This is a genomic window from Polyangium sp. 15x6 (assembly GCF_029960785.1).
In the GTDB taxonomy this organism is placed as follows: Bacteria; Myxococcota_A; Polyangia; order Polyangiales; family Polyangiaceae; genus Polyangium.
Genome location: NZ_JASBQE010000007.1, coordinates 1 through 56,383 on the forward strand (window position 1 = coordinate 1; position 56,383 = coordinate 56,383).

General features: G+C 68.9%; 53 protein-coding genes and 1 pseudogene (1 of these 54 cut by a window edge). 23 read left to right on the forward strand and 31 right to left on the reverse strand.

All coding sequences use genetic code 11. From position 1 onward, the window contains the following. From QHF83_RS07490 to QHF83_RS07505, 4 genes and pseudogenes are all read right to left on the reverse strand, one after another. Window positions 1-1,837, reverse strand: a pseudogene (locus QHF83_RS07490) (hypothetical protein); the annotation flags it as partial. A gap of 129 nt (window positions 1,838-1,966) precedes the next feature. Beyond that, window positions 1,967-3,139 carry a YbjN domain-containing protein gene (locus tag QHF83_RS07495; protein ID WP_282417070.1) on the reverse strand — a complete coding sequence of 391 codons (1,173 nt, stop codon included), beginning with the start codon at window positions 3,137-3,139 and terminating at the stop codon, window positions 1,967-1,969. A gap of 145 nt (window positions 3,140-3,284) precedes the next feature. Beyond that, a complete protein-coding gene (locus tag QHF83_RS07500) occupies window positions 3,285-5,120 on the reverse strand; it encodes a VWA domain-containing protein (RefSeq protein ID WP_282417071.1) in 1,836 nt (611 codons plus the stop codon). Window positions 5,121-5,205: 85 nt separating this feature from the next. Then, entirely contained in the window at window positions 5,206-6,552 is a 1,347-nt protein-coding gene (locus tag QHF83_RS07505; RefSeq protein WP_282417072.1) for a hypothetical protein, read from the reverse strand. A 155-nt stretch (window positions 6,553-6,707) separates the two neighbouring features. Between QHF83_RS07505 and QHF83_RS07510 the strand changes: the two genes are divergently transcribed. Further along, window positions 6,708-6,998: a DUF485 domain-containing protein gene (locus QHF83_RS07510; RefSeq protein ID WP_272418172.1), complete on the forward strand. Its 291-nt coding sequence runs from the start codon at window positions 6,708-6,710 to the stop codon at window positions 6,996-6,998. Then, entirely contained in the window at window positions 6,995-8,560 is a 1,566-nt protein-coding gene (locus tag QHF83_RS07515; protein WP_282417073.1) for a sodium/solute symporter, read from the forward strand. Before QHF83_RS07510 ends, QHF83_RS07515 begins: the two co-directional genes overlap by 4 nt. Window positions 8,561-8,563: 3 nt before the next feature. Here QHF83_RS07515 and QHF83_RS07520 read toward each other — a convergent pair whose 3' ends face one another. Together QHF83_RS07520 and QHF83_RS07525 are read right to left on the reverse strand one after the other, a co-directional pair. Further along, window positions 8,564-9,160, reverse strand: a complete 597-nt coding sequence (locus tag QHF83_RS07520) for a Uma2 family endonuclease (protein WP_348980428.1) — start codon at window positions 9,158-9,160, stop codon at window positions 8,564-8,566. 68 nt (window positions 9,161-9,228) lie between these two features. After that, window positions 9,229-10,359, reverse strand: coding sequence for an aromatic ring-hydroxylating dioxygenase subunit alpha (locus tag QHF83_RS07525; protein WP_282417240.1), 1,131 nt, complete (start codon window positions 10,357-10,359; stop codon window positions 9,229-9,231). A 191-nt stretch (window positions 10,360-10,550) separates the two neighbouring features. Between QHF83_RS07525 and QHF83_RS07530 the strand changes: the two genes are divergently transcribed. From QHF83_RS07530 to QHF83_RS07540, 3 genes are all read left to right on the forward strand, one after another. Then, window positions 10,551-11,234: a hypothetical protein gene (locus tag QHF83_RS07530; RefSeq protein WP_282417074.1), complete on the forward strand. Its 684-nt coding sequence runs from the start codon at window positions 10,551-10,553 to the stop codon at window positions 11,232-11,234. A gap of 65 nt (window positions 11,235-11,299) precedes the next feature. After that, on the forward strand, window positions 11,300-12,355 hold the full coding sequence (locus QHF83_RS07535) for an OmpA family protein (protein WP_282417075.1): 1,056 nt from the start codon (window positions 11,300-11,302) through the stop codon (window positions 12,353-12,355). A 38-nt stretch (window positions 12,356-12,393) separates the two neighbouring features. Beyond that, the gene (locus QHF83_RS07540; RefSeq protein WP_282417076.1) at window positions 12,394-13,521 is read left to right on the forward strand and encodes a hypothetical protein; all 1,128 of its coding nucleotides are present in this window, start codon (window positions 12,394-12,396) and stop codon (window positions 13,519-13,521) included. A 4-nt stretch (window positions 13,522-13,525) separates the two neighbouring features. Here the strand turns inward: QHF83_RS07540 and QHF83_RS07545 are convergent, their stop codons facing one another. From QHF83_RS07545 to QHF83_RS07560, 4 genes are read right to left on the reverse strand one after another with little or no spacing between them, the layout of a single operon-like run. Continuing rightward, the gene (locus tag QHF83_RS07545; protein WP_282417077.1) at window positions 13,526-14,182 is read right to left on the reverse strand and encodes a hypothetical protein; all 657 of its coding nucleotides are present in this window, start codon (window positions 14,180-14,182) and stop codon (window positions 13,526-13,528) included. Between the two features lie 17 nt (window positions 14,183-14,199). Then, the gene (locus tag QHF83_RS07550; RefSeq protein ID WP_282417078.1) at window positions 14,200-15,834 is read right to left on the reverse strand and encodes a serine/threonine-protein kinase; all 1,635 of its coding nucleotides are present in this window, start codon (window positions 15,832-15,834) and stop codon (window positions 14,200-14,202) included. Further along, window positions 15,831-16,721: an SUMF1/EgtB/PvdO family nonheme iron enzyme gene (locus tag QHF83_RS07555; RefSeq protein ID WP_282417079.1), complete on the reverse strand. Its 891-nt coding sequence runs from the start codon at window positions 16,719-16,721 to the stop codon at window positions 15,831-15,833. The genes QHF83_RS07550 and QHF83_RS07555 overlap by 4 nt, the downstream gene beginning before the upstream one ends. 56 nt (window positions 16,722-16,777) lie before the next feature. Next, window positions 16,778-17,959, reverse strand: coding sequence for a cytochrome P450 (locus tag QHF83_RS07560; protein ID WP_282417080.1), 1,182 nt, complete (start codon window positions 17,957-17,959; stop codon window positions 16,778-16,780). 172 nt (window positions 17,960-18,131) lie between these two features. Here QHF83_RS07560 and QHF83_RS07565 point away from each other — a divergent pair, with 172 nt between their 5' ends. From QHF83_RS07565 to QHF83_RS07585, 5 genes are all read left to right on the forward strand, one after another. After that, window positions 18,132-18,596, forward strand: coding sequence for a Tudor-knot domain-containing protein (locus QHF83_RS07565; protein WP_282417081.1), 465 nt, complete (start codon window positions 18,132-18,134; stop codon window positions 18,594-18,596). A gap of 15 nt (window positions 18,597-18,611) precedes the next feature. After that, window positions 18,612-19,778, forward strand: coding sequence for an acyltransferase (locus tag QHF83_RS07570; protein ID WP_282417082.1), 1,167 nt, complete (start codon window positions 18,612-18,614; stop codon window positions 19,776-19,778). 124 nt (window positions 19,779-19,902) lie between these two features. After that, window positions 19,903-21,987, forward strand: a complete 2,085-nt coding sequence (gene fusA / locus QHF83_RS07575) for an elongation factor G (RefSeq protein ID WP_282417083.1) — start codon at window positions 19,903-19,905, stop codon at window positions 21,985-21,987. 8 nt (window positions 21,988-21,995) lie between these two features. Beyond that, window positions 21,996-23,312, forward strand: a complete 1,317-nt coding sequence (locus tag QHF83_RS07580; protein WP_282417084.1) for a hypothetical protein — start codon at window positions 21,996-21,998, stop codon at window positions 23,310-23,312. A 91-nt stretch (window positions 23,313-23,403) separates the two neighbouring features. Next, a complete protein-coding gene (locus tag QHF83_RS07585) occupies window positions 23,404-24,333 on the forward strand; it encodes a cation diffusion facilitator family transporter (protein WP_282417085.1) in 930 nt (309 codons plus the stop codon). 144 nt (window positions 24,334-24,477) lie between these two features. On the opposite strand, the gene QHF83_RS07590 is transcribed toward QHF83_RS07585, so the two are convergent. Continuing rightward, window positions 24,478-24,906 (reverse strand): hypothetical protein, encoded by a 429-nt coding sequence (locus QHF83_RS07590; protein ID WP_272418188.1) that lies wholly within the window; start codon window positions 24,904-24,906, stop codon window positions 24,478-24,480. 321 nt (window positions 24,907-25,227) lie between these two features. Here QHF83_RS07590 and QHF83_RS07595 point away from each other — a divergent pair, with 321 nt between their 5' ends. Further along, window positions 25,228-25,977 carry a hypothetical protein gene (locus tag QHF83_RS07595; protein WP_282417086.1) on the forward strand — a complete coding sequence of 250 codons (750 nt, stop codon included), beginning with the start codon at window positions 25,228-25,230 and terminating at the stop codon, window positions 25,975-25,977. Window positions 25,978-26,081: 104 nt separating this feature from the next. Beyond that, window positions 26,082-26,351, forward strand: coding sequence for a hypothetical protein (locus QHF83_RS07600; RefSeq protein WP_282417087.1), 270 nt, complete (start codon window positions 26,082-26,084; stop codon window positions 26,349-26,351). Between the two features lie 4 nt (window positions 26,352-26,355). Here the strand turns inward: QHF83_RS07600 and QHF83_RS07605 are convergent, their stop codons facing one another. The 8 genes from QHF83_RS07605 to QHF83_RS07640 form a co-directional block, all read right to left on the reverse strand. Next, on the reverse strand, window positions 26,356-26,970 hold the full coding sequence (locus QHF83_RS07605; protein WP_282417088.1) for a hypothetical protein: 615 nt from the start codon (window positions 26,968-26,970) through the stop codon (window positions 26,356-26,358). A gap of 1 nt (window position 26,971) precedes the next feature. Further along, the gene (locus QHF83_RS07610; protein ID WP_282417089.1) at window positions 26,972-27,994 is read right to left on the reverse strand and encodes a site-2 protease family protein; all 1,023 of its coding nucleotides are present in this window, start codon (window positions 27,992-27,994) and stop codon (window positions 26,972-26,974) included. 32 nt (window positions 27,995-28,026) lie between these two features. Continuing rightward, the gene (locus tag QHF83_RS07615) at window positions 28,027-28,686 is read right to left on the reverse strand and encodes a molybdenum cofactor guanylyltransferase (RefSeq protein WP_282417090.1); all 660 of its coding nucleotides are present in this window, start codon (window positions 28,684-28,686) and stop codon (window positions 28,027-28,029) included. After that, window positions 28,683-30,659, reverse strand: a complete 1,977-nt coding sequence (locus tag QHF83_RS07620; protein WP_348980429.1) for a molybdopterin biosynthesis protein — start codon at window positions 30,657-30,659, stop codon at window positions 28,683-28,685. The genes QHF83_RS07615 and QHF83_RS07620 overlap by 4 nt, the downstream gene beginning before the upstream one ends. Then, entirely contained in the window at window positions 30,619-31,872 is a 1,254-nt protein-coding gene (glp, locus tag QHF83_RS07625) for a gephyrin-like molybdotransferase Glp (RefSeq protein ID WP_282417092.1), read from the reverse strand. Before glp ends, QHF83_RS07620 begins: the two co-directional genes overlap by 41 nt. 7 nt (window positions 31,873-31,879) lie before the next feature. Then, window positions 31,880-33,508 carry an NADH-ubiquinone oxidoreductase-F iron-sulfur binding region domain-containing protein gene (locus QHF83_RS07630; protein WP_282417093.1) on the reverse strand — a complete coding sequence of 543 codons (1,629 nt, stop codon included), beginning with the start codon at window positions 33,506-33,508 and terminating at the stop codon, window positions 31,880-31,882. 21 nt (window positions 33,509-33,529) lie between these two features. Then, complete coding sequence (locus tag QHF83_RS07635; RefSeq protein ID WP_136928993.1) at window positions 33,530-33,754, reverse strand: hypothetical protein; 225 nt, start codon at window positions 33,752-33,754, stop codon at window positions 33,530-33,532. 320 nt (window positions 33,755-34,074) lie between these two features. Then, window positions 34,075-36,126, reverse strand: coding sequence for a DUF2330 domain-containing protein (locus tag QHF83_RS07640; protein ID WP_282417094.1), 2,052 nt, complete (start codon window positions 36,124-36,126; stop codon window positions 34,075-34,077). Between the two features lie 211 nt (window positions 36,127-36,337). Between QHF83_RS07640 and QHF83_RS07645 the strand changes: the two genes are divergently transcribed. From QHF83_RS07645 to QHF83_RS07665, 5 genes are all read left to right on the forward strand, one after another. Then, a complete protein-coding gene (locus QHF83_RS07645) occupies window positions 36,338-36,964 on the forward strand; it encodes a MerR family transcriptional regulator (protein ID WP_282417095.1) in 627 nt (208 codons plus the stop codon). Continuing rightward, a complete protein-coding gene (locus tag QHF83_RS07650) occupies window positions 36,961-37,389 on the forward strand; it encodes a DUF2203 domain-containing protein (protein ID WP_282417096.1) in 429 nt (142 codons plus the stop codon). The genes QHF83_RS07645 and QHF83_RS07650 overlap by 4 nt, the downstream gene beginning before the upstream one ends. A 5-nt stretch (window positions 37,390-37,394) precedes the next feature. Further along, window positions 37,395-37,958: a GTP cyclohydrolase I gene (locus QHF83_RS07655; RefSeq protein WP_282417097.1), complete on the forward strand. Its 564-nt coding sequence runs from the start codon at window positions 37,395-37,397 to the stop codon at window positions 37,956-37,958. A gap of 61 nt (window positions 37,959-38,019) precedes the next feature. Then, window positions 38,020-38,673, forward strand: coding sequence for an LON peptidase substrate-binding domain-containing protein (locus tag QHF83_RS07660; RefSeq protein WP_282417098.1), 654 nt, complete (start codon window positions 38,020-38,022; stop codon window positions 38,671-38,673). Window positions 38,674-38,722: 49 nt separating this feature from the next. Continuing rightward, window positions 38,723-39,703: a hypothetical protein gene (locus QHF83_RS07665; RefSeq protein ID WP_282417099.1), complete on the forward strand. Its 981-nt coding sequence runs from the start codon at window positions 38,723-38,725 to the stop codon at window positions 39,701-39,703. 55 nt (window positions 39,704-39,758) lie between these two features. Here QHF83_RS07665 and QHF83_RS07670 read toward each other — a convergent pair whose 3' ends face one another. Beyond that, window positions 39,759-40,283, reverse strand: coding sequence for a hypothetical protein (locus QHF83_RS07670; protein WP_282417100.1), 525 nt, complete (start codon window positions 40,281-40,283; stop codon window positions 39,759-39,761). Continuing rightward, window positions 40,280-40,855, reverse strand: coding sequence for a hypothetical protein (locus QHF83_RS07675; RefSeq protein WP_282417101.1), 576 nt, complete (start codon window positions 40,853-40,855; stop codon window positions 40,280-40,282). Before QHF83_RS07675 ends, QHF83_RS07670 begins: the two co-directional genes overlap by 4 nt. A 333-nt stretch (window positions 40,856-41,188) precedes the next feature. On the opposite strand from QHF83_RS07675, the gene QHF83_RS07680 reads away from it, so the two are divergent. Further along, window positions 41,189-42,322: a hypothetical protein gene (locus QHF83_RS07680; protein ID WP_282417102.1), complete on the forward strand. Its 1,134-nt coding sequence runs from the start codon at window positions 41,189-41,191 to the stop codon at window positions 42,320-42,322. Between the two features lie 14 nt (window positions 42,323-42,336). On the opposite strand, the gene QHF83_RS07685 is transcribed toward QHF83_RS07680, so the two are convergent. Next, window positions 42,337-42,972 carry a TetR/AcrR family transcriptional regulator gene (locus QHF83_RS07685; protein WP_282417103.1) on the reverse strand — a complete coding sequence of 212 codons (636 nt, stop codon included), beginning with the start codon at window positions 42,970-42,972 and terminating at the stop codon, window positions 42,337-42,339. 109 nt (window positions 42,973-43,081) lie between these two features. Here QHF83_RS07685 and QHF83_RS07690 point away from each other — a divergent pair, with 109 nt between their 5' ends. Further along, window positions 43,082-43,801: a Coq4 family protein gene (locus QHF83_RS07690; RefSeq protein ID WP_282417104.1), complete on the forward strand. Its 720-nt coding sequence runs from the start codon at window positions 43,082-43,084 to the stop codon at window positions 43,799-43,801. Between the two features lie 4 nt (window positions 43,802-43,805). Here the strand turns inward: QHF83_RS07690 and QHF83_RS07695 are convergent, their stop codons facing one another. Beyond that, on the reverse strand, window positions 43,806-44,453 hold the full coding sequence (locus tag QHF83_RS07695) for a hypothetical protein (protein WP_282417105.1): 648 nt from the start codon (window positions 44,451-44,453) through the stop codon (window positions 43,806-43,808). A 216-nt stretch (window positions 44,454-44,669) separates the two neighbouring features. Here QHF83_RS07695 and QHF83_RS07700 point away from each other — a divergent pair, with 216 nt between their 5' ends. After that, window positions 44,670-45,590 (forward strand): DUF3800 domain-containing protein, encoded by a 921-nt coding sequence (locus QHF83_RS07700; protein ID WP_348980430.1) that lies wholly within the window; start codon window positions 44,670-44,672, stop codon window positions 45,588-45,590. A 441-nt stretch (window positions 45,591-46,031) separates the two neighbouring features. Here the strand turns inward: QHF83_RS07700 and QHF83_RS07705 are convergent, their stop codons facing one another. The 3 genes from QHF83_RS07705 to QHF83_RS07715 all read right to left on the reverse strand — a co-directional run bounded on the left by QHF83_RS07705 (window position 46,032) and on the right by QHF83_RS07715 (window position 48,271). Continuing rightward, window positions 46,032-46,691 carry a hypothetical protein gene (locus QHF83_RS07705; RefSeq protein WP_282417107.1) on the reverse strand — a complete coding sequence of 220 codons (660 nt, stop codon included), beginning with the start codon at window positions 46,689-46,691 and terminating at the stop codon, window positions 46,032-46,034. 297 nt (window positions 46,692-46,988) lie between these two features. Continuing rightward, entirely contained in the window at window positions 46,989-47,498 is a 510-nt protein-coding gene (locus QHF83_RS07710) for a hypothetical protein (RefSeq protein ID WP_282417108.1), read from the reverse strand. A gap of 71 nt (window positions 47,499-47,569) precedes the next feature. After that, entirely contained in the window at window positions 47,570-48,271 is a 702-nt protein-coding gene (locus QHF83_RS07715; protein WP_282417109.1) for a hypothetical protein, read from the reverse strand. 156 nt (window positions 48,272-48,427) lie between these two features. Between QHF83_RS07715 and QHF83_RS07720 the strand changes: the two genes are divergently transcribed. Beyond that, complete coding sequence (locus QHF83_RS07720; protein ID WP_282417110.1) at window positions 48,428-51,175, forward strand: glycosyltransferase family 39 protein; 2,748 nt, start codon at window positions 48,428-48,430, stop codon at window positions 51,173-51,175. Here QHF83_RS07720 and QHF83_RS07725 read toward each other — a convergent pair whose 3' ends face one another. Continuing rightward, the gene (locus QHF83_RS07725; RefSeq protein WP_282417111.1) at window positions 51,176-51,781 is read right to left on the reverse strand and encodes a tetratricopeptide repeat protein; all 606 of its coding nucleotides are present in this window, start codon (window positions 51,779-51,781) and stop codon (window positions 51,176-51,178) included. Between the two features lie 100 nt (window positions 51,782-51,881). On the opposite strand from QHF83_RS07725, the gene QHF83_RS07730 reads away from it, so the two are divergent. After that, window positions 51,882-52,235 (forward strand): hypothetical protein, encoded by a 354-nt coding sequence (locus QHF83_RS07730; protein WP_282417112.1) that lies wholly within the window; start codon window positions 51,882-51,884, stop codon window positions 52,233-52,235. A 153-nt stretch (window positions 52,236-52,388) separates the two neighbouring features. Here the strand turns inward: QHF83_RS07730 and coaD are convergent, their stop codons facing one another. Genes coaD through QHF83_RS07750 form a run of 4 tightly spaced genes read right to left on the reverse strand, consistent with a single transcriptional unit; the run spans window position 52,389 to window position 56,067 of the window. Then, on the reverse strand, window positions 52,389-52,874 hold the full coding sequence (gene coaD, locus QHF83_RS07735) for a pantetheine-phosphate adenylyltransferase (protein WP_272418223.1): 486 nt from the start codon (window positions 52,872-52,874) through the stop codon (window positions 52,389-52,391). A 3-nt stretch (window positions 52,875-52,877) separates the two neighbouring features. Beyond that, on the reverse strand, window positions 52,878-54,338 hold the full coding sequence (locus QHF83_RS07740) for a hypothetical protein (RefSeq protein ID WP_282417113.1): 1,461 nt from the start codon (window positions 54,336-54,338) through the stop codon (window positions 52,878-52,880). Window positions 54,339-54,364: 26 nt separating this feature from the next. Then, window positions 54,365-55,207 carry a 3'-5' exonuclease gene (locus QHF83_RS07745; protein WP_282417114.1) on the reverse strand — a complete coding sequence of 281 codons (843 nt, stop codon included), beginning with the start codon at window positions 55,205-55,207 and terminating at the stop codon, window positions 54,365-54,367. Continuing rightward, window positions 55,207-56,067, reverse strand: a complete 861-nt coding sequence (locus tag QHF83_RS07750; RefSeq protein WP_282417115.1) for an SDR family oxidoreductase — start codon at window positions 56,065-56,067, stop codon at window positions 55,207-55,209. The genes QHF83_RS07745 and QHF83_RS07750 overlap by 1 nt, the downstream gene beginning before the upstream one ends. 112 nt (window positions 56,068-56,179) lie before the next feature. Here QHF83_RS07750 and QHF83_RS07755 point away from each other — a divergent pair, with 112 nt between their 5' ends. After that, window positions 56,180-56,383: the beginning of an HNH endonuclease gene (locus QHF83_RS07755; protein WP_282417116.1), read on the forward strand. 543 nt of this gene lie beyond the right edge of the window; only the first 204 of its 747 coding nucleotides appear in the window; the start codon lies at window positions 56,180-56,182; its stop codon lies off the right edge, out of view.

Below are 56,383 nucleotides of genomic sequence, written 5' to 3' on the forward strand. Positions count from 1 at the left end.
GCGTCGGCGAAGGCCCGAGCCGCTCGCGCAGCGCGCTCGCCCGCTCGGCCGCCTCGTCCGGCCGGCCCGAGCGCGCCAGGACGAACGCCGTCAGGCACGCCGCCGCCGCTTCCGTCTCCCGCTGCGCCGGGCTGCTCCCGCCCGGCGTGGACAGCGCCGCGTGGCTGAGCGCCGCGAGCGCGCGCGCGTCGTCGCCGCGCTCGATCGAGATCACGCCGAGCACGAGCGCCGCGTCCGCCGCGAGCGCGCGCAGATCCACCGAGGACGTTTGACCTGCAAACTTCCACTCTCCGGCGAGCTCCAGCGCGGCCGAGAGGCTGTCGGTCGCGAGGGCGAAGCGCTCGCGGGCCGCGTGGCGCTTGCCTCTGCGGTAGAGCGCGAGCAGCACGGCCTCGAAGATCTCGGGATCCTCGTGCCTGCGGTCGTGGAACCGCCGGACGACCTCGTCGTACTCGCCCGTCTCGGTCTGCGCCGAGAGGTCGCCGAGCGCGAGGAACGCCTTCGCCGTCTCCTTGCTCCCTCGCTCGTCACGCACCGCCTCGCGCACGATCGCCGCGCAGATCTTGGCGGCCTCGGCGTTCCTCCCCTGCGCCCGGAGCGCCATGGCCTCGGCCAGGCGCTCGGCGTGCTGGGCCGAGAGCTTGCGCGACGAGAGCGGATCGGGCCGCGACGGCCGATCCGTGGCGCTCGTCGGGCGGCTGCCGGACGTGGTCCCGGGCGGCGACGACAGCCCCGGCGAGCTCGGCCTCTCCGTGGGCACGACGCGGATGCCTTCCGCGGGCGTCGCCTGGGGCGCCGCGCGGCGCGCCTCGATCGCCGAGAGCAGCTCCGCCGACATGGGCCGCGCGCGCGCGCCGACCTTGATCGGGCTCGTCTTCGAGAGGCACTGCACGAAGCGGAAGTAGGCGTGCGAGAGCCCCTGCGGATCCGACGTCGGCTCGACCTCGGCGGCGAGGCGCGGGGCGGGCTTCGTGGTGCTGCGCTGCGGGATCTGCGCGAGCTCGAGGTAGAGCGAGAGATCACACGCGGGCAGCGCGAGCGTCTGCCGGAGGAGCGCTTCGAGCCGCGGCCGCGCCTCCTCCACGAACGCGCGACCCGCGGACCCGTCGGCCACGTGCACGAGCAGCGGGAACAGGTGGATCGGCCGATCCGTCGAGGCGATCGCGCGCCTGCCGTGCGCCCAGGCGCCGAGCTCGATGGCTTCTTCGAGCGACGCGTCGTCGAGCACCACCACGAGCTTGTCGGCGAAGTGCGAGGCGAGGAGCGCCGTCGTCTCGGTCTCGCCCGTCGGCGCGTCGAGGAGCACCGCGTCGTAGCGCCCGCGTAGCGCTGCGGCGATCTCTTCGAGCACGCCGGGGAATGCTTCGAGCCCGTCGAGCGGGCGGTTTCGCTCGCGCGGCGTGTCCTCGCCGCCGACGGGCAGGAAGTGAAGCTCCACCGTCCGGTCCTCGGGCAGACCGGGGTAGCGCAGGGGCACGCGCCGGATCGTGGCCTCGTTCGCCTCGATGATGCGCTCGACGAACTCGCGCGCCGCGCCGCCGCCGCCGGGCCCGCGCGTCGCCGGGAAGCGCCGGGCTTCTTCGCGTACGGACGCGAGCAGATCGACGACGCCGGGCGCGGGCCGCGGCCTCGGGGCGCTCGACGTGGCGGCGCGGCGCTTCGTGTCGTCCGGGAAGTACCGCGTGAGCGTGGGCGAGTCGACGGCGAGGTCGACGACGAGGACCTTGTCGCCGCGATGGGCGAGCAGGGCCGCGACGTTTGCCAGGGCCATCGCGCGTCCCGCGTCGCTGCGGGCCGACGCGAACACGGCGAGGTAGCCATCCCGAACGGTAGGCAATCGAAAACCCTCCAGCGGCCTACTTTCGCATGTTGCGGCCGCGGTACAAGAGGGTCTCTAGCGGCAGCCGTGCTCCCTGGGGGTTTGGGGGCGCAGCTCGGCTTGCCGAGCGTAGCCCCCAAGCGCAAATCAAAGTGCCCCGGATTCCATCGCCGCCTTCTCGGCTGCGCGCACGGCCGTCTTTGCTTTGGCCTTGCCGGCGATCACGCGCGCGAGTGCGTCCGCGTAGACCTCGGTCGTATCCATCGCGTCGAAGATCATGTTCCGCACGAGCAGCGCCGAGAGCGGCTCGTCGGTGTAATCGAGGGCGACCTTGAACCGGACGGAACCGTCGTCGAAGTCCATCTCGAAATTGCCATCGCCCATGCCGAAATTCGCGCGCGTGACGAACTCGGCGAGCTCTGTGCGGAGCTCCTTCTTCGCCTTCGGCTCGAACATCACGTACACGACGACCCGCTCGAGCTCCTCGGACAGACGGACCGCGAACGACTCCACGATCCCCTGGCCCACGGCGGCCAGGTAGTCGATGTACCCCGCCTCGTCCTCGGAAAGCGCGAACGAAAAACCGGAGGCCCCGAGCACCTCCTCGACGACCATCCGGGCCGTCGGCGGCGCTTCCTCGACCTTGGCGGCCTTGGCGGCCTTGGCGGCCTTGCGCCCCTTCGTTCCGTCCTTTTTGGCTTCCATCGTTCCGGTCCTCTGATTTTCCTCGGCCTTGCGAATCGTGTCGAGCAGGTGCTGCGTGTTCGGGCGATGGTGCCAGTCGGGCGGGGCCATCGCGAGGGCGCGCTCGCAATCCTCCACGGCGCCCGCGAAATCCGCGCGCAGGGCCCTGAGCGCGGCCCGCTCGCCATAGGCGCTCGGCTCGTCCGGCGCAAGGCGAATGGCCTCGTCGAGGTCGGCGATGGCCCCCGCGAGATCCCCGTGCCGCTGCTTCGTCAAACCACGGCGCTGCCAGGCGGGCGCGAATTCAGGCGCCATCTCGATCGCCTTCGTGTAATCGTGGAGCGCGCCGTGGACATCACCGGCGAGCGACCGGGCATTGCCGCGGTTGTACATCGGCGCGTGCTCCCCGGGCGCGAGCTTCATGGCTTCCGTGAAATCGGCGATCGCGCCGTCGAGATCGCCCTCCTCCTGCTTGCGATTGCCACGATTGTTGATCACGGCCCAGGGAGGCATCCCGCCCTCGGGCGCCTCCTTCGTGACGATGGGCCGCGTCGGAGCGCGCTTCGTGGTTCGTTTCGCCGGAGTTTTCCGGGTGGTGCTTTTCGTCGCGGGGGTTTTTTTCGTCGAACGCGGCATGGATCGGCGGAAGCGTACCCCCTGGGAGGGGCCGAGGAAACATTTTTCCCGAGCTTCCTCGCGCGCCGCCCGTTCTTCCGGTCCCGCCCGGATGGCGGGACAAACGGGGCGCGGCGCCCGAGCGAGCGCCGCGCCCGGCGTGGTTTTACTGAATGAGCCGCTTGATCTCGCCGCCCGCGATGTACGAGCCGCCGCCCGAGGCCTCGACGACCTCGTCGCAGACGTAGAGCACCCCGAGCTCGCGGATGCTGCGCGGGAAGCGGATGTTGTAGTCCGGGTTGTAGCCGTCGCTCACCACGCGCGCGCGGAGCTTCTTGCCCTCGGGCACGCATTGCACGAGCACGCCGTCGCCGATCTCCGTGCACGTCGGCAGATCCGCCGCCGTCGCCGGCGTCTTCGCCGCCTTCGAGGACGACGACGCCCTTCGGCTCGACCCGCCCGAGCTCACGCTCACGGTCTCGCCCGGCCGGAGCAGCCGCTTGATCCAGCCTGCCGCGCGGTAGAAGCTCCCGTCGTTGCTCCCCACCACGTTCTCGACGAGGTACGTCACGCCCTCCTGCCGGATCGCGCGCGGGAACTGGACGTTCTTCGACGAATCGAAGCCGTCCGAGATCACCTTGATCCGGAGCTTGCCGCCCTCCTTCTCGCAGCGCACCACCACGCCGCCGTCCGCGCTCGTGACCGTGGGCAAACCCGCCGCGCTGCCGCCGGCCGTGCCGCGCTGCGCGAGGTCGCTGCGGTTGCGCGTCCCGGCCTGGTACGACTGATCGCGCAGCTCCTTGCGGAGCACGCCGTCGTACGACCGCTTCTCCAGCCGGTCGGCGAAATGCTCGAGCTGCTCGATCTCCTCGGCGAACGCGAACTGGTTCGCGAGCGGGCTGTTCCGGAGATCCTCGGCCATCTTCCGCAGCTTCTGCGCCGCGTTCTTGAGGTCGCCCTTGTCCGCGAGATCGACCGCCTCGTCCTTGAGCTTCGCCGTCTCCAGGCGCCGCGCCTCGCCGATGACGTTGATGTCCTGCGCCGCCGCGGCCGCTTCCTCGGCCGTGCCCGCGTTCACGGTCACGACAAACTCGCCCGACCCGTCCTTGATCGAGCCGTCCACCACCGTCTGGTACTGGAACTGGACGGACGCGACCTTGATCGTCCCGGCCTTCGTCGGCTTCACCTCGAGCTCGAGCGCGAGGACCTTGTCCTCCACGGCGTACACGTCGCCGAGCGTCACTTCGAGCTCGCTGCCCTTCTCCTGGATGCGGTACTTGTTCAGCACCCAACCGTGCTCCACGACGTCGTCGGGCCGCACGCTCACCACGAGGTTCTGCCCGATCACGGAGGACAAACCTTCGAGCTCGATCTTGAAGACCTGCTCGACGTCCTCGGGCGACTCGATGAAATAGAAGTTGCCCTCGGCCTCGCGGGCCATGCCGATGAGCAGGTCCTCGTTGAAGCCCGAGCCGAAGCCGAGCGTCGTGGTCACGACGCCCTCGCCGGCCTTCTCGCCGGACGTCTTCTTCAGCACGTCGGGATCGGTGATCCCCATGTTCGCCTGGCCGTCCGTGAGGAGCAGGACGCGGTTCACCTCGTCCTTCTTCGCGTGCTTCTTCACGTGCTTGACGCCCTCGAGCCAGCCGCCCGAGAGGTTCGTGCAGCCGCCGGCGCGCGCCTTGCCGATCTTGTCCTGGATGCCCTTCTTGTCCTTGGCGAGCACCGGATCGACGATCGTGTCGGCGCTGTCGTCGAAGATGACGACGCTCACGCGATCGTCTTCCTTCATCTCGCCGACGAGCGCCTGCGCGGCCTTGATGGCCTGCCGCAGCGGCGTGCCGCCCATCGAGCCGGAGCGATCGAGCACGAGGCTCAGGTTCAGCTTCCTCCTCGGCGCGTCTTCTTTTTTCCCCTCCGCCCCGAAGCGGACGACGAGCGATAGCTTGGTGGATTCACCGACGACGATCGTCGGCTTGCTCAATGCGTAGGTCGCTTTCACGGAGTTTCCCCTCTGGACGCCCGAAGTGGCCGCCCGCGCGGCCTAGAGAGGTATCACAAGGTGGCCAGGGCGGAAAATCAGGATCTCAAAGAGGGAACAAGACGAGCATGGGGGAGAGCACGTCCGAGCCCGCCTTTTCGTTCCCCACCTGCCCCGAGATGTTGCTCCCCCAGCAGGAGACCCGGCCCTTGCTCGTCCGCGCGCACGTGTGGCGCGATCCGGCCCCGATCTCCACGACGTCGGGCAGCTCCACGGGCAGCGGCAGGTACGTGGTATCCATCGTCCCATTGCCGAGGCGCACCACCGTGCTCGACACGTAGGGCTTGCCTTCCGAGCCCGAGACGCTCGCCGTGTGCTGGAAACCCGCGGAGACGGAGATCGGCGAGGGCAGCGCGGAAGGATCCGTGGGCGACGTGCGCCAGGTGAACTCGCCGTCGATCCCGAGCTGCCCCTGATATCCGTTGCCCCAGCAATATTGCTGCCCGCCCTTCAAGGCGCAGGTGTGCTCGAAGCCGGCCGAGATCTGCTCCACGCCGGTCAAGCTCACGACCTTCGGCGCGGGCTGATCCGGCCCGTCCCCGATCCCGAGCCGACCATAAAGTCCGTTCACGCCCCAGCAATGGAGGGTCCCGTCCTTTTTCACCGCGCACGTGTGCTCGTTGCCCGCGGAGACGTGGGCGACGTCCGTGAGCGCCACGAGCGACGGCATCTCGACCTTCTCGCTCGGCGCCCCGATCCCGCATTGCCCCATGTCGTTCGCGCCCCAGCAATAAAGCTCGCCCTGGTTCGTCACCGCGCACGTGTGCCGCCCGCCCACGCTCACCTCCTTCGCGCCGACGAGGCTCACGACCGTGGTGGGTTTGTCTTGCCAGTTCCCGCTCGCCGTCCCGAGCTGCCCGCTCGTGTTCCAGCCCCAGCACTGCACCGTCGTGTCCTCGAGGACCACGCACGTGTGCGCGACGAGCTGCTCCGTGCCGGCCGCGTTCATGAAGAGGCCGCCGCCCGCGTCGAGGTGGATGGCCTTTCCGTCGACGGCGACCTTCTGCGGCGAACCCTGGTTCAGCGTGCCCCCGATCCCGAGCTCGTACGACGAGTTGTTCCCCCAGCAATACACGTCCCCGAGGGCCGTCCTCGCGCACGAGTGGTGGTAGCCGAGGGCGATCTGGACCGGATCGTTGCACGTCGAATCGACGCACTGGAGCTGGCAGCGCACGCTGCAGCCGCCGCAGTTTTCGGGATCGTCCGTGACGGGCGTCTCGCAGCCCGGCGTGCCGTCGCAATCGGCCATCCCGGGGTCACACGCGGGAGCGCCGCCGCCACCCCCCGCGCCGCCCGCGCCGCCGCCGCCCGCACCGTAATTGCGGGTCTCAGGCGAACACGCGACCAGGGCGAGGCCGACGACGAGGGCGTTTACGGAGAAAGCATTTCGCATGATGGAACCTCGGAGCCAACAGAAAGCCGACCCCGGTATGCTCTCGTACGGCAACCCGATTGTCAACGTCCGCCCTCGCTGCGAGCATGAAAGGCGCCGCGAAAAACCGTCGAGGGTGCGACGAAATCACGTAGGCTGAGCGCCGAGGTGAGGGCATGAACGAGAAGGATCTTCGCCGGGTTGCCGCGGCGCGCGACCGCATCGCGCTCGTCCTGACCGCGGCCACGATGTTCGCCTATTTCGGCTTCATCCTGCTCGTGGCCTGGGGCAAACCCCTGCTCGGGAGCCTGCTCGCGCCAGGCTTGAGCCTCGGGATGCTACTCGGCTCCCTCGTGATCTTCCTGTCCTGGGTGTTCACGGGCGTCTACGTTTACTGGGCGAACCGCCATTACGACGTCCACGTCGATCGCATCGCCGGCAAATCGAAGAGCGGGGGCGGCACATGAACGGCGTTCGAACATCGCTCGGCGAGACGAGCGGCACGGCGATCGCGTTTTTCCTGCTCTTCATCTCCGCGACGCTCGCGATCACGGGCTGGGCCGCGCGCAAGACGAAGACCACGAGCGAGTTCTTCGCGGCCGGCGGCAACGTGAGCGGCTTGCAGAATGGATTCGCGCTCGCCGGCGATTACATGAGCGCTGCGAGCTTCCTCGGCATCGCGGGCCTCGTGGCGACGAGCGGCTTCGACGGCCTCATCTATTCGGTCGGCTGGCTCGTCGGTTGGCCCGTGGTGACGTTCCTCATCGCCGAGCCGTTGCGCAACCTCGGCAAGTACACGTTCGCCGACGTCGTGGCCTATCGCCTCAAGAAGAAGCCTGTGCGTATCGCCTCGGCGATCGGCGGGCTCACGGTGATCAGCTTTTATCTCATCGCGCAGATGGTCGGCGCGGGCAACCTCATCAAGATGATGTTCGGCCTGCAATACGAGACCGCGCTGCTCATCGTGGGCACGGTCATGCTGCTCTACGTGCTCTTCGGCGGCATGATCGCGACGACGTGGGTGCAGATCGTCAAAGCGGTGCTCCTGCTCGGCGGGGCGACGCTCCTCGCGGTCCTGTCGCTCGTTCCTTTCGGGATGAACCCGCTCGCGCTTTTCGCGAAGGCGGCCGAGACCTATGGCCCTGAGGTCCTCGCGCCCGGCAAGCTCGTGTCGAGCCCGCTCGAAGCCGTCTCGCTTGGCCTCGCGCTCATGTTCGGCACGGCCGGCCTGCCGCACATCCTGATGCGCTTCTACACGGTGCCCGACGCGAAGGCCGCGCGCGCGTCCGTGTTTTATGCGACGGGCTTCATCGGCTTCTTTTACCTCGTCACGTTCATCCTCGGCTTCGGCGCGAGCGTGCACGTGGGCCGGGCGGCCATTACCACGGTCGACAAGGGCGGCAACATGGCCGCGCTTTTGCTCGCCGAGGCCGTGGGCGGTCGTCCTTTTCTCGGGTTTGTCTCGGCCGTTGCTTTTGCGACCATCCTCGCGGTCGTCGCGGGCCTGACGCTCTCGGGCGCGGCGGCGCTGGCGCACGACCTCTGGGTCGGCGTCATTCGACACGGGAAGGCGGACGAAAAAGAGCAGCTCAAGGTGGCGCGTGTCGCGACGATCGTGCTCGCGGTGGTCGCGATGGGCCTCGGCCTGCTCTTCAAGGGTCAGAACGTGGCCTTCATGGTCGGCCTCGCGTTTGCGGTCGCGGCGAGCTCGAATTTCCCGGTCCTGCTCCTGTCGATCACGTGGAGGAAGTTCACGACCCGGGGCGCCGTGAGCGCGATTGTGGTGGGCGTCGTCAGCGCGCTCGTGCTCATCTGGATGTCGCCGACCATTCAGGTGGATCTGCTCGAGAACCCCACGGCAATCCTGTCCCTGAAAAACCCGGGCATCATCACGGTGCCGCTCTCGTTCGTCGTGGGAATCGTGGTCAGCCTGCTTTTCCCGGAGCCCGAGGCCGAGGCGAAATATGCCGAGGTCGAGCGCCGCATGCACCTCGGCGCGGAGGAGAGGGAGCCGGTCGCGGCGGAGTGAGCGTTACGCGCTTTCTTTCAAGGGGTTGTGATACACCTCGTCCAGATCGAGCTTGCAGCCGATCGAGGTGAGCTCTGCGAGCCCTGTCTCCGCCGTGTCGTGGTAGCTCCACGAGCCGTCTTCATTGCGGCGGAATACCTCGATCAGCCTATCCTCGGACGACACGAGCACGTACTCCCTCAGGGACGGGATCTGCTTGTAATGATGGAATTTGCGGCCCCGATCGTACGATTCGGTGCTCGGGGAGAGGACCTCCACCAGCACGACGGGGTTTGTCATCGTGTTCTCGTGCTCCGGATCCCGCTCCAGCTTCCCGCATACGACGCTGAGGTCCGGGTACGTTGCGAGGCCCGTGGCGAGCACCCGAACTCGGACGTCGGAACTGAACGTCTCGCAGGGGCGTCCTTCGAGTTGGATGCCCAGAAGGAGTCCCACCCTCATCGTGAGACGGCCGTGCTCCAGCGTTCCCCCCGCCATCGCGACGATCTCGCCGTTCCGGTACTCGTGTTTCGTCTCGGCCTTCTCCTCGAACGCGATGTACTCGGCGAACGTGACGAGCTTGCGAGCGGCCTCTCCCATGTGCGGTGCCTCCTTGCTCATCGCCCTACCACGCTCCTCGCCCCGTTCAAGGTTTTTCCAACTGGAACCCGTTTTACCTTCTCGAACCCCTACACCAGCAGTTTCACCGTTTCTTCATGAACATTTTCGCTCGTCGACACATCCCCCCGCTCGGCCTTCCGCATCAGCCGCCAGATGTGCCGCCCGAGCACGTCGATCTCCGTCGACGCGTATTGCTCGCCCCCGAACCGCTTGATGTTCTCCGTCTGCAACTTCAGGAGCGCCGCGTCCTGCGCGAACACCTTGAGCCCGAGCGGCATCAGGAACGGCTTCAGCAGCCAGCCCGGGAAAAGCCGCACCCGGAAGCTCACCACCGCGTAGATGTGCGTCAGGAAGTCCGTCACCGGCGTCATCGCGGCCGACACCAGAAAATGGTTTTCCGTGCCAATCCTGTACTCGACCTCCGCGATCGAGGGCAGGATGAACCGATCGAAATGCGTCACCTCCCCGCCCGACGGCGAGAGGATCCGCGCCACGAGGCCCGTCGGGCGCGGCTCGCCCACGTACTCGGCCACCACGCGGTCGTGCGTGCGCGTCACGCGCGCCTCGATCTGGATGCCCCGCGGCTTCGAACGGAACAAGCCCCGGTGCAGGTACTGCGTGTGCGGCACGTCGAGCGCGTTCTCCAGCGCCGCGTGCATCGTGCTCTCGGACTCGACCCGCCGCCGCACCGTCGTGTACCCCGCGCCGAGCTCGGGGAAACGGTACGGCTCGGTCTTCGGCGTCTCGTTCGGCGCCCCGTACACCCACACGAACCCATCCTGCTCCCGCGCCGCGTAGCTCGGCGCGTTGCGCGCCTTCGCCGTGGCGTCGCCCACGAGCGACGGGACGAACTTGCACGTGCCCCCGCGATCGAAGCGCCAGCCGTGGTACGAGCACTGGAGCTGCCCCTCCACCACCTCGCCGATCGAGAGCGGCACGTTCCGGTGCGGGCAGCGGTCGAGGAGCGCGCCTGGCTTGCCCTCGCCGTCGCGGAACAGCACGAGCGGCACGCCGAGCAAGGTCCGCGTGATCGGCCGGTCTCTGAGCTCGTTCGACGTCGCCACGACGAACCAGTGGCCTTGAAGGCGCGCCACCGAGGCCCGCACCTTCGCCCGCGGCGGCGCGAGCAGGGCCTCGGCCGGGACGAGGGGCGCGTTCTCGGAAGGCTCGGTAACGACGTCGTGATCGTCGGGTCCCATCACGCTCGAAGCCTCCCCACTTTCGGCCCCGATGGCAAGCGCCCTGCGCCCCCCACCTCGCTCCGGCTCGGCCCGTGTGTGCGATTTGTCACGATGTTTTTACCCGCGTGCCTTTCCGGAGATCCCACGCTTCTGGGAGGTATGTTATGCGATCATCCATGAACCGGACCTTTTCGCTACTTCTCTTGGGCATGGGAATGGTCGGGCTTCCGTGCGTCCTCGGCGGATGCGGCAGCGACGTCTCGGATACGACGAGCGGCACGTTCACGGGCAGCACGGGGACGGCCGGATCCGGCGGGACCGGCGGAATGGGCGGCACGGGCGGGACCGGCGGCGACGGGGGCATGGGCGGCGCGGGCGGCGGAATGGGCGGGGCCGGGGGCTCGGGCGGCGCGGGCGGCGGCAGTCCGGCGTGTGTGCAGCCGGCGGACGGATGCGCCGCGTGCATGTTTCAGCAGTGCAACGTCGCCTACTGCGACTGCGCCGGCGAGGCGTCCTGCCTCGGAATCATCCCCTGCCTGGAGGCGTGTCCGGCGATGGACGAGGCGTGCAAGCAATCCTGTTATCAGAAAAATTCGCTCGGCTTTGGGGAGTTCCTGATCACATCGAACTGCGCGAGCACGCTCTGCGCGCCCTCGTGCCCCGGCGCGGGGATGATCGGCGCCTGCGAGCTCTGCCTCGCCCAGCAATGCGAACAGCAGTTCGAGTCCTGTGTCGGCAACCCCGAATGCCCGGCGCTCATCGACTGCCTCCAGGGGTGCCAGGACAACTTGGCCTGCCAGCAGACGTGCGCCGCGCAGCACGCGGGCGGCACAAACCAGGCGCAGCAGCTCAACCAGTGCGCCACGATGAGCTGCGGCAACGTATGTAACTGAACGTCACCTCGGCTCTTTACTTCCCAACGGCGCAAAGGACGGCTACGCTCCGCGGTCGCCGCCCCATGTCTCTTCGAAGAACCTTCGCTCATCGACCCCTCCTCGCCCTCGTCCTCTCGCTCCTGCCCGTCGCCTGCGGCTCCGGTTATGCGCCGCGGCCGATGTACGGCCAGGCGGATCGAGGCGCCGACACCGATCAAGACGGCGCCGCCGACATCGACGACGCCTGCCCCGCGGAGGCCGAGGATGGCCTGCCGCCGAAGGCGAACGACGGCTGTCCCGCGACCGATCCCGACAACGACGGCGTCCTGCTCGCCGACGACAAATGCCCCTACGCGAAGGAGGACGGCCTGCCGCCGAAGGCGGAGGACGGTTGCCCCTCGGACGACGAGGACCAGGACGGCGTCGCCAATGCGAAGGACAAGTGCCCCGTCCAGCCCGAGGACAACCTGCCGCCGAACGTGGGCGACGGTTGCCCCTCGCCCGACGGGGATCAGGACGGCGTCGCCGACGTGAACGACAAGTGCCCGAAGCAGCCCGAGACGATGAATGGGTACCGCGACGACGACGGCTGCCCCGACCAGGCGGCCGGCGAGGTCGCGTATGACGAGAGCTCGCACGAGATCGTCATCCCCGAGACGAAGAAGGTCGATTTCGAGCTCGATTCGGCCGAGCTCACCCCGGCCGCGAAGTCGACCGTCGCCGAGATCGCCAAGGTGCTGAAGGAGGTCCCGCAGATCCAGCGCATGGAGATCGAGGGGCACGCGTCGAGCAAGGGCGACAAGAATTACAACCTGAACCTCACCGAGCGCCGCGCCCAGGCCATCGCGAACGCGCTCGTGGCCGGCGGCGTCGATCGGAACCGGCTCGTCCCGGTCGGTTATGGGGAGTATTGCCCCGCCGTCGATCGCGGCGACGAGGTCGACGACCCCGTCAACCGGCGCGTGCTGCTCAAGGCGGTGCAAGTGAACGGCGTTTGGCAAGACGTACCCCGCGGCTGCTGGCGCGCGAAGGCGGCCGGCATCGACCCCACGAAGCGCAAGCCCGGCGTGTGGCAAACCCCGTCGAGCCAGCCGTCTTCGCCGCAGACGCCTTACGTCCCGCCGGCCGGCGGCGCGTGAACGAGCATCGTTTTCCTGGTCCATCGAGGAGCTTTCTCATGTCTTTCCTGCGTCGTTTCGCCTCCCTCCCGTTCGTCGCCGCGCTCCCCCTGCTCGTGGGCTGCGGCCCCTCCCAAGCGCAGATCGACCCGAAGAACGTGGTGAACGTCTCGGTCCGGCCGGCGTCGGGGCAATTGCTGTTTTGCCCGGGCGACGCCTTCCAGGTCGAGGTCGTCGCCAAGCTGAAGGACGGCTCGTCCTGCAGCAACGTGGACCCGAACAAGGGGTGCATGGGGCAAAAGGACACGGTCATCTCCTCGGAGATGGTGCGCATTCAGGGCAGCTCGGGGGTCGTCGGCGGCGGCAATTTCATCTGGGTGCCGGAGAGGGACGTGCTCAAGACGGCCGACACGGGCATGGGCCTGCGCGGCTGGCTGGAATCGGCGACGAGCGGCAAATCAATGGAGGCCGAGGCCCAGCTCAAGCCTGTCTACGATTGCCAGATGGAGCAAAAGCTCCGCGGCTGGAAGGGCCGCGAGGGCGAGCCGGGCGCGCCGGGGCCGGAGCTCACGGTCGCGATCACCACGCTCTCGACGCCGTTTTACCCCGACGCCGCGCTCGTTCGTATCGATGTGCCGGGCAACCGTTTCTACATGATCAGCCCCTCCGCGGACAAACCCGTGCAGATCACGAGCATCGGCGGGGAAGGCGGTCAGGGCAGGGAGGGCGCGCCCGGCATTCCGGGCAAGGACGGCAAGGACGCGACCGAGGAATGCGCCGAAGGCACGAACGGCACGGACGGCACGGACGGCGCCCCCGGTGGACGCGGCGGCGACGGCGGTCCCGGCGGCTTGATCAAGGTCATCCTCGACGACGCGAACCCGGACAAACTCAAGGGGCGTCTCTTGCTGCAGAGCGTCGGCGGGCCGGGCGGCGATCGTGGTCCCGGCGGCAAGGGCGGTTTCGGCGGCAAGGGCGGCAAGGGCGGCGCGCTCCGGGCAGGGGATGCCACCTGCAAGCCGAAGGACGGCAAAAATGGGCAGCTCGGGCGAAGGGGCCCGAGCGGCGATGCGGGCCGGCAGGGTCCGTCGGGGCCTGCGCCGGTGTTCGAGATGGGTCAGCGCAAGGTGATGTTCGCGAACGAGATCTCGATCATCCAGCGGATCGAGGCGGGGAAGGCGCAATAACCCTTCAGAAGACGAGCTTGCCATCGCCGCTGGCGAAGGGCTCGCGCTGAAAGCGGCCGGAGATGTTCCGGCCGCTTTCGGCTTCCGGCAGCTCGATTCGAATCACGGCCGGCACGCCCGGCACGATTCGCGTGAGATCCGCGCCCGCGGTGAGCACGGTCTTCATGCGTGTTTTCCCGTCGAGCCAGAAGCTCAGGTCCTGCTCGGGATCGCAGGGCTCGACCCAATCGATGGGCGCGGGGCCTCGATTGTCGAGCGTGAGCTCGACCGTCCCTGCGGAGACGGGCCGCAACGTCGCCACGTAGGATTTCCGGTCGCCGAGGACACGATATTCGACGACGTTGCTCTCCGCGCCGCCCCAGCGGCATTGTGCGCGGTAAAGGCCGACGTCACGCATGCTCCCGCACGCGGAGGAGGAGACGACCATTTCATGGACGCCGCCCGGGGGAATCTCGATCTCCTCGGGCGGAAAGGGCCACGGAGCACGAGGGAGGAAGGGGAGCCACTGGCCTCGCTCGTCCGTCGTGAGCAGGCTCATCCCGTCCGGCTTCTCGCCCCGGGCCGGCGTCGAGCCGTGGTTCTCGATCCGCAATCGGAGCTGGATCGAGGAGGGCTGGAGCGCGTAGGGCGTGTGCGCGTGGAGAGAGAGCTCGAGGGACACGGTTCGCGCCTCCCGGATCAGGGCCGGCCGAGCACGCTTTCAATGGGCGTGAGCGGCGCGGTTGCGAGGTTCTTGCAGCCCGTGACGCGTTTGCCGGCGAGCGTGTAGCTCGCCGCCGGCGGCTGCGTCTGCACCATCGAGACGCGCAGCTTCCCGCCGTCGAGCCGCGCTTCGAGGGGTTTGCCCCCGATCTCGGTGTACGGGACGATGCAGGTCGAGCGGGCGAGCGCGACGTCGTATTCGTTCCCCGCCGGCGGGTTCGGCCGCAGCCGATCCTCCACGCCGAAGACGTCCGTTTTTCCTGGCAAAGCGCGGAGCACGAAGCGGGCCTCGCCCTCCTCGTATCCTTGGAGCGCAAACGGTTTGGCGTCGCGGATCCGCATTTCGAGCCGGTCGCCGACGAGGACCGCGTCGTATTCGCGGCCGCTCTCGCTCCGCCAGCGTCCGGCGAGCGCAAGCAGGGGGTTTTTCGCCTCCACGCTCGGCGCTGCGCTGGCGTGCGCGCTCGCGCTCGCGCTGTGCTCCACCGCAGGCGGGCCCTTGGCGTCGGCGTGTCGCTCGTCCTTCGGCGCGCCGAACAAGCCGAGCGAATAGGAGATGCCGAGCCCGGCGAGGGCCGCGATCCCCACGGTGAGCGCCACGGCGAGCCCACGCTTCGAGGTCGGTTCGTTCCCGGGTGCCGTGACCACCGAAGCCTCCGCGGTCTGCGGGACACCCGGTGGCGCCGTGACGTTCGCGTAGAGCGGCGCCGCCGGCGCGGTGAGGTGGAGCGGCGCGGCGGGCGCGGTGCGGCCGGACAACCCCTGGCCCTGCGTGTCGAGCGCCGCGAGGATCTCCTCGCACGAGCCGAACCGATCCTCGCGACGTTTTTCGGCGCAGCGCTCGGCGACGGCCTCGAGCCACGCGGGCACGTCCGGCCGCCGCGCGCGGATCTTCGGCAGCGGCTCCCTCACATGCGACGTCATGATCATGTAATGGCTCTCGCCGTCGAACGGGACCTGCCCGACGAGCAGCTCGTACAGCACGATGCCGAGCGAATAGACGTCGACCCGTTTGTCGAGGTCCTTCTTGCCGGTGCATTGCTCGGGCGACATGTAGAGCACCGAGCCGATGACGCCCTCGGTGTTCCCCTTGCCCTTCTGCGCGTCGCTCTCCTCCTTGGCGATGCCGAAATCCGTGACCTTGACGATGCCGTCCTTGCCGCGGATGAGCACGTTCGCGGGCTTCAGATCGCGGTGGATGATGCCCTCGGCGTGGGCCGCGGCGACGCCCTGCACGATGGGGCGGAAGAGCGCGAGCGCCTGGGCGACGGAGAGCGGCGCGGCCGGTTTCGCATGGCGCGCGATGCGATCTTCGAGTGTCTCGCCCTCGATGAACTGCATGACGAGGCAGAGCCCGTCCTCGTCGGAGACGACGGCATTGAGGCGGACCACGTTCGGGTGGTCGATCCGGGCGAGCGCGCGGCCTTCGGCGAGGATGCGGTCCCGGAAATCCTTGCGATGCGCGTATTCGGCGCGAATGGCCTTCACGACGACGGGCACCTCGGTGTGCACGTCGCGCGCGAGCCAGACGACGCCCATGCCGCCCTCCCCGAGAGGTTTTTCGAGGGCGTACTTCCTATCGATGATCGAGCCGGGGGCGAGTTCTTTCATGGAACATCCACACAGCAACGGAATCCGGTGGTCGCGTTCGTCGTGCTGCGCGCCGAGCCACCGGCCGTCGGGCAATCGAGATCCGAGGCGATGCTTTCGTATCCGCCGCCGCGACGGCGACACGTGTCGTTTTCTCCGAACGACCCGTCGCAGGCGTCCTCCCACTCCCAGACGTTGCCGCTCATGTCGAAGAGCCCCGGCAAACCGCCCTCGCAGGTGGCCTGTGTCGCGACCTTCACGGCGTTGCCGACCATTCGATCCTGGCCATTGCACGCGGCCGGGTCGTACGAGCCGCCGTACGGGTAGATGAACGTCTCGGAGCGGCTACAAGCGTTGTACCACTGGCTCACCGCGGCGCTGTTGATCTCGGAATACGGGACCGGTCCACCGCCGATCTTCCCGCAGAGCCGTTTTTCGTACCATTTGCAGAAGGCGTAGGCGTCGCACCAGTCGACGAAGGCGACGGGGCGGTCGTCCGCGGGCGGCATCATTCCAGACGCAGGCACGTAGCTCGCGTTGAAGGCGCATTCGGGCGTCTGGTTTGCTTCATTCGCCTCGGTCGACGAGAGCCAGGTCGCGTACTGGCTGTTCGTGACCTCGGTGCTGTCGATGCAATAATTTCCGGACGCGGACGCCACGGGCACCATCGTCGGCGTGTTCGGCACCTGGGGGCAGACGATCGTGCCGCCGCTCCCGCCCCCGCCGCCGATTCCGCCGGCGCCGCCGCTCCCGCCCGGGCCGCCGCTGCCGTCGCCGCCCTCGCCGCCCGCCCCGCCGGTCGTGGTGAGGTTCGGCGCGCACGCCACGACGAGGGCCCCGAGGCCAAGCCCGAGGGCTCGCGCGCCCCAAGCCCTCGCCGCTTCGAAACAACGTTCGCCGGACCTCACGACGCGGCCGAGGGTAGCGCAGAACGAAGCCCGATCCCACCCGACGTGAGCCGCGCTCAGAGCGGCTCGAACCGGATGCGGCAGCTCGTGGCGCCCCGGACCACGATCGAGGAATTCCACGTGGGCTCCTGGGTCACGTGGATCGCCCCCACCCGAGGCAGGAGCTCTTCGAGCGCGATGCGAGCCTCGGCGCGGGCGAGCGGGGCGCCGAGGCAGAAATGGACGCCGTGCCCGAACGACACGTTCGGCTTCCGATCCCGGTCGATGTCGAATCGCTCGGCGTCCTCGAATCGCGTCTCGTCGCGGTTGGCCGAGGCGATCAGCGCGCAGACCACGGACCCCGCGGGCAAGGCGACGCCCCCGACCTCGGCGTCCCGCATGACGGCGCGCAGCGTCCCGTGCACCGACGGCTCGGTGCGCAGCGTCTCCTCCACGAAGGGGACGATCGACGAAGGATCGCGGCGCAAGCGGTCGAGCAGGTCGGGGCGCGCGGCCAGGAGCCGCAGCGCATTCGTGAGGAGGTGCGTCGTCGTCTCGAAGCCGGCGACGAACAGGACGAACATGAAGCTCATGAGCTCCGCGTCGTCGAGGCGGCGCCCGTCGAGCTGGGCGTCGAGCAGATCACTCGCGAGGTCGTCGCGCCGCGCGCGCTTGCGATCCTCGAAGACCGCCTCGATGTACCGGGTGAGCTCCTCGATGGTCGCGACGATGCGCGGGCGCGACGCTTCGGGGGTCGCGGGGCTGATGGCCACGAGGTCCTCCGACCAGGTGCGAAACACGTCGGCGCGCACGTCGTCCATGCCGAGCAGGTTGGCGATGACCTTCGCGGGCAAGGTCGTGGAGAGCTCCTCGCAGATGTCGACCTCGATGCCACGGCTCGCGCGCGCGGCGAACTCGGCGGCGGCCGCGCGCGCGAGCGGCTCGACGCGCGGCAGGACACGTGAGGAGAACGCGTGGCTGACGAGCGAGCGGATCGGTGTGTGTCGCGGCGGGTCGAGCAGGGCCATCGAGTCGGTGATCGGGTTGCGCTCGACCCAGGGCTGCACGGTCGCCGCGCGGAGGCCCTGCGACGAGAAGACGGAGGGGTTCTTCAGGACGGACACGACGTCGTCGTACCGGCTGACCGCCCATACCTCGCCCGGGTCGACGACCGAGACCGGCGCCGCGCGGCGGAGCTCGGCGTAGTACGGATACGGGTTCGCGCGGACCTGGGGATCGAGGAGATTCAAGCGTGCCATCGGCGACCTCGGGATGTGTGGTGCGCCTCCCTTGGAGGGGGCGTTATCGCAGTCAGAGACTGTATAATGCCGGCGTACCCCGGCGAAGCACGGGACCACGCGCTTGCAAGCCCTCCTCCTCGGGAGTATCTACGCCGTCGGAGACGTCTCTCGGACGCTCGGACTCCGCGTCATGGCTTTCGTTCGGTCCTCGGTGCTCTCCCTCGCGCTTCTGGCCGCCCTCTCGTCGGGCTGCAAGAAGCGTTTCGACGTGGGGGACCAGGTCCTCGTCGAGTGGGAGAACAACAACTACCCGGCGGTCATCCTCGAGACCCAGGGGCCGACGAAGTTCAAGGTCCACTACCAGGGCTACGACGCGATCTGGGACGAGGTCGTGCCGCGGGATCGCGTGAAGGGGCTCGTCGAGGGGACGGTCGTTCACCCCGAGCCACCGCAGAAGGTGCGCGCGAAGGCGCTCGCCGCGGCCCAGACGAACATCTACAAGATCGGCGATCGCGTGCGCGTCGAGTGGCACGGCACGATGTACCCCGCCGTGATCGTCGGCATCGTGGGGCAGGAGCGTTACCGCATCCACTTCGAGGGATACGGCGACGAGTGGGACGACACCGTGGGCCTCGCCCGCATCCAGCCTCGCTAGCGCGGGTTTGCCCGCATGCCCCTTGCCCTCGAAAGGCCGGCGCCGAGCGCGGGCCCGTCCCTGCCGCAGCTCGACGCGCTGCGCGGCGTGGCGATCCTCGCCGTCTTCGTTCAGCACCTCGGCGATCGATTCCTCCCGCTCGTGCGCGGCGCGGTGGAGGCGCGCGCGCCGGCGCCGCTCGTGCCGTGGATCCTGACGGTGCTCCACCACGCGTGGTGGGGCGTCGATCTCTTCTTCGTCCTCTCGGGCTTCTCGCTCGGGCTCTCGTGGATCCGTTCCGGAGGACAAACCCCGCGCGACTTCTTGCTCCGGCGCGCGGCGCGCATCCTGCCCGCGTACTGGGTCGCGCTCGTGGTGACGCTCGCCTTCCATCGCGGCGTGATCGGCGCGCCCTCGTTCGCCGCCTCGCTCGCCGCGCATCTGTTGGTGCTCCAAGGATATGTGTCGCCGGGCGGGATCGTGATCATCGGGGCGACGTGGTCGCTCACCACGGAGGCGTGTTTTTATCTGGTCTTTCCGTGGCTCGCGCCCCTCGTCCTCGAGGAGGGCCGGCGCGCGCTCTGGATCGGCGCGGGGATCGTGATCGCGAGCTGGCTCGTGCGGATGCTGCTCCACGCGATCGTGCTCGAACCGGGGATCCACACGGGGCTGCTCGAGGCGACGCAGCGGCGGTGGATCCCGAGTCGGCTCGATCAGTTCGTGCTCGGCGCGCTCGCGGCGCGGGCGTTCGTCACTCTTGCACGATCCGAGCGCGCGGCCGCGTGCGCGCCTTATGCACTCGCCGCGTGCGTGCCCGCGCTCGTGATCGCGTTCCGGCTCGAGGGGCTTCATTACCTCGAACCGGGCGGCGGCGCGCCGTATGCGCTGCTCTCGCTCGTGACGGCGGCGCTCGTCCTTTCGGCGGTCCTCTGCCGCGGCCGCGCGCTCGCGATCGTCGCGCCGCGCCCGCTCGCGTTCGTCGGAATCGTGAGTTACGGGGTGTTTCTCTATCATCAGCTCGCGCTCGGGCTCTCGGACCTCGAGCCCGCGGCGCCGCCAACCTGGAAGAACCTCGCGCGGACCGCGTCGTTCGCGCTGGTCGCCTCGCTGATCGTGGGCTACGCCTCGTGGGTGCTCGTCGAGCGCCCTTCCATGCGGTGGGCGAGCCAGAAAAGAAGGGAATCTCGTCCCTCACCGGCGTGACGAGAACGTGTCAGCAGGCACGCCAGTCCACTTTCCTCTGGCGTGACCGCCGGCTAACGATTATAGCGCGCCGCGTTTTTTGCCGAGAGCCGCCCTCCCCCGGTAGGCGGCAGGAGTCCTCTTCGTGATCAGCGATCTGTCCAGGCTCAGGAACATAGGAATCAGCGCCCACATCGACTCGGGGAAGACCACGCTGACCGAGCGCATCCTCTTCTACACGAAGAGGATCCACGCCATTCACGACGTGAAGGGCAAGGACGGCGTCGGCGCGAAGATGGACTCGATGGACCTCGAGCGCGAGCGTGGCATCACCATCCAGTCCGCGGCGACGCACTGCACCTGGGGCAACACCCAGATCAACATCATCGACACGCCCGGCCACGTCGACTTCACCATCGAGGTCGAGCGTTCGCTCCGCGTGCTCGACGGCGCGATCCTCGTGCTCTGCTCGGTCGCGGGCGTGCAGTCGCAGTCGCTCACGGTCGATCGCCAGATGCGCCGCTACGGCGTTCCGCGCATCGCGTTCGTCAACAAGTGTGACCGCGCCGGCGCGAACCCGCTCCGCGCGCGCGACCAGCTCCGCGAGAAGCTCAACCTGAACCCGGTGCTCTTGCAGCTCCCGATCGGCCTCGAGGACAAGTTCGAGGGCGTCGTCGACCTGATCAAGATGAAGGCGTTCCGGTTCGAGGGCGCGAACGGCGAGAAGATCCTCGAGTCCGACATCCCGGCCGGCATGCAGGCCGAGGCGCAGAAGTGCCGCGAGGAGATGCTCGACGCGCTGAGCATGTTCTCCGACGAGCTCACCGAGGCGATGCTCGAGGAGAAGGTCACCGAGGACCTCATCAACAAGGCGATCCGCTCGGCCACGATCAAACTCCAGATCGTGCCCGTGATGATGGGCTCGGCCTACAAGAACAAGGCCGTGCAGCTCCTGCTCAACGGCGTGACGACGTTCCTGCCCTGCCCGACGGACGTGACGAACCACGCCGTCGACCTGGAGAAGGACGAGGCGAAGATCGAGCTCGCGAGCGACTCGGACAAACCGCTCGTCATGCTCGCGTTCAAGCTCGAGGACGGTCGCTTCGGCCAGCTCTCGTACTTGCGCGTCTACCAGGGCACGATCTCGAAGGGCAAGGAGATCACGAACACGCGCACGGGCAAGCGCCACAAGGTCGGCCGCCTCGTCCGCATGCACGCCGACGAGATGGAGGACATCGAGAACGCGGGTGCCGGCGACATCGTCGCGATGTTCGGCGTCGACTGCAACTCGGGTGACACGTTCACCGATGGCACGCTCAGCGTGGCCATGACGAGCATGCACGTGCCCGACTCGGTCATCTCGTTGACCGTGACGCCGAAGGACAACAAGGCGCAGGTCAACATGTCGAAGGCGCTGAAGCGCTTCACGAAGGAGGACCCGACCTTCCGCGTGGGCAGCGATCCCGAGACGAACGAGACGGTCATCCACGGCATGGGCGAGCTGCACCTCGACGTGTACATCGAGCGCATGAAGCGCGAGTACGGGGCCGAGGTGGTGACGAGCCCGCCGCGCGTCGCGTACCGCGAGACGATCACGCGCAGGACCGAGTTCAACTACACGCACAAGAAGCAGACCGGCGGCTCGGGTCAGTACGGCAAGGTCGCGGGCTTCATGGAGCCCTGCGACGAGGCGTACGAGTTCGTCGACGACATCACGGGCGGCTCGATCCCGAAGGAGTTCATCCCCTCCTGCGACAAGGGCTTCCGCTCGATGCTCGTGAAGGGCCTCGTCATGCAGGCCCCCGTGACGGGCGTGCGCGTGACGATCAACGACGGCGCGGCCCACGCGGTCGACTCCTCGGACATCGCGTTCCAGGAGGCAGCGCGCGGCGCGTGGCGCGAGGCCTACCCGAAGGCGGGTCCGCAGATCCTCGAGCCGCTCATGAAGGTGGCCGCCGAGAGCCCGAGCGAGTTCCAGGGCGGCGTCGTCGGCATCCTGATGCAGCGCCGCGGCATCATCATCGGGACGACGGAGTCGGACGGCTTCTGCCGCGTCGAGGCAGAGGTCCCCCTCGCCGAGATGTTCGGGTTCTCGACCGTTCTTCGCTCCGCGACGCAGGGCAAGGCAGAGTTTACCATGGAGTTCTCCCGGTACGCTCCGGTCCCCGGCGCGATCGCCGAGGAGCTCATCAAGAAGCACAAAGAAGAGCAGGCGAAGAAGGGGAAGTGAGGGCACCGATGTACCGCAAAGAGGTCAACGAGCGGAGCCCCATGCGGGTCTTCGAGAAGTCGATGCACGGCGGCCTGGGCCGCGGGAACGTGGGCGTCGTGCTCTCGCGCGCGGGCGTCGGCAAGACGGCGCTGCTCGTGCAGATCGCGCTGGACGATCTGCTGCGTGACCGGCGCGTGCTGCACATCTCGACGGAGCACGCCGTCGATCACGTGCGCGCTTACTACGACGAGCTGTTCCACGACATCGCCACGTACACGAAGCTCGCCGAGCCCGAGTCCGTGCGTCTGGATCTGGAGCGTCACCGGCTGATCTTCTCGCTCCTCGGTCACGCGAACACGACCGAGGGCGCGTCGTCGTCGATGAAGAAGCTCATCGACACGGTGGCGTTCGCCCGCGAGATCGCGCACTTCACGCCGGACGTGATCATCGTCGACGGCTTCGACTGCGCGCACGCGACCGAGGCGATGATCGACACGCTGATCACGCTCGCGCGGGATCACTCGGCCGAGCTCTGGCTCTCGACGACGACGAAGGCCGGCGAGGCCAAGGCGGGCTCGGCGCCCGCGCCGGTCGATCGGTTCTTCGACAAACTCGGCGTCGTGGTCTTCCTCGACCCCGAGAAGGACGTCGTGCGCCTGCGCCTCTTGAAGGACCACGACAGCAAGGAGATCGCCGATCTCTCGCTCCGCCTCGAGCCGCACACGATGCGGATCATCGACGCGGACATCCCGCCGGCCTCCGAGCGCCCGCGCGACGCCAAGCGCTTCCGCCTGTACTCGGGCGGCGCGAAGGGCGCGGAGGCGGCGTTCGGCGCGTGTGCGGAGCGCTGGGGCCTGACGGAGACGAACTACAGCTTCGAGGGTCACACGCTGCGCGAGCGCACGCGCGGCGTGCAGGTGCTGAGCGAGGCGGACCTGCGCCGCGGCGACTTCAGCCTTGTCTACGTGTCGAAGCGCCTCGGCCGCGTGCTCAGCGAGATCCCGCTGGTGCGCAACGTGCTGCAGACGATCTGGTACCAGATCAACGCGGCGCGCGAGGTCTTCGTCGTGGGCCAGATCCAGGACGACGGCACCGTGCGCGGCGGCACGGGCTGGGGCGCGGAGCTCGCGCGGCTCTGGAAGAAGCCGCTCTACGTCTTCGATCAGCAGAAGCGGACCTGGTTCCGCTGGAGCGGGTCGGCGTGGGAGATGGCGACGCTGCCGATGATCAAGAGCGAGGCCTTCGCCGGCATCGGTACGCAGAACCTGACCGACGACGGCAAGCAGGCGATCGAGGAGCTCTTCCAGCGGTCGTTCGGCGACCCGCCGTCGAAGCGCGACTGACGTCGATTCGCGGTGAGTGGAAACCCCAGTACGGCCTGGCCGTGCTGGGGTTTTCGTTTTTGGGGCGGCCGCTCGTGATACAAGGGCTCCCGTGTCGTCGTCGGAAGACCATTCGACCTCCCATATCGTCCAGTCGTTGCTCGCCAACCTCGCCATCGCGGCGGGCAAGGGCGTGGTCGCGTTCCTGACGGGCTCGGGCGCGCTGCTCGCCGAGACGCTGCACTCGGCGGCGGACTGCGGCAACCAGCTGCTGCTCCTGCTCGGCGTGAACCGGGCGCGCAAGAAGCCGGACGCGTCGCATCCGCTCGGCTACGGGCGTTCGCTCTACTTCTGGTCGTTCCTCGTCGCGCTGCTCCTGTTCTCGGGCGGCGGCGTGTTCTCGATCTACGAGGGGATCCACAAGCTCGGCCATCCCGAGCCCGTGGAGAAGGTGCACCTCGGCCTCGGGATCCTCGGGTTTTCCCTGCTGATCGAGGGCGGCGCGACGCTCTCGAACATCCGCGAGATGAACAAGCGCCGCGGGCAGAAGCCGTTCTTCCAGTACCTCAAGGACACGAAGGACTCGGACCTCGTCGTCGTCTTCGGCGAGAACGCGGCGGCCTCGCTTGGCTTGATCCTCGCGTCGCTCGCGCTGACGGCGGCGTGGCTCACGCACGATCCGAAGTGGGACGCGATCGGGAGCATCGCGATCGGGGTCGTGCTCGTGGCCGTGGCGGTCTTCCTCGCGGTGGAGATCATGTCGCTCCTGATCGGCGAGTCGGCTGATCCGGAGGTCGAGGTGGCGGTGCGGCAGGTGGTCGCGGCGCACCCGAAGATCGACCGCGTGCTGCACGTGATCACGGTGCAGCAAGGTCCCGGCGAGGTGCTCGTCTGCGTGAAGGTGAGTTTTTACGATGGCGTGACCACGAACGAGGTCTGCGCGGCGATCAACGAGTTCGAGGCGTCGCTGCGCCACCGGCGGTCCGACGTGCGCTGGTGCTTCGTCGAGCCGGACATTCCCCGCACCGCCCAGGTCGCCTGAGCGGCCCTTTGCATCGACCGCACCGCGGTCGATGCACCAGCGGTCCAGGGCTACGCCCTGGTCCGGGTCCAGGGGCGGACAGCCCCTGGTCGGGCCCGGGGTGAAACCCCGGCGAGACGCTGCGGCGGCAGCACCCTCCTAAAATCAGGCGTACTTTTCGATGACCTTCGAGAGGCGGGGGATGGCCTCCTCGACGTGCTTCTTGGCCGTGCCGCGCAGGGATTCGTAGGTCGAACGGACGAGCGCGTTTTTCGCGTTCTTCGATTTCGCGTCGGTCACGGAGAGCAGGGCGTCTGCGACGCGCCCTCGGTTGTCCTGGAAGAATTTGACGGGATTGCCCGCGGAGACTCCTTCGGCCCAGATCGGGTCCACCTTCGTGGCCATCTCGGGCAGGAGCGACTCGATGACGTGCGGAATGAAGCCGGGCTTGATGCCCTTGATCGCCTTGTAACCCGCCTTGAGCGGCAACGCGGCGAGCCCCTTCGACGCGACCTCTTCGTCGATCAGCGTGGCGCAGTCGGAGATGATCCGGCCCTTCTTGTCCTTGTCCGCGAGCGCATCGGAAAGTCCCATTCTTTTTCCTCCCATTCGGTCAAGCGCGGCCTTCCTAGCACATGCACCGCGTCATGCGCGAGTTTCACGCCCCGCGCGAAACGCGCGCGTCCGCCCCGAGCAAGCGCCTTTCGTCGTCGCCCGCGCTGAGCCCGCCGCGTCGAATGCACATGCGCGCTCGCCTTAAGTTGGTAATATGATGCACTAGCTAAGCATACTGCTTGGATTCGGGGGGGGGATCCAATGAGTTCGAGCTGCAGCGTCTGTGGGGGGACCCGGGAGGGCGAACGCCCGGGGACGGATGGGACGATCTGTCCCCGGTGCGTGTCGGAGGTGTTTGCCGTGCGTTTTCTGGGCCGAACGGACATCTCGGACGACGATCCGACATGCGTCTGGGCGCCCGGCGGCGGCCGCGAGGGGCCGCGGAGCGGGCGGGATCGGATTGATGACTTGCACGAGCTCGCGGACCGGTCGCGTTCGTCGAGGCTGCCACCACCGCCGCCCGACTTCGGCGAGGTGTCGATGAGCGTCCGCGCGGCGATCCGCGGCGTCGACCTCTTCCCGGCGCGCGCGGCGGCTCCACCGCCGGCCCCGGCGAGCAGCGACGCCCCGCGCGAGCGAGAGCCGACCTCGTCGCGTCCGCGGCCGATCACGTTCGACCGGGTGCTCCTGGCGGTGGCCGTGGGCGGGTCGCTCGTGATGGGGTACAAGGTCGGCGAAGAGCGGTCGGCGCGCTCGGGGCGTTCGTCGCCGTCGGCGCCGGAGCTCGCGGGCAAGGTGATGCCGGACGCGACGGAGCGCACGCATCGGATCGCCACGAATTTTCGGGTGGGAATGACACCGCCGCGCGCGGAGGAGCCAGTGAAGGCGCTCCCCGACCCGAAGCCCGCGGCGATGCCCGCGCCGAGCTGGCAGAGCCACGTGCCCCGGGCGAATCGGAATGCGGCGCCCGTCGCGAAGGCGGCCGCGCCTGCGCCCGCGGCGGAGCCTGCGCCCGCGGCGGAGGCCGAGAAAGAGCCGACGCCGTCGGTGCCTCCGCCTGCGATGTCGCTCGTGGAGGCGATGGCGCAGGCCGTCAAAGCGAAGCCTTGAAGCTCGCGTGCCCTTTTCGCGACGCGGCCGCGAGCGAAAAGGGCACGAGTAGCATCTCTTGATACGTACTTAGAGCTGTCACGTCTTACCTTCGAGAGAACGACATGCGCTTTCTTGCACCTCGCATTCGCCGCCGTCCATTCATTGCTCGCCACGATCGGAGGCCCGTCCCGGCCGATCCTTGGTCTTTCACGACGAACGAATACATGGAGAGCGTGACGTTCGTCGAGTTCGTCCTGGCCGATCTCGAGGACGACGAGGAGTGTCACGCGTCCGATTCCGCCGCGGACGCGCATGCAATGGGCGCGCGCGTGGCCCGGGCGCGGCGCATGGGGCGGCCGCGTGCGGGCCTCCGCCGGCGCGCGGCGGGGTGACGCGTCAGCGCGGGCAGTCCACGTCGGGATTCTTGCGGTCGGAGGGCGCGCCGGAGTCCTCGAGCCCGAGGACGCCCACGAGGAGGCCGAGGGTCCCGATGGACTCCTCCAGCGCCGGCAAACGATCGAGGTGCCCTTGCAGGCCGATGGTGACGTAGGTGAGCGAGCGGCACAAAACGAGGGCCTTCGGATCGTAGGTCTTGCGCACGGGGATCCCGGCCGCGAGCATTCCGTACAGGCCGACGTTTCCGTACGTGGTGCCTTCGAGGGTCTGCAATCCGAGGGAGAGGCCGGCGGTCCCGAGGATCGCCAGTTTCGCGTCCGTCGAGCCCACGAAAATCCCCGGCCGCATTCCGAGGCCGACCCCGAGCGGCGATCCACGCAGGTAGGCCCCCGTCGCGAGGCCCCACCGCCGCGCGGTCTCGGGGAGCGGCCTGCGGTTGGCGAAGTCGTCCGCGGGCTGCATGTCCACGTACATGTTCGCGTTTGCCTCGACGCCGCCCACGGGCGTGCCGTCGCGCGACGCCACCGTCGGCCCGAGTTGCGTGTGCCCGAGGACATTACAACCCGTGACGAGGAGCGCGAGCGCGAAGAGCGGGGCAGGGGAGGCGAAGCTCATTTCAATACTTCGCCCAGGGCGTCGGCATGAAGAGCAGGACGAAAACGACGAGCGAGAGGACCGCGATGCCCCGGCGCATGGGCGAGAGCTCGCCGGGCTCGGTCGGGGGATGATCCTTGCCGCCGAGCCGGCCGAGCAGGTGGACCAGGACGAACCACACGAGCCACGAGATCGAATTGCCGACCGCGTCGGAGGCGCCCTCGCCGGCCCGGAGCGCCGGGGGCAGGAAGCGGGCGAGGTTCAAGAGGAACATGCCGAGCATCGTCACGTGGACGATCCGGGCATATCGATTCTGCTTTTCGCCGAAGAGGGCGTACGCGATGTGCCCGCCGTCGAGCTGGCCGACGGGGACGAGGTTCAGCATGGTGACGAAGAGCCCGACCCAGCCGGCGAACGCGGGGCCATTGAGGAAGACGTCGTGCCCCGGGGGAATCGTGCCGAGGGCGATGCGCTTCAGGGCGAAATAGAGGAGGCATTGCCCCTCCTGGATGCCCTCCTCGGGAATGGGCAGGACGGGCGAGGTGCGCAGGCCATAGAGGATCACCGGAATGGCGACGACGAGCCCGGCGAGCGGACCGGCCGCGCCGATGTCGAGCAAGGCATTGCGGCTCTTGATGCGGCCGCTCATGCCGATGACCGCGCCCATCGTGCCGAACGGGCTCAGGAGGGGCAGGGGAATGAAAAAGGGCAGCGAGGCGGGGACTTTGTGGAGGCGCGCCGCGAAGTAATGGCCGAGCTCGTGCGTCAGCAGGATGGCCATGAGCGGAACGGTATAAGTCCACGCGCGAAGCACGCCGCGGAGCTGCTCGGCGAACGGCGCGCCTTCGGGGACGAGGCCGTTCGAGAGGGCAAAGGTGACGAGCGTCGAGACGATGGTCAGGACGAGGAGGAGCAGGTTCTTCTGCCACCGGAGCGGGCCCGCGGCGGGCGCGGCGTCGGCATAGGGATCGGGCAGAGGCGCCTCGGCGGCCTTTGCGTCGGCCGCGGGGGGAAGGTCGGTCGTCTCGGCTTGGTCCCTTTGCATCGGGCGTAGCGTGGCCGGCATCCGGCCTCCGCTCAAGCCGGATCGCTCGGCCGCGGCAGGCCCGCGACGTCGAGCGCCGCGCGCCAGTCCTCGGGCGTGTTGAGGTTTCGCAAAGCGAGGATTTCGTCGCCCGAAAGGGAGAGGTCGGGCGCCAGGCAGAGCCGGTCTTCGGGGACGACGAGGGTGCGCACGCGCTCGAACAGGAAAAACGGGCGGAGGCGATCTTCGGCGAGGAGGTGGTCGATCTCGGATTTCACCGAGACGCCGTACACCGACGCGAGCGGGTGGTAATGGCCGCCGGCGCGAGGGACGACGACGTCGTGCGTGGAGCCGCGGAGATCCCAGAGAAAACGTACGAGCGCGGGATCCACGAAAGGCGCGTCGGTGGAGGAGACGAACGCAGCGTCCGCTTTGTCGTCGAGCGCCGCGAGGCCGACGGCGATGCCCTGGAGAGGTCCGCGGCCCTCGACGGGGTCTTCGGCGATGGTGATGTCGGGCGGGAGAGGTGGGAGCGCTTGGCCGGGAGCGCGGACGACGACGAGGGGCGCGACGACCTCGGCGAGGCGACGCACGACGCGCTGGAGAAGGACCTCGTCGCCGAAGGGGAGCCATGCCTTGGGGCGGCCCATGCGGCTGCTGCGGCCGCCCGCGAGGACGACGGCGCCGAGGCCGGAGATCACGCCTCCGCTCATGCGAGGAGCCCTCGGTCGCGGAGCGCGGCGCGCGCCGGTTCGGACGCGAGCTCGGCGAGGAAGGCGCGCACGGCGGGACGGGCGAGGCGGTTTTGGGGGACGACGAAGTCGAAGCGCTCCTCGCCGAGCGGGAGGAAGCCGAGGCCACGATCCCGCGCGACGATGTCGATCGCGATGCCGAAATCGGCGCGGCCTTGCGCGACGGCCGCGGCGACGGCGCGGTGGGACGAGGCCTCGACGGAGTGGCCGGCGGGGCGCGCGTCGCCGAGGAGGCGATCGTAGAGCGCGCGGGTGCCGCTGCCGCGGTTTCGGTTGATCATCACGATGCCCTCGGCGCGCGCGGCTTCGTGGACGGCGTCCTCGGCGCGCTTGCCCTCGAAGCGCGGATCGCCGGGGCGGAAGACGACACCTTGCATGCGGCCGTAGCCGCGGACGAGCTCGATGCCGGGGCCGAGCAAGGGCTCGTTGTAGGTGCCGGTGTTCGGGTCGTAGAGGTGCACGCCGGCGAGGTCGCATTCGCCGCGGCGCACGGCCGCGAGGCCGGCTTCGCTGCCGACGGCGATGAGCTTGCTCGTCGTGCCACGCGCGGCGAGGCGGCCGAGCAAGACGTCGAGGCCGACGCAGTGGCTGCCGATGACGACGAGATCGACCTGCCGCGGACGGGATCCGGCGATGGGGTGGATCACGACGGTGTCGCCGGCGTCGAGCATCTCGACGTGCTCGTCGACGATGAAGAAGCCGTCCGCTTGCGAGAACGTGGTGACGGAGCCCGAGCCCTTGCCGATGGGATACGCGACGCGCTCGCCGTGCTCGTCCGGGACGAGGCGCACGAGCACGTACTCCGTGCGGCCGTGCTCGCTCGTGACGCGGAACGGGAGGCGCGCCGTGACCGTGTCGTCCGCGCGTTCGGAGAGGCCCGCGAAGGCGCGCAGGACGGGCGCGACGAACTCGTGGAACGTGAAGATCGCCGAGGTCGGAAAGCCAGGGAGCACGACGACGGGTTTGCCGCGGGAGACCGCGAGGCAGAGGGGTTTTCCGGGCTTGAGCGCGACGCCGTGCACGACGATGCCGGGCGGTTCGAGGGCCTCGGCGAGGACACGCGCGTTGAGGTCGCCAGGGCCTTTCGAGGTGCCGCCCGAGAGGAGCACGACGTGCGCTTCGGCGAGGCAGCGCTTCAGGGCCTCGCGGACGGAGGTCTCGTCGTCGGGCACGATGCCCGCGAGGATCGGCTCGCCGCCGGCCTCGCGGACGGCGTCGGCGAGGATGCGGGCGTTCGAGTCGTAGACGGAGCCCGGCGGCAGAGGTCGACCCGGCGGGACGATCTCGTCGCCCGTCGAGAGGATCGCCACGCGCGGGCGCGCGAGCACGGCGACACGGTCGAGGCCGATCGCCGCGAGGACGCCCGTCTCCCGCGAGGTGAGCTCCTCCTTGGCGCGGAGCACGACCTCGCCCTGCGCGACGTCGGTGCCCGCGTAGGTGATCGAGCGGCCGGGGATCGTGGCCTTCGTGATCAGCACGTCGTCGCCGTCGAGGAGCGTGTGCTCGACCATGACGATCGCATCGGCGCCGCGCGGCACGGCGCCGCCCGTGGGGATCGCGAGGGCCGTGCCCGGCTCGACGGTGCCCTCGGGGATGCGGCCCATCGCGACGACCGAGGGCAAGCGCCGGAGCCGCCGCGGCTCGTGTTCGCTCGCGCCGAAGGTGTCGGCCGCGCGCACCGCGTATCCATCGACGTTCGAGCGATCGAAGCCGGGCACGTCGACCGGGCTCGCGACGTCCTCGGCGAGCAAGCGCCCGAGCGCCGCGTCGAGCGGGACGACCTCGACGCCGATCGCGCCGATCTCACCGATCGCCGCGCGGAAGCGCCGCTCGGCTTCGTCCCGGTCCACGACGTTGAGGAACTGCGCTTGCTTCACGACGCCCCCCCCGAGGTCAATCGTACAGGAAGACCTCGACCTCCTCGCCCTCGTCATGGCCCTCGCTGCCGGCCGGGACGAGCACGACGCCGTCCGCGCGGGTCGTGGAGGAGAGGATCGACGCGCCGCTCGTCATGATCGGCGTCACGAGCGCGCCGTCGTACTTCACGCGGACATAATCCACGCGGCCGAGCTCGGAGACGATCTTCGCGACGAGCCGGCCCTTTCCACGCGGGTGAGGCCACGCGCGAGGCAGGCCGCCGAGCGCGCGGATCGTTGGACCTGCAAAGAACTCGTACGCGCACAAACAAGAGACCGGGTTGCCCGGCAGCAGGAAAACGGGGCGCGGGCGACCCTGGCCGGGGACGAAGCCGAAGCCGGCCGGACTCGACGGGCGCATCGCCACGCCGTGCACCGTGACCTCGCCGATCTCGGCGAGCGCGAGCGGCGCGTGATCCTCGGGGCCCACGGACGAGCCGCCGGAGACGAGCACGACGTCCTCGTCGCCTCCGGCGATCGCCTCGCGCACGAGCTCGTACCGATCGACCGCGCGCACGGTGGGCGAGAGCGCGCCGCCGTCCCGCGCGACGAGCGCCGCGAGCACCACGCTGTTCGAGTCCACGATGCACGATCCCTCGGGCATGCTGCCCGGCGCGAGCAGCTCGTCCCCCGTGATCACGACCCGCACGCGCGGCCTGCGCACGACCGGCACGAGGCCCGCGCCGACGCTCGCCAGGAGCCCCACGTCCTGCGGCCGGAGCTTGCGGCCTCGCCGCGCCACGATCGTCCCGGCCGGCACGTCCTCGCCGATCAGGCCGACGTGCTTGCCGGGCGACACGGGCTCCGCGACGGAGACGATCGTCTGATCCTCCCGCGTGATCTCCTCGGCGCGCTCGGCCATGAGGACCGCGTCCGCGCCCTCGGGCACCGGCGCGCCCGTCGTGATGCGCACGGCCTCGCCGCGACGGAGCGCGCCTGCGAACGGCCTTCCCGGCCTCGCCTCGCCGATCAGCACGAGCGACGCGGGCGCGTACGTGCTCGCCCCGAACGTCGACTCCCCGACGACGGCCCATCCATCCATCGCGGCGCGGCGGAAGTGCGGCACGCTCGCGGCGGCGGCCACGTCTTCCGCGAGCACACGCCCGGCTGCCTCCGTGACGCGCACGCGCTCGGCTTCGAGCTCGCCCGTGCGCGACACGAGCGTCGCGATCGCCTCGTCGACGCTCGCGCGCTTCCGGAAGCCGCGCATGCGCACGTCTCGCACGCCCATGATTCGATCAATCCTCCGGGAAGCGCGCGCGCACGTCGTCCTCGAAGGCGCGCAGGACGGAGAGGAACGGCGCGATCGCGACCTGGCCGAGGCCGCAGATCGAGGTATCGGCGAGCGTCTCGGCGAGCTCGGACAGCACTGCGAGGTGGCGCTTCTTCCCGCGCCCGAGCACGGCTTCTTCGAGGATCGCGACGGCCTTCTCCGTGCCCACGCGGCACGGCACGCACTTGCCGCAGGACTCGTTGCGGAAGAAGGCCACGACGTTCGTGACGAGATCCACGATGTCCGCGCCTTCGCACACCACGAGCACCGCGCCCGAGCCGAGCATCGAGCCCCGCTTCTGGAGCGCGTCGAAGTCGAGCGGCGCATCGACGGCATCCGCGCGCAAAAAATTCGACGAAGCGCCGCCAGGCGCGATCGCGAGGATGGGCCTTCCGTCCTTCGTGCCGCCGGCCCTCGCGATGAGCTCGCCGATCGTCGTGCCCATGGGCACCTGATAGACGCCTGGCTCTGCCACGTCGCCCGAGAGCGCGATGAACTTGAGCCCACCCGAGCCCCGCACGCCGCGCGCCTTCCACGCCTCGGCGCCCTCTTTCACGATGAGCGGGACGTACGAGAGCGTCTCGACGTTGTTGATCAGCGTGGGCCGACCGAAGAGCCCCTTCTGACCGGGGAACGGCGGCTTGTTCCGCGGCTCGCCGCGGTTGTCTTCGAGGCACTCGAGCAGCGCCGTCTCCTCGCCGAGGATGTATCCGCCCGGCGAGACGGCGATCCGCACGTCGAAGGGCAAGCCCGGTCCGAGCGCGTCGGGGCCGAGCGCGCCGCGCTGCCGCGCTTTCTCGATCGCGCGAGCGAGGTTCTTTCGCTCGGGACCGTACTCGTGGCGGATGAACACGATCCCTTCGGAGGCCCCGACGACGAGCGCCGCGATGGCCATGCCCTCGATCACGAGGTGCGGCAGCTCGTCGAGGATCACGCGGTCCTTGAACGTGCCGGGCTCGCTCTCGTCCGCGTTGCACACGACGTACTTCGGGCGCGCCGTCTCCTTGCGGACGAGCTTCCACTTGAGCCCCGTGGGGAACCCCGCGCCGCCCATGCCGCGCAGCCCGCTCGTCTCGAGCGTCGCCTGGACGCGGTCGCCCGCGAGCGCATCTCCGCGGAGAGAAGCGAGCACGCCGTAGCGGGATGCTTCGTCCTCGTACGGATCACTCGCCCAGCGGCGCGGCGGGGAGGGCGCTCGTTCAGGCCGCGGCTCGTCGGCCCAGCGGACGGCGATGGCGAAGTCGTCGAGGTCTCCCGCGTATACCGGTCGCTCGTTGAGCGCGGCGGCCGGCGCTCGATCACATCGGCCGAGGCAGCTCACCTCGCGCACCTCCACCGAGGGATCGCCGCTGACCGCCTGCCTCGCCCGCGCGAGAAAATCCCGTCCACCTGCGAGCCTGCACGTCACGTCGCGGCAGAGCGCGACCTCCACGCGCGGCGGGGGTTTTCGGCGGAAGTGCGGGTAAAACGAGACGAGCCCTTCGATCCGGTAAAGCGGAACGCCGAGCTTCTGCGCGAGCGCGGCGAGGCGCGCGTCGTCGAGCCAGCCGTGCTCGTGCTGTAGGTCGGTTAGCGCGTCGATGATGGCGCCCACGTGCGCCCCCCTGCTCCGCGATCAGCGGCAGAGCCTGCCGATGTCCGTGATGCGCTCCTTGAGCTCCTGCGGTGGCAGGAACACGCCCAGCGCGGCCTGGAGCGTGGGGAGCGCGCGCTCGAGATCGTCGCGCTTCATCTTCGCGGCATCGACGCCGATTCGCGCGAACGCCCTCTGGATCGTGCCCTTCGCGAACACCGGCGAAAGGCCGCTGCGCTGGACTACTTGATCGAACAGGGAGTCCACGCGCGCGCCATCCTTCGTTGAGCGGGTTCATGCATCCCGAGCCGATCGATCTTACCGGATCTCGGGGCTCGTGTGGCGCCTGGGCGATCTCCGCCCATGCCGCGGTGACGCTGTACCCCCTCGCGAGTCTGGCGCCCGGCGCAGTGCATGATTCTCGTATCCTACCATGCCGGCCCAGACGGCAACACGGCCCATGGGGCGATCGTCCGACGTTTTCCTGCCAAGCAGACGGGACCTCGACGCATGCCCGCTCGCCCCGGACAGCCCCGGAAGCGGGCATGCAGAACGGCGCGCAAAGGCCGACGCACCAAGGCTCCCTCTCAGGTCGACGAGCGCTCGCGCCGGGGTTTGTCCTTGCCGCCGCCGCCGCGCCGTGAGCGATCGGGCCGCGCCAGGCGACGAAGCGGCGCGAGGATGGCGAGCAAGCCCAGGGTGATGACGGACGCTTTCGGCCCGCGCTTGCGCATCTTTTTCGCTGGCGCGCGGTGCGCGGCCGACGACGCGTCGTCGTGGTGGGACGCGTCGATCGTCGCGACGCGTCGATCCGCGCGGCTCGCCTGGCGCGCCTCTTCCCAGTCGCCCCAGTCGTCGCTGTCGTCGTCGGTGTCGCCGCTGCAGTCCGAGTCGCTGCTGTCGCTGCTGTCGCTGCCGTCGTCGGTGTCGCCGCTGCAGTCCTCGCTCGACGAATCGTCGTAGGAGTCGTCGTAGGAGTCGTCTTCGGACGTGTCGCCGCTGCAGTCCTCGCTCGACGAGTCGTCGTAGGAATCGTCGTAGGAGTCGTCTTCGGACGTGTCGCCGCTGCAGTCCTCGCTCGACGAGTCGTCGTAGTAGTCGTCCTCGGTGGTGTCGCCGCTGCAGTCCTCGCTCGACGAGTCGTCGTAATAGTAGTCATCGCCGCCGCTGCCCGTGTCGTCGGGGACCACCGGATCCGCGGTGCCCACGCAGGTGCAGGCGACGTCGCTGTCGTAGTCGTCGTCGTAGGAAGAGCCGGCCGATCCGCCGACACCCACGCCCACGCCGTTCGATCCACCTTGCCCGCCCGAGCTGCTGCTCCCTCCCGAGCTGCTGCTGCTGCTGCCCGTCGTGCTGCTGCTGCTGTTGTTGCAGGAGGCGAGATCGAGGCTCGTCGCGGTGAGCAAGGGATCCACGTCCGAAGCCGCCGGCTCGAACGTCACGGGCCACGTGCTGCCGGCCGCGTTTTTCGCGATGAACATCGTCGCGCGCGTGAGCACGGCGTCCTTCGGCACCATGCCGGAGAGCGCGACGGCGAGGTCGTCCGTGATGCCGCCGCAGCGCAGCTTCGCGGGAGCGATCTCCGCGCCCGCGGGCGACTCCACGCACGGAGGCCCACCGTCCACGATGCCGAGCCCTGCGCGCGGACACGTCTCGGCCACCGGAGAAGCTTCGTCGAGCGCGAGTGCGGCCGTCGTGATGCAAGCCGACGTGCTCGGGTTGCCATCGCCGTACATCGCGGCGCGCTGGAAGAAGCTCGTCACCACGCCCGTGACCGAGCCCGTGCCGTTCGCGATCGGCAAGTTGCGCACGAGCGCGTCGTGGCTCGCCGCCTCGATCAACACCGCGCTCTTGCCCCAGGCGAGGAGCTCCTGCTCGCGCAGCTCCACGTAGTTCGACGCGTCGCTCCCCGCCTCCCAGGAAAGAGCGTCCGTCGTGAGCGAGATCGGCTTGCTGCCCGTGAGAGCGGCCCTTCCCTTGCCGAGAAGCCACGCCGTCACGCGAAGATCCGCGGCGCCGGCGCGCGTGAGCGCGAGCGGGAGCACGGGGGCCGCGGCCTCGGACACGACGCGCAAGGTGGTGGTGACGAACGGCGCGCTCGGCGCGTCGAAGCGCTCGGCGAAGAAGCGTTTCCCCGCCATGTCGTCGAGCGCGGCGGCGACGTCGGGCGAGATGCCGAAGCCATGCAGGTTCGCCCATGCAAGGACCGCGGCCGCGTCCGGCAGGAGGACGGATTCGACGGGCGCGAGGCTCTCGGTCGCGCCGAGATCGTCGGTCACGTGGAACGGATCCGATCCGCCCGAAGGGTCATCGCCGGGGCACGTCGGGGTCACGCCGGTCGGCGGGAAGATACGCGGCGCGGTGGCGGCGTTCAGGGACTCGAGCCACGCGTCGGAGCTGTGATCGAGCGCGGCGCCCGGTGCGACGGGGACGATGATCCCGAACGGGCCGGCTTCGGCCGACGCGCGCAGGCTCGTCCAGAGCGCCGAGCGCGTGGGGCCGACGGCGACGGCCACGCGTTGCTCGATCGGCGTGACTTCCCCACTCGGGAGCCAGGCGCCGGCCGCGTCGGCGTGCTGGGTCATGGCGAGGGTCGTGATCGCGGCGAGGCCCGTGAGAGGGAGCAAGCGCAAGTGCATGCCGAGCCCATCAGCAAGCGACGTGCCTCCGCCGAATTCAAGCGACGATGCGGAGTTTCGTGCTTCGCCGCGCGGGGTGAGAACCGTCGTTCATAGCGGGCTCGCGCGAACGCGGAGGGAAACGACAACGCCGCATGTGCGGACCTGAACACGCGAGGGCACGCGGCGAGCCCCCTTGCCGGTTACGTAACCTCATGTACCCTCGGAACCCGTGGATCCTCATGCCCCAGCTCCGCGCACCGATTCGCCCGCCGTGGCGGATGCCCCTGCGGAGGCGGACCGCCCGCGCGAAACGCAGCTCTTGACCACCGGTGAGATGGCGCGGCTGTCGAACAGCACGCTCCGCACGGTGCGTTTCTACGAGGAAGAAGGCATCTTGCGGCCCGCCCGGCGCACCGACGGCGGGCATCGGCTCTTCGAGCGCTCCGAGCTCGATCGGCTGATGCTCGTGACGGACATGCGCATGGCCGGCCTGTCGCTCGACGACATCAAGGCCATCCTGGACGTGAAGAAGACGGCGTCGTCGGGGTCGGCGGCCGCGCAGCAGGCCACGAAGGTCCTCGCCGCGCGCATCGACGAGCTGAAGGAGAAGCTCGCGGTCCTGAACCGCCTGCGCGACGACCTCGAGGAGACCACGAAGATCGTCGAGCCTTGCATGAAGTGCGAGGACGAGAAGGCGTTCCCGACGGCCTGCGAGACGTGCACCGTCATGACGTCGCACCCGGTCCTGCCGCGGAGCGTGCGCGTGCTCTGGTCCATCAACCCGTGCAACCACGATCAGGCGCGCAAGGTCCTGGCGCAGCCGGGCGGGGCCGAGGGCGAGAAAGAGTCCCCTTGAGCGTCCGGCGGATCTGGACGCCCGCGGAAGCGAACGCGCTCGTGCCGCGGCTGTCACTCCTCGTCGGCGAGCAGATGCGCCGCGCGTTCGACATCGACCAGCGCCTGCGCGCGATGCGGGCGCGAGGCCAGGGCGGCCGCTTGCTCGTGATGATCGAGGGCGAAGAGGCGCTCGACCCCGAGGAGCGCGCCCTCCGCGCGGAGCTCTTGGTCTACGAAGACGGCTGGCGCGCCATCCAAGAGCTCGGCGTGGCGGTGAAGGATCCGCGCATCGGCCTCTGCGATTTCCTCGGGCGGATCGAGGGCCGCGACGTCTGGCTCTGCTGGCGGTACGGCGAGCGCGTCGTCGAGCACTGGCACGAGCTCGACGAGGGGTTTTCCGGGCGCAAGCCCATCGGGATCCCTTCGAAGCCGCTGTATAACTGACCATCATGATCGATCGCAGAGCAGCCGCGCGGGCCGTGGAGGACTTCCTGCGCGCCCTCGGGCACGAGCCAGTGGGCGAGCTCGAGGGAACGGGCGAGCGCGTCGCCGATGCATGGGCCGACGACCTGCTCGAAGGCGAGTCGATCGACGCCGCCGCCGTCCTGCGCGAAGGCTCGCTCGGCGTGACCGACACGGGCACGGGCATCGTCGTCGTGCGTGATCTCGCGGTCACGACGATCTGCCCGCATCACCTCTTGCCCGCGTTCGGCTCGGCGATCGTCGCGTATCAGCCGGGCGCGCGTGTCGCTGGCATCGGCACGCTCGCGCGTGTCGTCGACGTCGTGGCGCGCAGGCTGACGCTGCAGGAGCAGATCGGCGCCACGGTCGTCGACCTCATCGGCCGCGAGCTCGAAGCGAAGGGCGCGCTCTGCAAGCTCTCGCTCACGCACACCTGCCTCGTCTCGCGGGGCGAGCGGAAAACCGGGGCGATCGTGGAGACCTTGTCGTTCAGCGGATCGTTCGCCACGAGCGAGGGACGCGCGCTCGCGCTCGCTGCGCTCGGCCGCTGACGCGCTTCCGTTCGAGGGCATCGGCGTACGCCCCGCCTGTGGTGCGTGCTACGTTCGTTCGATGAACACCCTTTCGGATCTGCTGGAGGCGCTCCCGGCGTTGCCCCTCTTCCCGCTGCCGAACACGGTGCTCTTTCCCGGCGCGCTCCTGCCGCTGCACATCTTCGAGCCGCGTTACCGCGCGATGGTGGCCGATGTGCTGAAGACACACCGCTCGATGGCGATCGTCATGATCACGAACGAGCGACCCGTGGACGCGCACGGGCATCCCGAGATTGCCGAGGTCGCTGGGCTCGGGACGATCCTCGACCACACCGAGCTTCCGGGCGGTCGGTACAACATCCTCCTCCGGGGCCGCGTGCGCGTGCGTCTGTCGGAACTTCCGTTCGAGCCGCCGTATCGGCGTGCGGCTGCGGAGGTGCTCGTCCCGCCGGACGAGGAAATCACGCAGAGCGAACTATCGGCGTTGGTATCGACCGCGACGGCGTTCGCGCAGTTCGTACGCGAGCGGGATCGTGGCTTCGAGTTTCGCTTGCCGCGCGACGCGAAGCCGGCTTTGCTCGCCGATCTCTGCGCCCACCATCTCGTACTCGACGCGCGTGAGCGTCAAGCGATCCTCGAGACAATCTCGCCGCGTGCGCGTGTTCGCCGCGTGGCCGAGGTCCTCGCGATGCAGAGGCACACGCTCGCGCCGGGCGGGCGCGAGCTGAATTGAGCGCGGACGGCGCGTGCGCCGCGCTCCCCATGGGCTACTCTGGCCGCCCATGACCGTGAACGTCCCCCCTGCCTCCGCCGTCGCGCCGATGATCGTCAAGCACCCGGGCTGTCCCGAGTGGGGCCTCGGATATCTCTCGGAAGAACGCGACGACAAGCGCTTTTACGATTTCGAGGACGGCATGAGCCACTCGATCGCCAAGGCCTTCTGGTCGAAGCTCGAGCCGGTCACGCTCGGCGCTGCGGAGGCGCGGGCCCTCGAGAAGAAGGTCCGCGGGCTCAAGGATCAGAGGTCGCCGTCGGGCAAGCCCAAGCAGAAGGCCGTCGCGCCCGTCCTGCCGAACTTCGACGCGCAGTTCTCGCTCTTCCTCGAGATCTTCCCGGGCGGCTTCTCGAGCGCGCGCTTTGCCAAGGAGGAGCGCGGCGTCGAGGACCCGAACCCGACCGCGAAGAAGGCGAAGGCCACGCGCGCGATCGCGATGGCCACGGCGCGTGATCTCCTCTCGCGCGAGGTGCTCGACAAGCAGATCCAGGCCGGCGCGTTCGCGGAGATCGTCGCCAACGTGCGCACGATCCACAAGGCCGCGACGGGCCTCTTGCACCCGCTCGGCGACATCATCCCGTTCAGCAAGATGGCGGCCGAGCACGACCGCGCCGTCGCCGAGGCGGTGCGTGATCTGCTGCATGGAACCGACGCGTACGACGCGCGCTTCGATCGGCTCGTCGCCGTCCTCGGGAAGGCGAAGCTCGCGACGTGGCCGCTCGCGACCGTGCTCTCGGCGCTCATGAACCCGGAGGAGCACGTCTTCGTAAAACCGTCGTTCTACGAGAAGCAGGCGGCGATGATGAGCTTCCCGCTCAAGTACGAGCGCGCGCCGAGCGCGGCCGCCTACGAGCGCATGCGCGCGCTCGTCGACGAGGTCGCGCAGCAGCTCACGGCGAAGGGGCAGACGCCGCGCGACAAGATGGACGTCTACTCGTTCATGGCGCGGACGATGTCGCCGCAGCAGCCGCCGAAAAAAGGCGCCTGAGTCGTCTTTGATCGACCCTCTCCCCTCGGAGGGAGAGGGGTTGGGGGTGACGGAGTCATCCCCTTTCGTCCTCGTCACCCAGAGACAGCGAAGCATCGAGCAGCTCGCCGAACGTCGCGGAGCGGTGGGCGCGTGCGGGAGATCCGAGCGCGACGAGCTCGTCCTCCGGCAGCACGCGCCGCACGACGTTCGGCCCCGCGGCCGCGTTCTGCTCGATGAGCACGCGCGTGCCCTCGACGGGCGTCTTCCGCTCCACGCCGAGCCAGCCGGCTTTGCGCGTGGGCGGAGGCTCGGCCGTGAGGCCGTCGATCTCCCAGGTCGAGTAGTCGTCGACGCGCTCGTCGACGCGCTCGGGCACGCGCACGCTCGCGACCTTGCGCGAGGCTGGGGGGCGCTCCTCGGACTCGGCCAGCGGCTCGGCTTCGGGATCGAGGATGCCGGGCAAGGCGTCGTCGAGCGGCAGCTCGTCCTTGAGCGAGCGCGGTTGTCGTGACGAAGCGGGCGGCACGAGGTCCGGCGTGGACTTCGAAACCTTCGTATCCGGCGAGCCGGGCCAGTCCTGGTCGTCGTCGTCGCTCAAGCGTCACCTCGGGAGGAGGCCCCGTCGAGCTCGGCGAGCACCTCGGCCCATACCGTGCCTCGCGCGAGCTCCGCGCGCATCCTCGCCGTCGCGCCGGCGTTGCTCACGAAAAACCGCGCGCGCGCCTCGACGCGCTCGAGCCGCACCACCCGCGCGCTCTTGCCGCTCGCCACGGACAGCGCGCCTTCGAGCGCGATCTCGCAGAGCTCGTCGCCATCCCCGCCGAGCGGCGATCCCCCCACGACGAACACGAGCGCGCGGCCCCACCGCTCGAGGTCGAGCGCGCCGAGCCCTGCGAGCGCCCATGCGGCGGCGAGCTCGGAGAGCGCGGCTTCGGGGCTCGCGTCGAGCATCGCGCTCGTCGGGTCCGCGCCTTCGGAGGCGAGGCGTTTGGCGGCGGCGCGACCGATCGACTCGCCGAGGGCGCGACCGAAGACGCGACGCGCGGCGGGGCTCGCGCCGCCCCAGAGCGCCATGAGCGCGGAGGCGGGCACGACGAGGCGCGCCTCTCCGCCGAGCCGCACGAGCCCTTCGGCGAGGTCGAACGACAAAGTCCCCGCGTTCGTGTACATACGCTACCCGTGTCGAGCGGCCTTCGGAGCCCGACGAGCTCGGACTTCATGGTTGTAGGGCGTCGCGCCGAGGGGTGTCAAATGGCGGCGTCGCGCCCGTTGCGCGGGCGCTCGCTCCTCGGGTGGGCAGCGCTCCTGGTCGCTGCCGTTGCCGCAACCGCGCCCGCCGCCGCCTCCGCGCCCGCCGCCGCGTCCGCCTCTGCCGCCGCGCCCGCTCCCGCCCGTCCCGCCGGTCCCTCCGTCCTCCCCGCCCGCGAGCGCCCGCGCGCCGCTGACGTCCCCAGGGCCGCCTGTTCCTTCCTCGCGCCCGTCTGCGTGCACGCGGGCGTTTCCGTGGCCGAGGGCTCGATCCTTCGCGCGCTCGCCTCCGCGGAGCGCTCTCTCCGCGCCATGGCCGCGCTCGGCTTGCCGCTCCCTTTGCCCGACGACGATCGCGGCGGCGATGCGCGCTACGACCTCTACCTCGTCGAAGACGCTCTCCCGCCCTTCACCGTGCCCGACGGCATCGCCACCGGCGGCGCCTGGGACCGCGCCGCCGCGTTTACCGTCCTCCCTCCGCCCGATCCTGCGGCCGGCTGCGAATTCGACGCGTCCATCACGCGCGCGCTCGCCCATGCCTCCGTCCTCCGCCTCGACGCTGGCGCCGAGCCTTCCGCCATTGGCATGGTCGGCTCGGAGCTCGCCTCTACCCTCGTCGATTGTGGCCTCCTCGACGCCGCCGCCGTCGACGACTTTCAGCGCGCTCCCGAGCGCTCGATCACCGCATTCGGGACACCCGACGGACCCACGGGCGCCTTCCTCTTCACGCGTTTCCTCGACGAAAACTACGGCACGGGCACTCCTTCCGGTGTCCTCTTCGGCCTCCTCGCCGTCGCCGGCCAGCGCACCGAGCCTTCTGCCCTTCATTTCGCCAACGAGCCCGACGTCTTCGACGCCTTGCGCAGCAATGCCCGCGGCCGCGAAAAACCTTTCGAGGACCTCCTCCTCGAATTCGCCATCGATCGCGCCTTCGTCGGCTCGCGGAGCGACGGCGGGCACCTCGCGGACGTCGATCGATTCGGCGATTTCGGCCGCGTGCGCTTCGAATGGTCCGTCGCCTACGACAGCCTGCCACGAAGGCTCGCGCCGCTCCGCCCGATCGAGCCGACCGGCGCGACCTACCTCTGGCTCGATTTGCAAGGCGCGCCCGAGGACGCCGAGATCACCTTCGCCGCGGACTGGGAGCTCGGCGTGTTCTTCCACTGGGCCCTCGTGAAGATCGATCGCACCGGCGCCGAGGCCGGCCGCGTGGCCCTCGCCGGCATCAATGGCGCGACGCACGCTGACCGCACGATTCGCGACCTCCGCGGCCTCGCCGGCCTCATGGTCGTCGGCGTGCATGCCGGCAGCATCGACCGGAGCCACCCGTTCGACCCCGACGAGGGCCCCGAATTGCCCCGCGCGTATACCGTCACGCTTTACAAATGATTCTGCGGACGACGTCACTCGCCATCGAGCTGTCGCAATAACACCCGCGTCAGCCATGCGCGGAAGCGCGGGCCTGCGTCGTCGCCTTCGAGCCCGGCGTTCGTGAGCATCGTCCTCCCGAGGACCGACGAGCCGAGCAGCGCGAGCGCCGCGAGCACCACCACGTGCGCCGTGTCCTCGCGCGTCTTCGGCTCGAGGCCCTTCTCGTGTCGCTTCACCTTGCGCATGGCGTGCGTCGCGTCGACGACGTCCGCGAGACGCACGTCGACCGCATCGAACGGCTCGCCCTCGAGCGCGAGCCACATGAGCACGCGCCCGTGCCCGCTCGTCGACAGCGCGTCGAACACGGCCTCGAGCATCGCCGAGAGCTGCGCCTCGTCGCCGCTCGACGCCCGGATCGCCTCGATCAGCTCCCTGTGAATCGATGCGAGCGCGCGGCTACAGACCGCCTTCACGAGCGCCTCGCGGCTGCCGAAGTGGTGGAGCACCGTCGGGTGCGACACGCCGACGTCGGCGGCGACCTCCTGCAGACGGATGCCCGAGGGGCCGCTCGACACGAGGCGCTTCTCCGCCGCCTCGAGGATGAGCGCGCGCGCGCTTTCGGCGTCCCGACGAACGCGGGGTTTCGGTTTGCGACGCGAGGTGGACACGCCCCCAACCTCGCATGTCCCGGTGTTGCCGACAATCTTGTTGGTAGTTGTTGACAACATTGTTCATAGTGTACATCCTCCAGATCATCCCTGCTTCGGAGGTCTTCCCATGGCCAAGTCGCACACCCGCATCGAGCTTGATCGCGCCCTGCGCGCCGCCCGTATCCTCGCCGCCGATCCCGACGACCTCCCGCAGGTCTTCACGATCATCGAGGCCCTCTCGGGCGGCACGCTCCAGCGAATCGCCGACCGCATGGCGAAGAGCGAGACCGGGCGGAAGCTTCTCGCCGAGCGCAAGGACATCGTCGACGTGCTCGCCGACCGCGAGGCGCTCGCGCGTCTGCCCGAGGGCTCGCTCGGTCGCGCCTACCTCGCCTTCGTCGAGCGCGAGAACATCTCGGCCGACGGCATCCGCGAGGCCGCCGTGCGCGGCACGACGGGCCGAACGCCGTTCCCCGAGCCGATCGAATGGGTGCACGGCCGCATGCGCGACACGCACGACCTGTGGCACGCCGCCGTCGGTTATCAGGGCGACGTCCTCGGCGAGACCGCCTTGCTCGCCTTCACCCTCGCGCAGACGTATAACCCCGCGATCGCGCTCATCGTCGCGATCGGCCTCGTGAAGACGCTCGGCAAACCCGAGGCGCGGAGCGTGATCCTCGATGGTTTCCGCCGCGGCAGGAAGGCGGCGTGGCTCCCCGAGCAAGACTGGGCGTCGATGCTCGCGCTCCCGGTCGACGAGGTGCGCCGCCGCCTCTCGCTCGAAGCGCCGCCGCATTACAAGCGGGTCAATAGCACCGAGCTCAGGGCCGCCGCCGCCGCCGCGTGACGATTCAGGTGACGATCGGCACGCACAAGCTCTGCGTGCCGTTGATCGTCCCGGCCGCGTACCCGAGCACGCCTTGCAGGAAATACCCGGGCGGGCAGGTATCCGTGAACGGCACGCCGCCGGAGCCGCCGAACGAGGGCTCGATACTGCCCGGCGACCCCATTTGCACCCAGGGCCGCACGCGGGCGCAGCGCACCCCGATGCGATCGAGCGTCGTCGCGGCGCGGCCCCTGAGCGCGATCACGGCCTCGCTTTGCGGGCATTCCGAAAAGAACTCGTCCCCCGTCGCTGCCCCGATCATCGGCCTCTCGTCCCGATTCGCGAACGTGCCATTCTCCAGCATTCGCGCACAAATCAGCCCGAGCGCGGTCACCGTCGTATCGCTTCGCCCGCGAAGCCCGACCACGAGCTCGTCCTGCGCGCACGTCAATGCGTAAGCATCGCCGGTCGCGGCGCCGCGCAGATCGAGGAGGAGCGGCGTGGTGGCGTCGATCGAGTACTTGGCCTGCGCCTCGGTGGTCGGGGGCGGCGTGGGCGCATTGGGATCGAGGGTGAAAAGAGCGGACGGCTCGGGAGCGGGTTCGCACGCGGTGAGGGCGAAACACGCGGCGAGCGTGAGCAAGGGCTTCGCAGGGGAGGGGGGCGCAGGCATGGTGAGGGAGCGAGCGGGCAGCGGGTGTGCCAGGGGGGCGGGCGCGGGGGTTGGGGGGGCGATGCAAGCCCATGGCGCTTGACACGAGGGGGGGCTCGCATACTAGGTAAACGATCAAGCCTGGGGGGCCCTCAGTGGCCATCGGGACTTCGTCCCGCCCCGGGCTTCCATTTTTTTGTTATTTGTTTTCGGCACAGGTGGCGATGTACCTACTTTATGTGGACTCGTCTGGCACCCCCGAGATGCAGGACCACTCCACGGAGTACGTCCTGGTCGGGGTGGCCGTGCAGGAGGGGCCCATGGGTCGCCCTCGACCGGGATTTGGCTGCCCTCAAGAGGGGATATGGGCTTGATTTGACCGGCGGGGAGCTACACGCGAAGGATTTTTGCGTGTCGATTGCGGAGCAGGATGAGATCCCCGGCTTTGAAGCGCTCTCCCATCAGCAGCGACGGGATGAAGTGAATCGCCTCCGCCGTGAGAAGTTGAAGAAGTATACCGACGCGAACAAGCGCAGGTCCAAAGAGGCTCATTTTCGTCGTACGGATCCTTTTGTGCACCTGAGTCGGCGAGAGCGCAGCCAGCTTCTGGAGGATGCGCTCGACATGGTGGGAAAGGCGCGCGTCAAGCTGTTCAGTGAAGCCATCCGTAAAGCGGATGCTCCCGGGGACGTGGTCACGCAGGCTTTTCAGCAGGTCGTTTCACGATTCGAGTATTACCTGGAGTGGCGCAACTCCGAACCTGACGGGCACATCAACAAGGGCCTGCTCATCATGGACCAGGAGGGCGCTCGTGAAGCTTCCTATCGGTCGATGCTGGATGAGTTCCGCAAGAGCGGGCACCCGTGGGGAGCGCTGCGGAACGTCATCGAGGCGCCGTTTTTCGTCGACAGCTCGTTGTCGGGCTTCACGCAGCTCGCGGACGTGTGTGCATACGCCGTCCGGCGCTACCTCGAAAAAGGCCTTGAACCAGGGTCGCACGAGGAGAGGAATTTCCTACGGATCTTTCCGAAGTTCGACAGGAGCGGCACGCGGTTGCATGGCTTGAGGCATTCTTGCACGAAAGGCACGTGCCCCTGCCTCGTCAGTCGGCAACGTGGGCATGCGGGGGACATGGCCGGAACGGCGAACGATATCTGACGACGCGCGGCGTTCTGGTGCCCCCTGAGCCGGCTGCCGCCTTGTGGTCGTATCCCGGGGCAAGCAGGCAGCGGCGGAGCGGAGCGAAGGGACGTCGGGAGGAAGGCTGGTTGCGCCGAGGCGGAGCGCCGGGACGTCCGGAAGGACGCGCGCTCCGAGACGGGGCAGGACGTGGACGGCTGGAAGGACGACGGTTGCGACGTCGTGAAAGACGGGTTGTTTCGGCAGAAGATGGGCGCGGGTCGGTGTGGAGGATGCGTCCCTTGGGAAGGATGACGCCTCCGCACGGGCGGAGGGCGCGTCCTTCCGGAGGGACGCGGGCTGCGCCGCGCCGGAGCTGACGTTCTTCGAGGTGGGGCGACGGCTGCGAGATGTAGAAACGCGAAATCTGGCGAGGGACGCACGTTGCGAGAGCCCGCGCGTCTCAGCGACCGGTCTTGCTCAGCCCGTCGGCTCTTTCGCTGCGCGTCGCCGGCCTTCCTTCAGGAAGAACGTCTCGGCGAGCGCGGGCCTCGCCTTGTAGAAATCCCGCAGCCGACCGTAGGCGCTCTCGAGCTGTTCCCGGATGGCCCTCCGCGCGTCGAGCTCCGCCTGGAATGCGGCTTCGACCGCGTCCTCCGCGGCTTCCTCCGCCTCGATGGCCTTCTTGAACGCCTCGTGCGCCGCGTCGAACTTCGCGAGCATCGCGGCGACGAGCGGGTGACCGCTGAATTTCGCGATTCGATCCCGCAATGCATCCAGGGTCTTGAGCTGCGATGCTCCTTCGGGGTCGATCTCTTTGCCATACCCCTCGGGGAACACGGTGGTCCGCGCATTCAGCGTCTGGTCCTCGCGATCGACCTTGGCGAGGTCCCCGTCGATATCACGGATCACGTTCTCCAGGGCGATTTCCGCCGCGTCACTCGTCGCCGACGCGGCGACCGCGTCATCCTCCGCGTCTTCATGAGCGCGCGCCTTCGCCTTGAGGTCGGCGAGCTTGAGGGACATCTCCTCGTGGAGCTCGGCGTGGAGCTTCGTATTGCCCGTCTTGACCTTCGTGCAGTGATAGCCGGCGGCGCGCTTGTGAGCGGAGGTGCCGTCGGTGGGGCGGAGGCGACGCATGAGGGGTCCTTTCTGGGGTCGAGGGTGGGGGAGCGTACGGAGGTGAGCGGGTGGGGGGCAAGGGAAATGTGGGGGAAGAGGGAGAGCTTCGCGGCAGCAACAGCGGGGCGCATCGCCGACGCGACTCCGTAGCCAGAGGTCCTGTGAGGCTTCGCCCTCGCCGGCGCGCGCCGTGAAGTCCGCCTCGACCCGCTTGTCATCGGCGGCGACGTCGGCGAAGCTCGGCTCCCGCGTCCTCGCATAGGTCTTGAAGACGGCGAGGCACGCTTTGAGAGCTCGTCGCGGAGCTCACGGGGTTCAGTCTTCTTCCGGGGTGCTGCGGCGCGCCTCGTCGATCCGCCGCGTCCTCTTCCCCGGGATTTGTTCGCCCCTTCGTTGGGCCAGGAGCTCGTCACGGAGCTTCAGCAGGTCTTCGAGGTGGTATTCGAAATAATCCGTGTCGCTCTGCGTCGCCCTCGCTTCTTCGAGCCCTCGCTCGAGCTCGGCGACGAGCGGCTCTAGCACGGCGAGCCCCTCCTCGGGGTTCTCGTCGTACCGACAGCAATCCGCATAGAACCAGGTCATCGTGTATTGTCGTTCCCTGTTCGAGAAACCGAGGCGAACCATGTCCTTCCAGACTTCGCGGCAGACTTCGAAGGGGGGGTGCTTCGCTTGCGCGAGCGTGAGGATCGTTTCGGCGATGCGTCGCCTCGTCTCGAGCACGTCGAATTCATCGTCGCATCCGCGCACCACGAACTCCGCCTCGAGCCGGCGGAAGTCATCCACGGCCTCGGCGAAGCTTCGCTCCTTATCCAGAGACTTGACCAAGAGGCGGTCGCTGGCGTTGCAGAAAGCCAGCTCCTCCCCCTCCATCTCTCCTCCAGATTCACGCTTGTCCCTCATTTACACGTCTCCCATTTGGACATCATGATTTTGTCGGGCCATTTGCCCTCCCCACGACACTTTTCAAAGCACGTCCTACATCTCGAATGGTTCCATACACTCCCCTTCTTGCTTTGTAGAGGCGAGTCGAGGCAGTCGTTCAGGAGCTCTTGACACGGGTCATCGTCCCTCTTTCGAACCGTCTCCACAATATCCGCCTTGCTGAGCTCCAGCGAAGCGGCGCACACGATGATGACGGCGGGGCCTACTTCGATGACGAGGTCGGCGAGGGCGATCGCCACGGCCACGAGCGCAGGGTGCCCGACGAGCCCACGCTCGTCCGCCGCCTGCCCGTTCGCAGGCGCGGGCGACGCGGACAGGCGCAGCTTGCGCAGCCCGAGCAGCTCCTCGGGGACGGTCATGCCTCGCAGCGCGATCCGCATGCATGCCGCGAGCTCCATATGGGGCATGCCTTTGCTCTCCACATCCGCGACGTGGCCGTCTTCGTCGACCTTCACCGTGACGTCGAACGTGTAGTATCCGCCCCTGAGCTCGCCGCCGAGCTCGTCGACGCACGCGCGTAGGCGCTCCGCGGTGGCGTCGGGGACGCGTGGGCGGTCGTCCTGCTGCGCGGGGTAGACGATCTTGGCCGAGCAGCCGAGCGGCACGAGCGCCGCCGTCGCGCAACCGAGGATCCCGAGCGCGAGGAGGGGTCGCACACGCGGAAACTTCATTTCCGGAATGCGATCAAGAATGTTCGTCCCTGTCAATGTGTGTGTCCGCCCTCACGGAGCGTCCGCCCGGTCCGTGCCCTCCTCCCCCTTTGCCCCGGCTCGAAGGCTTGCTAGTGCATGGCCTCCCCGAGCCCGCGAGCCATGAGCGAGATCAAGCAAGATCCGACCGACGAAGCCGACCAGGAAGCCGACCGGCGGGACGCAGAGCCGGCCGCGGAGACGGAGACGGAAGCGGGCCCGGACGCGGAAGCGGAAGCGGGTTCGGAAGCGGACGCGGACGCGGACGCCGACTCGGAAGCCGAAGCGGACGCAGACGACGCGGACGCCGACGAATCCGACGAACCCCCCGCCCTCGAACCCCTCCTCCGCCCCGGCAACCCTCTCCAGCTCGTCCGCGGCACCTCCACGCTCGCCACCGGCGCGCTCGTCGCCTTCCTCCTCATGGCGCTGCGCCCGCAGTACCGCGTCGGCGTCCCGCTCGGCATCGTCGCCATCCTCGTCGCCACCTTCGGCCTCCTCGACCTCTGCGGCACCTTCGACGACCCCGACGACCGCGTCGCCAAGCGGCTCGCGCTCGCCGACCTCGCGGGGCCCCTCGGCCTCTTCGGCGGCTCCGTCCTCGGCCTCTTCGGCGCCGTCTCCCTCGCCGTCGCTGGATACATCGGCCCCATCGGCGCCGGCCTCGCCGTTCCCGTCTGTTTTCTCGGCGCCGTCATCGGCGTCTACCGCGTCGGCGACAAACTCGGCGCCTGGGAAAAAGATCCCGCGGGCAAATCCATCCCGCTCCTACGCCGCCACGGCTTCTGGCTCGTCACGCTCGTCACGCTCCTCTACCTCCCGGCGCTCGGCAGCCATTCGCTCAGCGATCCGTGGGAGACCCATTATGGCGAGGTCGCGCGGGAGATCCTCGCGCGGAACGACTGGGTCTCGCTCTGGTGGGCGCAGGACGGCTGGTTCTGGTCGAAGCCCATCCTCGATTTCTGGATGCAGGCGATCGCGATGGCGAGCTTCGGCGTCCGGTATCAGCCCGGCGCCATGCTCTCCGCCGTCGCCGAGGGCCGCGAGCCCTGGCCCGAGTGGGCCGTGCGTTTGCCGATCTTCCTGCTCACGCTCGTCGCGACGTATCTGCTCTACAAAGCCGTCGCGCGTGTGTTCGGTCGTCGCGCCGGCTTCCTCGGCGGCCTCGTGCTCACCACGATGCCGCAATGGTTTCTGGTCTCGCACCAGACCGTGACCGACATGCCCTTCGTCGCCACGATGTCCGCGGCGATGGCCCTCTTCCTGCTCGGCATTCACGAGGACGAAGGGCGCGAGGTGCGGGTCTACGAGGTCTCCGCGTTCGGCGCGAAATATCGTCTGTCCGCGTATCACCTCGTGCTCGGCGCGATCATCGCCTGCGCATTGCCGCAGATCCTCTACCTCGTCTCGCGCAACCTCGAGATCATCCCGAATCCGTTCTCCCTTCGTCTCCACGCGGACGCCTTCCGCTCCGGCTCGCCCATGAATTGCGGCCTGCCGGGCAACCAGCCCTGCGGCGACGCGTTCCCCGTGCTGAAGGGCCTCCAGCCCGCGCTCCAGGCGCTGCTCTGGATCCAGGCGCTCGGCCTCTTGCTTTACATGTGCTGGGGCGAGCGGCGCGCGCAGCGGCTTTATTTCCTCGCGGCCTGGTTCTTCGCCGCCCTCTCCACGATGGCCAAGGGGCCCGCAGGTTTTGGTTTGCCCGTGCTCTGCGCCCTCGCGTACATCGTCGTCTCGCGTCGTTATCGCGACCTCCTGCGCCTCGAAATCGTCGCGGGCCTCTTGATTCTGCTCGCCGTGGCCCTGCCGTGGTTCGTCGCGATGTATGCGCGGCACGGGCAGCCGTTCACCGATCGGCTGCTCTTCCACGACATGTTCAAGCGCGCCTTCACGCACGTGCACGACACGAACGAGGGCGACGACGTGGGCTTCCGCTTCTACGTCTGGCAGCTCGGCTACGCCATGTTCCCCTGGACCGGCCTCGTGCCGGCGGCGCTCGTCGCGTGGCTCAGGCGCCGCGAGGAGGGCGATCGAAAGAGCGACGCCTCGATCTTCCTGGCGATGTGGTTCCTCTTCGCATTCGCGCTCTTCACGCTGATGCTGACGAAGTTCCACCATTACATCATGCCGGCCCTGCCGCCGGCCGCGATGCTCACGGGCATTCTGCTCGACGAGATGGTGCGGCGTTCGGGCGCGCAAAAGGTGACCGACGCGTTCGCCGAGCAATACGAGCGGGTCCTCTGGGGCGCTTCGGGGATCGCGGGCGGCCTGCTCGTCTTTTTCGTGGGGCGTGATCTCATGGGCGCGCGCGAGGGCATGCTCGGCCCGGTGCGGCTGCTCCACCTCTTCACCTACAACTACAAGCGGGCGTTCCCCGCGACGCTCGATTTCCGGCCCGCGCTCCTCTTCTTCACCTGCGCCGCCGCCCTCTTCACGCTCGCCCTCGTCTGGGCCCGCGCCCGCCGCCACGTCGTCACGGGCCTCTGCGCCGTGTCGGTGCTCTTCGCCGCGTGGGGCATCGACGTGTACTTCGTGAAGACCTCGCCGCACTGGGGGCAGCGCGAGACCGTGCTCGCGTATTACCGCGCCAAACAGGAGATCCCCGGGCCCGTCATCGCGTTCCAGATGAACTGGAAGGGCGAGAACTTCTACACGGGCAATACCCTCCCGGCCTTCGTCTCGAGCGGCAAGAAGTTCCAGGACTACGTGCTCGAGCAGAAGAAGAAGGGCGTGAAGACGTTTTACTTCATGACGGAGCACGGCCGCATGGGCTCGCTCGCGAACGAGCTCGGAGGCCCGCGCATCTTCGACAAGCTCACGACACCGGAGCTCAACAACAAGTTCGGGCTGGTGCGCGCGACGTTCGAGTGATCAGGGGCAGGCGTCGAGCGCGCTGATCGTCCGGGGCTTCGTCTGCGCCGTGGGCGACGCGCTCCATTGCCTGTAATACCGGCAAGCCGCGGCGTGGTCTCCCTGGGCGAGCGCGGTCGTCGCGAGGTGGAAGAAAACCACATCGCCCGGCAAAATGCGGTACGCCTCCTCGAATCGACGCCGCGCCTCGGCGAAGTCCCCCCGATTGGAGGCGAGGATCGCCTCCTTGAAGGCGCGTGCCGCGAGGATCTTCGGGGTCTCCGGACAGCCGTCCTCGTCCTCGAAGCCATCCCGGTTCTCCGGCTCGTCCGGGCACTTGTCGCTGGCGTCCGCCACCCCGTCGCCGTCGTTGTCGATGTCGGGACAGCCGTCAGCATCCGCAAAACTGTCACGATCCTCGGGTTCGCTCGGGCAGCGGTCCGTGTCGTCGGGGATCCCGTCGCGGTCGGTGTCGTCGAGCCGGTCCGTGTCCTCCGACGCACCGTTCGCGCGCGTCGGATCCGCGGTGGGCGCGGCGACCTCGACGACGGGCGTGGCAGAGCGTTCGGGCTGAGCCGCACAGCCGACGCAGGCGAGCGCGAAGAGAAGGGACGAACCGAGCCGCATGGCAGGGAGTGTCGGCGCGAGGTGTGACCAAAGCAACGGGCTTCCGTGGGCACCGTGCCGGGGGCTGTCCCGTCCCGCGGCCTCGGGCTACGCTTCCTCCATGCGCTCGCGCGCCACGCTCCAGGATGCCCGCTTCGAGCAGACCGATCCGCGGCGCCTGGTCGAGTACCACGACCCCGAAGAGTTCGATCGCATCGACTTCGCGATGCGCGCGCTCGACCTCCTCCGGCCGAAGCGGTTGCGCATCGCCGTCTACAAGACCGTGAACGCCGTCCAGATCGAGACGGTGGAAGACCTCTCGCGCGAGGGCTACCGCATCGCGAGCGTGGGCATTCCGCCGCATGCGAGCCGGGAGCACATCGCTTATGCGCTCGCCGAGCTCGCGGGGGTCGCGTCGGTGCCGTACGTGGTGCGGACGCTGCTCGCGATGGAGCGTTCGGCCCCGTATCGCTAGAACATCGATCGGTTTGCAACCGCTCGATGTTCTAGCTTTCTTGTCCCGAGGGGGACGCCTCGCGTCCCCCTCTCGTCCGGGCAAAGCCCGGCCGATTCACCCCCCGAGGGAAGATCGCTCCGCGATCTTCCGAGCATCGAACCGGTCGATGCTCTAGCGGCCGAACTTCTTGCGCAGCGCCTCGCTCACGGCGGGCGGGGCGTAATGGCTCACGTCGCCGCCGTGGCTCGCGATTTCACGCACGAGCGAGGCCGAGACGAATCCGTAATTCGTGCGCGTCGGCAGGAAGACCGTGTCGATGTGCGGCGCCATGTCCGCGTTCGCGTGCGCGATCTGGAGCTCGTACTCGAAGTCCGTCGCGGCGCGCAGGCCCCTCACGATCACGCGCGCCCCGACACGCTCGCAATACTGGAAGAGCAGGCCCTCGAACGAGTCGACCGTGAGGTTCGGGATGCCCTTCGTCACCTCGGTGAGCAAGGCGAGGCGCTCGTCGAAGTTGAAGAGCGGGTTGCGCGTCGGGTGGCGGCCGATCGCGATGATCACGCGGTCGAAGAGCTTCGCCGCGCGCTCCATCAGGTCGAGGTGCCCGAGCGTCGGCGGATCGAAGCTGCCGGCGTAGACGGCGATCGGGTGCTGCATGGCTCAGCGCTCCGGGGCCTTCTTCGGGGGCTTCGCTCCACCAGGGGGGGCGTTGCCTCCGGGCGCGAGGCCTCCGCCCGGCGGCGGGAGCAGACCGCCCGGCTCGCCGAGCCCCGGCTGCGGGCCGAAGGGCGAGAGCGGATCGGGCATCCCCGGCATCGCGTCCTCGGGGAGCGGCTGATCGCTCCCGCTCTGGGCCAGCATGCGCTGGATGAGCAGCCCCGTGTCCTCGAGCCACATGAGGCGGCCCTGATCGCCGAACGTCACGCGGAACGGCGCGAGCAAGCCCGTGCCGAGCACGCCGTCGATGTCGAGCGAGATCTGTCGCTCGATCTGCTCGACGGGCGTGCCGAACACGCCGGGCACCTTGGGCACGTCGAACGCGCCGAGGCGCACCATCGGGACCACGCCCTCGCGCAGCTTCTGCTCCGGATCCTCGGCCACGACCTTGAGGTCCTTCGCCACGGAGCCCGCCTTCTTCCAGCCGCCCTCGTCGAGCGCGAGCGGGAAGGTCATCGACGTGTCGAGGAGCAAGCTCACGGGCTCGCCGCGCTCGCCGCCGAACTTGCCGCGCAGGATCATGCCGCCGCCGCGGATGTACGAGAGATCGACGCGCGTCGCGTCGGGCGGCGGGGGCGGCGAGAAGCTGCGCGCCACGAACTGGTGGCCGTCGTAGTCGATCGTCGCGTGCAGGTGCCGGAGCAGGTTCACGCCGAGCAGTGCCTTGATCGGCGCGCCCATCTGCTTCGAGACGCCCGAGAGGTCCTGCGTCAGCGCAGGCACGTCGTGCACCTCGAGCTTCTTGCCGAAGCGGAGCGAGATCCAGCTCGGCTCGGGGCGCGTCGCGCTGTCGAGCACGACCTCGGCATTGCCCGTGGAGATCATCGCGAGCGCGCTCTCGCCGTCGATCTCGACCGGCACCACGAAGAACGGCGCGAGAGGGCTCACGTGCGGCAGCTCCACCGCGGCGAGCAGCGCGCCCGAGAGCGCGAACGGCGTGCGGCCCGAGCCACGCCGCGCGAGCTTCGTGATCCCCTTGGCCCAGTCGTCGACGACGTCGGGATCGTTGAGCATCGCGTCGAGCTGATCGGCGGCGGCTTCGAGGTCGCCCTTGTACCAGAGCGCGCGGCCGCGCAGGCCCGAGGCCTCCGAGCCCTTGATGCCCTTCAAGAGGCGGAGCGTCTCGGCGTAGTCGAGACGCGCGAGCGCGATGCGGGCTCCGAGCTTGCGGACCTCGGGGTCGTCGGGGACGATCGCGAGCGCCCGCTTCACGGCGTCGTGCGCGTCGTCGATGTCGGCGACCTTGAAGTCCTGCATCGCGCGCTGGAACCATTTGTCGGCCGTGGCAGGCCGCGCATTCTGGAGCGTGCCCGCCGTGGGACACCCGGAGAGGAGCAACGCGAGCGCGGCCGCGCCGAGGAGGGAGAAGCGGCCCAGCGGCCGATCGGAATCTCGTCGAGACATACTGCTTCCCACGGACGTTTCGCTTTCTACTTTCCCGCTTCGCCGGGAGCTTCGATCAGCAGGATCCGATCGGCTCGTAGCTCCCTGCGGCTGCGCGAGGGAAGCAGATAGCCGAGAACCCGCGGAGGGTCGAGGTCCGTTCGCACGCTCGTCACGCAGAACTCGAGGTCCTCGGGGCCGCGATGGGCGGGCCGGTAGCGCAGACGCACGGGTCTCCCGATCTCGGCCGCCGCGACGGCCGCCGCCACGATGGCCGGACGCGCGTAGCGTTGTCCGATACGAACGTGCCAGAGATCCCGCGGCGTCGCGGGCGCGAGCACCTCCCGTATCTTCTTCCAGACCTCGCGCAGCGCGTGCACGTCGTCCTCGGCCCGGTGCGCGCGGGCCTGCGTCACGCCGAGCGAGGCGCAGAGCGATCCGAGCGCGTGCGTCGGCAGTGCGAAGGCGCGGCGCGAGAGGACGAGGGTATCGAGGAAAAACGGAAAGCGTTCGGGCCGGTTCGCCCGCGCGAGCTCCGCCTCCAGGAATGTCACGTCCCACGAGGCCGCGTGCGCGACGAGGATCCCGCCTTCGCACACGGCGAGCAGCTTGTCGGCGATCTCCACGAACGTCGGCGCGTGCGTGAGGTCCTCGCGCTGGATGCCGTGCACGTGGGCATTGCCGAACGTGCTGTCGTCGGGACGCACGAGCGTCGTGAGCGACGCCTCGACATGGCCTCCGCGCGTGCGCTCGGCGCAGAGCTCGATCACGCGGTCCGACGCGGGCCTTAGCCCCGTCATTTCCAGGTCCAAGAAGACGAGCGGCGCCTCGTCGATGGGGTCGTCCCACGGCGAACCCCGTGGCGGACTGGCTGCCTCCGCCGTCGCCATCAGTCGCTCGACTTGGGCTTGTGGCCTCGCATCATCGCGATGACGGGCTTGATCGTGTCGGGCTCCATCATGGCGATCTGGTTGAACGTGCCGCCTTCGGTAAGCCACGCGCCGCCGTCGATCGTGATCACGTCCCCCGTGATGTACGCCGAATAGTCGCTCACCAGGAAAGCCGCGAGGTTCGCGAGCTCCTCGTGCTCGCCGTAGCGGCCGAGCGGGATCTTGCTCTTGGCGACGCTGTCCATGCCTTCCGGCACGAGCGCCTTCCACGCGCCCTCCGTGGGGAAGGGGCCGGGCGCGATGCCGTTCACGCGGATCTTGTATTTCGCCCACTCGACGGCGAGCGAGCGCGTCATCGCCATCACGCCCGCCTTCGCCGACGCGCTCGGAATCACGAAGCCGGAGCCCGTCCACGCGTACGTGGCGAGCATGTTCAGGATCACGCCGCCCTTGCCCGCCGCGATCATCCGCCGCCCTGCGGCGAGCGTCGCGTGGAAGGTGCCGTTCAGCACGATGGAGACGACGGCGTTGAAGCCGTTGGGGCTCAAATCTTCCGTGGGGCAGAGGAAGTTTCCAGCCGCGTTGTTGATCAAGATGTCGATCGATCCGAACGTGCGCTCGGCCTCGGCGACCATGGCCTCGACCTCGGGGAAGTGCCTGACGTCGCAGCGCACCGCGAGGGCTTTTCCGCCGCGCTCGCGCACTTTTTCGCATGCAGGCTCGATGTGCCCGGGGTCGCGGCTCGTGAGCACGAGGTTCGCGCCGAGGTCGGCGAGCCCGAGCGCCATGGAGAGCCCGAGGCCCGTGCCGCCGCCGGTCACGATCGCGGTCCTGCCTTGCAAGCATCGATCTTTGAACATGCGGAGCCTGTAAGCGATGGAGAGCGCGGGGCAAAGACCCGCGGCCGGGGGCGCTCTTTTTTTTTCGCGCGGGGGGCCGCCAGGCCGGGCCATTTGTTGCTACATTCTGGCTGTGCCAAGGCCTGAGCTCTCCGAGCGATTGGGGGCCTCGCTCCTTTCGACGAGCCCCTCGGATGTTGGTGACGCCGACGTGGTGGGCGGGCACGACGAGCTCGACGGCTCGTTCGACATCGACGACGACCTCGCGTTCGCGAACCCGACGATCCTCCATCCCGAGAGGCGGAGCCGCGATCCGCTGACGTTGCCGGTCCTCGCG

Coding starts and splice junctions, on each gene's coding strand:
- QHF83_RS07550 (WP_282417078.1), bottom strand. CDS start 15,834: ATGAAAGAACTCGCCCCCGGCTCGATCATCGATAGGAAGTACGCCCTC.
- QHF83_RS07565 (WP_282417081.1), top strand. CDS start 18,132: ATGGCTTTCGTTCGGTCCTCGGTGCTCTCCCTCGCGCTTCTGGCCGCC.
- QHF83_RS07495 (WP_282417070.1), bottom strand. CDS start 3,139: ATGCCGCGTTCGACGAAAAAAACCCCCGCGACGAAAAGCACCACCCGG.
- QHF83_RS07605 (WP_282417088.1), bottom strand. CDS start 26,970: ATGAGCTTCGCCTCCCCTGCCCCGCTCTTCGCGCTCGCGCTCCTCGTC.
- glp (WP_282417092.1), bottom strand. CDS start 31,872: ATGGGCGTGCGAGACGTGCGCATGCGCGGCTTCCGGAAGCGCGCGAGC.
- QHF83_RS07660 (WP_282417098.1), top strand. CDS start 38,020: ATGAACACCCTTTCGGATCTGCTGGAGGCGCTCCCGGCGTTGCCCCTC.
- QHF83_RS07525 (WP_282417240.1), bottom strand. CDS start 10,359: ATGGGACCCGACGATCACGACGTCGTTACCGAGCCTTCCGAGAACGCG.
- QHF83_RS07510 (WP_272418172.1), top strand. CDS start 6,708: ATGAACGAGAAGGATCTTCGCCGGGTTGCCGCGGCGCGCGACCGCATC.
- QHF83_RS07610 (WP_282417089.1), bottom strand. CDS start 27,994: ATGCAAAGGGACCAAGCCGAGACGACCGACCTTCCCCCCGCGGCCGAC.
- QHF83_RS07665 (WP_282417099.1), top strand. CDS start 38,723: ATGACCGTGAACGTCCCCCCTGCCTCCGCCGTCGCGCCGATGATCGTC.
- QHF83_RS07570 (WP_282417082.1), top strand. CDS start 18,612: ATGCCCCTTGCCCTCGAAAGGCCGGCGCCGAGCGCGGGCCCGTCCCTG.
- QHF83_RS07655 (WP_282417097.1), top strand. CDS start 37,395: ATGATCGATCGCAGAGCAGCCGCGCGGGCCGTGGAGGACTTCCTGCGC.
- QHF83_RS07640 (WP_282417094.1), bottom strand. CDS start 36,126: ATGCACTTGCGCTTGCTCCCTCTCACGGGCCTCGCCGCGATCACGACC.
- QHF83_RS07675 (WP_282417101.1), bottom strand. CDS start 40,855: ATGTACACGAACGCGGGGACTTTGTCGTTCGACCTCGCCGAAGGGCTC.
- QHF83_RS07520 (WP_348980428.1), bottom strand. CDS start 9,160: ATGAGCAAGGAGGCACCGCACATGGGAGAGGCCGCTCGCAAGCTCGTC.
- QHF83_RS07620 (WP_348980429.1), bottom strand. CDS start 30,659: ATGACGAGGGCGAGGAGGTCGAGGTCTTCCTGTACGATTGACCTCGGG.
- QHF83_RS07695 (WP_282417105.1), bottom strand. CDS start 44,453: ATGCCTGCGCCCCCCTCCCCTGCGAAGCCCTTGCTCACGCTCGCCGCG.
- QHF83_RS07580 (WP_282417084.1), top strand. CDS start 21,996: ATGTACCGCAAAGAGGTCAACGAGCGGAGCCCCATGCGGGTCTTCGAG.
- QHF83_RS07750 (WP_282417115.1), bottom strand. CDS start 56,067: ATGTTCAAAGATCGATGCTTGCAAGGCAGGACCGCGATCGTGACCGGC.
- QHF83_RS07720 (WP_282417110.1), top strand. CDS start 48,428: ATGAGCGAGATCAAGCAAGATCCGACCGACGAAGCCGACCAGGAAGCC.
- QHF83_RS07530 (WP_282417074.1), top strand. CDS start 10,551: ATGGGAATGGTCGGGCTTCCGTGCGTCCTCGGCGGATGCGGCAGCGAC.
- coaD (WP_272418223.1), bottom strand. CDS start 52,874: ATGCAGCACCCGATCGCCGTCTACGCCGGCAGCTTCGATCCGCCGACG.
- QHF83_RS07540 (WP_282417076.1), top strand. CDS start 12,394: ATGTCTTTCCTGCGTCGTTTCGCCTCCCTCCCGTTCGTCGCCGCGCTC.
- QHF83_RS07615 (WP_282417090.1), bottom strand. CDS start 28,686: ATGAGCGGAGGCGTGATCTCCGGCCTCGGCGCCGTCGTCCTCGCGGGC.
- QHF83_RS07590 (WP_272418188.1), bottom strand. CDS start 24,906: ATGGGACTTTCCGATGCGCTCGCGGACAAGGACAAGAAGGGCCGGATC.
- QHF83_RS07560 (WP_282417080.1), bottom strand. CDS start 17,959: ATGGCACGCTTGAATCTCCTCGATCCCCAGGTCCGCGCGAACCCGTAT.
- QHF83_RS07725 (WP_282417111.1), bottom strand. CDS start 51,781: ATGCGGCTCGGTTCGTCCCTTCTCTTCGCGCTCGCCTGCGTCGGCTGT.
- QHF83_RS07740 (WP_282417113.1), bottom strand. CDS start 54,338: ATGTCTCGACGAGATTCCGATCGGCCGCTGGGCCGCTTCTCCCTCCTC.
- QHF83_RS07745 (WP_282417114.1), bottom strand. CDS start 55,207: ATGGCGACGGCGGAGGCAGCCAGTCCGCCACGGGGTTCGCCGTGGGAC.
- QHF83_RS07600 (WP_282417087.1), top strand. CDS start 26,082: ATGCGCTTTCTTGCACCTCGCATTCGCCGCCGTCCATTCATTGCTCGC.
- QHF83_RS07700 (WP_348980430.1), top strand. CDS start 44,670: ATGTGGACTCGTCTGGCACCCCCGAGATGCAGGACCACTCCACGGAGT.
- QHF83_RS07505 (WP_282417072.1), bottom strand. CDS start 6,552: ATGCGAAATGCTTTCTCCGTAAACGCCCTCGTCGTCGGCCTCGCCCTG.
- QHF83_RS07690 (WP_282417104.1), top strand. CDS start 43,082: ATGGCCAAGTCGCACACCCGCATCGAGCTTGATCGCGCCCTGCGCGCC.
- QHF83_RS07730 (WP_282417112.1), top strand. CDS start 51,882: ATGCGCTCGCGCGCCACGCTCCAGGATGCCCGCTTCGAGCAGACCGAT.
- QHF83_RS07705 (WP_282417107.1), bottom strand. CDS start 46,691: ATGCGTCGCCTCCGCCCCACCGACGGCACCTCCGCTCACAAGCGCGCC.
- QHF83_RS07535 (WP_282417075.1), top strand. CDS start 11,300: ATGTCTCTTCGAAGAACCTTCGCTCATCGACCCCTCCTCGCCCTCGTC.
- QHF83_RS07515 (WP_282417073.1), top strand. CDS start 6,995: ATGAACGGCGTTCGAACATCGCTCGGCGAGACGAGCGGCACGGCGATC.